Genomic DNA, 57,671 nt, shown 5'->3' with positions numbered 1-57,671 from the left:
TCCATCGGCGTGGGCTGGAACATGTTGAGCATGACGCGCAACTGCGTGCCCATTTGCCAGATCGAATACAGGCAACCCGCGACAACTACCATGGCAGCGAACATGAATTTCATTTCGCCGGCGGACAATCGCCCGGCGTGCCAGAGATTCAGCGCCTCGAAGGCGACGATGGCGGCGATGGCAGCCCCCATGACCACCACATGCCCTACCAGAACGAAGGGCAGCAGTTTGGTCACACGGGTAAAGCCATGCAGCAGTTGTTCCCGCGAACGCATGGCGCGCCGGCCCGCCCAGTTAAGGCTCAGCAAGCCAAGCCCGCCCACCAGGGCAGCCAGCAATCCCAGCGCGATGACCCCTGTTGCGAGCCAGACCATGACGTTGCTCAGCGGCAGCAGAGTGTCCAGTTCGTCCTGCAACCCGGCGACGCGGGCCAACGCCTCGTTGACTTCCATTTTCTCGCCGTCGCCGACGTCGACCATCACTGGGCGCGAACCGCCTTTGGCGGCAATGGCTTGCAGCTCCGGACGCGCTTCATTGAGGTCAGCCTGATAGCCCGCGTAGACCTGGCGGTCCTCGCTGCTGCGTTGCAGCTCCCAGACCCCAAACAGGTTCAGCGCCAGCGGGAATAAAACCAGTACAGCGATGAGCTTCAGCTTTTTCATGGGGCGACCCTTTTCACAGCGCCGCCGAGTGCCATCCCTGGCGCGCGCCTGCTTCCCTGGACAAAGGGTCTGATGCCCTTTGCGTGCTTTACACAACCAAGGGATAACTCACCCTCGGTGCCGTTATCAGGTCCGGATTCAGCGACCCAGCAACACGGCCTGCATGCGTGTCTGCGCTTCCTGAACCACCTTGGCCTTGGCATTCAGGTCCTGCAACAGCGTGTTCAATTCAGCCTGGACCTTGGGGTCCGTCACTTGAATCACCGAGCCATTGATCTGGATCTGCGCCTTGTGAGCGTCGACGTAGTCCGCCACTTTGAGGCCCGATTCGAAGGTGCCATTGACTTGCGGCATGACGGTCAGGAGCGTGTTGGCCGGGACGGTCACCGTGCGATCGTAGGCGCTGTCATACACGGTTTTCAGATCGTCCGGCTGCTTGAGCTGGGCATGGGCGGCGTCAGCTTTCGCCAACTGTTGCTTGAGCTGTGCGACCAGATCGTTCACGCCGGTTTGCACCGTCTTGAGATCATCGCGGCGCTCAATCACGTCGCCCAATGAATGGAACGCGCCTTTCTGCACGAAGCCGTTGAGGGGTTTCATGCTGGCGTCCATACCACTGTTGAAGTCAGTGATCACGGCGTAGTGCTGGGTGTAATCGCCGAAAGACTTCGATTCTTCCGGTGTCAGTTTGGGCACGTGGACGCCCGGCTTGTCGATGATGCGGGTTTGCAGGAACTGCTTGAACGCGGCGCGCTGGTCAGGCTCGCTGCTGCCGCAGGCGGTCAGGAGCAGCGGCAGTGCGAGGGCGAGTAACCAATGGCGGCTGAATGAGACGGTCATTGTCGGGGAATCTCCAGGAAGTGAAAAAAAGCCGTTGGCAGAGAAATCTTGCTTCGGGGCGGTACAGCGTTCGGGTTCAGTCGGCAGTTTGTCGATGCCGATGAACCGTCTGTGAGCGTGATGCTAGATAGCTTACGCAAAAATAAATTCCCTTTGGATCCCATTATTTTGTAATTTTGCGAAATGTTACGCAGTCGGCGCAGTGCGTCCACATGAGCACTTGAACCCTGCACGCCGATCATTCTCAAATCCGCGCACACCCGCTCCGGGCTCAAGGAAGACAACATTCATGACACCCAACGCGTTTATCGCAGCCCCAGGCCCCCCAAGCCTGCACACAGGAACTCACCCATGATCGTCGGCATTGACCTCGGCACCACCAACAGCCTGGTCGCGGTATGGAAAGACGATGCCAGCGTGCTGGTGCCGAACGCGCTGGGCGAGCTGCTCACCCCCTCCGTGGTCGGGCTGGACGATGAGGGCCGGATTCTGGTCGGGCAAGCCGCCCGCGAACGCCTGCACACCCACCCTTCCCTGACCACTGCGTTGTTCAAACGGCACATGGGCAGCGCCCACCAGACCGCCCTCGGCAACCACGTATTCCGTCCTGAAGAGCTTTCAGCGCTGGTGCTCAGAAGCCTCAAGGAAGACGTCGAGCGCGCCTATGGCGAGACGGTCGTTGAGGCGGTCATCAGCGTGCCCGCCTATTTCAGCGATGCTCAACGCAAAGCCACGCGCATCGCGGGAGAACTGGCAGGCCTGAAGGTCGACAAGCTGATCAACGAGCCCACCGCCGCCGCGCTGGCGTTCGGCTTGCCGCAACACGGCAAAGAATGTTCTTTTCTGGTGTTCGATCTGGGTGGCGGGACGTTTGACGTGTCGATCCTCGAGCTGTTTGAGGGCGTGATGGAAGTCCGCGCCAGTGCGGGGGACAACTTCCTCGGTGGCGAAGATTTTGACCGGCTGCTGGCCGAGGCCTTCGTTCGCGCCCAGGCCGACCAGCCAGGCTTTCCCGCCCCCGAATCCATCGCCCACGCGCTGCATCGCGAAGCCCAGCGCCTGCGCATTGCCCTGGGCCAAGTCCGCAGCGACGCGTTCGTGCTGCGCGTGGACGGCCAGCAGTGGCAGCAAACCTTCACTCAAGAGGACATGGCCGCGCTGTATGCGCCGTTGCTCGAACGGCTGCGTAACCCGGTCGAACGCGCCATGCGCGACGCCAGGCTGCAGATCGGCGATCTCGACGAAATCCTGTTGGTCGGCGGCACCACGCGTATGCCACTGGTGCGCAAACTGGCGGCGGGCATGTTCGGGCGCTTCCCTTCGATTCAGCTCAACCCCGACGAAGCCGTGGCCCACGGTGCAGCGATACAGGCGGCGTTGAAATCCCGGGATGCGGCCCTGGAAGAAGTCGTGCTGACGGACGTCTGTTCCTACACCCTGGGTATCGAGGTTGCAGAACGGGTCGGCCAGCACCGTGAGTATGGGCACTATCTGCCGATCATTGAGCGCAACACCACCGTACCCGTCAGCCGGGTGAAAACCGTTTACTCCGCCGACGCAGGGCAAACCGGCGTGACGGTGCGCATCTTCCAGGGCGAAAGTCGTCTCGTGCGCGACAACATTCCTCTGGGCGAACTGGAGATTCCTCTTCCGCCCCACAACAAGGGCAACGTCGATCTCGACGTGCGCTTCACCTACGACAACAACGGCATTCTCGAATGTCAGGTCACGATTCCCGGCACTGGCGATGCGTTCGCACTGGTGATCGAAAACAACCCCGGCGTGCTCAGCCCTGAGGAAATTGCCGAGCGCCTGCAAGCGCTCGCTGCGCTCAAGGTGCATCCGCGCGATCAGCAGATCAATACGCTGTTGATGGCGCGCCTGGAGCATCTCTATCAAGAGAGCCTGGGCGAGCGCCGCGAACTGATCGGTGACTGGGCAAGCGCGTTTCAGCGCGCCCTCGACAGTCAGGACGAGCGCCTCATCCGGCAGACGCGCACGGAGCTGAACGAGCGGCTCAAACAGCTGGAACATGGCGGGTGGCAATGACCCATGGACACGACGTTCGATTGCTGGAAAATTCTCGACCTCCCTGCCCGCTCCGACGAGCGCAGTGTTAAACGCCAATACGCCAAGCTGCTGAAAATTACCCGTCCGGACGAAAACCCGGCCGCGTTCCAGCAACTGCGTGAGGCCTACGAGCGCGCGTTGCAACTGGCGCGCGACGGCGACGATGGCGTTGGCAGCGACGCTTCGTTTGTACAGGCTTCGGCAGCGCCTCTGGTGCAAAGGCCTGCGCCGGTCACCCGGCCGGTGGTGCGTTCCGCTCAGGAGCAGGCCGCCGAACTGCTCGGAACGTTCGACGATGCTGCCGTTGATCAGTGCTGGAATGAGGCGATCGCACGGAGCATCGAATCGACCGTCGAGACCCTGCTGTTCATACGTTGCGTACAGGCGCCGGACGCGCACCCGAACCTGCTGCATTGGGGCCTTGAAACCCGCCAGTGGCTGACGCCGTGGCAGCAGATTCGCCCGCGGGAGGCCGATCAGCAGCGGCTTGGCCATCTGCTCTCCATGGGGTTGTACCGCAGGCTGGAGCAATACATGGCGGCCGGCGAAGAAACACGCTTCATCGGGTGCCTTGAGCACCACAGTCGACAAGGCTGGCTGGGCGATTTAGCGCGTCGCCAGACGCTTCACGTGCAGGTGCTCGATCTGTTTCTCGAACATAAGCACTGGTCCCCCGCGTTGTTTCAAAGGATCCGGCAACTGTTCGCCTGGGACAGCGAGTCAGCCGTTGTCCCCATCGTTGATGAGCAATGGCACGCGCTGCTCTGGCGCTGCGAAGAGAAGAAATGGGTGGACGAATTGCGTGCGCTGGTGCGCCAGGGCGAGGAGCATCCCAACCCACGCGCCGATGCTGCTGCGCTGTTCCTGACGGGTTCGTCTGCGGAACGCCTGCAGGCACGCGTCGCGACATTCACCGAGGCTGACTGGCAGGCTTGCGAACAATTATCTGAGGACTTCACGAAGCGGTTTCCCGACTGGGCACGGAGGTTCCCGGACCACAATCCATGGTTCTGGCAAGCACTGGTGGGGCCGGAAAGTCCGCCCCACGTCACGCAGCGGGCGGGCATTGTTCTGACTATTACCCTCGCACTGAATGGCATACTCGACGTCCCCGCCCCTCTCCTGCTCTTGGTGGTCATATCGCCGCTCATCTTGATGACTGGGCTGCTACTCACGTACATGGGCAAGAAGCTGTATGAGCACTGGGTCAGATTCTCGGAGTACTTCTACGATGAGGATCAACGCTTCAGCGCATGGTGCGCACGCCATACACTGACGCGGAATCGGCGTTATCTGGTGATCCGCAACGGCGTACCGGTGCTGGCCCTGGCCTTTGTGCTCTGGAAATGGCTGGGACTTCTCGGGGTGGCCACCTACGTCATCACGGGCCTGATCGGCAGGCTGCAACCCAAAAGTGCAGTGCCAGTGGATCGCCAATATCGCTGGCGCAAGCCGCTGCAGGCGATCTACCGGATCGCCGGGCTCAGCCGTCTGCAGTGGCTGTTCTGCATCGTCATGGTGAGTGTGATTGCGTATGTGCAAATGGACATGCCCGGCACTCAGCTGACGCGAGGCACCTGAGACCGGGCCGCTTTCAGGAGAAGTCGCACGGAAGGGCCTGGCCGTAGAAAAAGAGGTCCCTTGACAGCGGTATCGCAGGACAACGCTACAGCCGAATGTCCTCCGGCCGCTGAATCAGTGCCTCGATCCGGGTGCCGGTGATCTGCTCTTCATTGGAAAACCCGTCGTACCGCGCCAGCTCGCCAAAACGGATGCCGGTGAGCGCCTCAATCTGGGTGACGCTGCGTCGATACGTCCTCAGTGCGCCAAACACCAGTTCCAGCTTGCCCAGCTCGCGAGTCTGGTCGATGACGTACGCGCTGGCCGAAGGCTTGCCGTCATTGCCAAGGAACGCGACGACTTTCCAGAAGGCCCGGGGGATTTGCACGCCCCGGTACAGCGGGTCGTCACTGCGCAGGACCGGCCCGGTAAACACCGTGGCCCGCTCTTTCCAGCGGCGGGTGTTGTCCAGGATGAAGTCTTCGAGCTCCAGCCAGGTTTTCTGGTTGAAGGCGGACATCTGCGGCGAGCAGTTGGTGAAGTGGAAGGTGTCCTGATTGGCGGTCTGCGCTTCGGCGCCCCAGTTGGGGTCCTGCCGGCGAACCAGATGGCCGCGATCAAGCAGGTTGTCGCGGTACAGATCGTCGCCAATCTGCGCCTCGACCGGCAGGCGACCGTCGTAGGCCCAGGGGTCCTGGCTCCGTACGATCTCGACGCTGCTGCCACCCTCGATGTTCACGCCCACATACAGCGCAATGCGCCGACTCCGGGACATGCTGATGGAGAAGTGGGTGTAATCCAGACGATTGCCCGGATTGCCCACCGGGAACACGTCGTCCGGCGTTGATGTCGTCGGCCAGGGCACGACGAATTCCCCGAGAAAATCGCCGCTGTAGCCTGACCGACCTTCCAGTTGCGACGCCGGCGTGACCCGTCCTTGGGGGGTTGATCGCAGCGCGGTGGCATGGGATGACGGATCGGCGGTGATGGGCTGAAGATCAGCAAGACGGGGGCGGTGGGCGAGATCCACCTGAGCGTTATGTGTGGGCATCCTGCTACCTCTTGATTGACGGGGGTCCGTCGGACGGGCCCGGTTTAACACCGAACACGATCATGTGCCGCCAAGTGTGAATATCACATGACCTGAGGGGGTATCGGCTAACGGTGGGTTCACAGCACGAATTGATGTTGACCGAGAGGGCCCCTTCCCGGCTGAAGCCGGTCCTACAAAAGCATCGTATGCGTGCAGTGGGATTGGCGGTGACCTTGACCGTAGGACTGGCTTTAGCCGGGAAGCCTTTGATCTGATCTAAATGCGCTTTTGATCTTGATCTTCATACACGGCGAGTGCAGACGACACCAGTCGCGACTTGGGTGCAGGCTGAACGCAGGTCTCGTGGAGTGGGCCGAGCCGCATGGATGCGGCGAGAGCGCCGTCAGGACATGGATGTCCGTTCGGCGCGGGCCCACGGAGCGGGACCGAAGTGAAGGAACCCCGACGCAGGAGGGGCCCAACCAGGAGCACAAGCCCTTGGTTACTTGGGGCTTTATCAAGTAACTCGCCGAAGGCGAAACAGTCTGCCCCCAGGCAGACGCTCTTGATCTTCCATCAGCCGCACCACTGCCGGCAATGGACAGCGAGCGTGAGTCGTCACGACCCAATCCTTGCTATCATCCGCCCCCGCGCGCACGAATGATCGAGAGCCCCGCCTCCGTTCGATACATGCGCCAAACGATCAGCTCGCAAAACCGGTTAACGCCCCAAGGGAACCCGAATGCAACACGTCACGTTGAACCGTTTCTACGCTGGGGTGCTCGCGCTGTTGCTGTGCGTCACCCTGCCCGCTTTCGCACAGGCCGCGGCGGCGCAGGTCGCGCCACAAACCGCACCGCAGGCCGCGAGCCAACCTGATGCAACGCCGGAAGTCGAGGCGCCAAGCCTGGATGACCTGAGCGAACAGCTCGACCAGATCCGGCAGAAAGTCACCGTCAGCGCCAACGATGACCTGCTGTCGAGCCTGCGCCAGGCCGCATTACAGGTGCAGAAGCAAGCCGATGATCTGATCGCCAAACAGGCGGTCGACATCGAGCACCTGAACGATCAGCTGAACATTCTCGGCCCGGTGCAACCGGACGAAGCGCCCACTCTGACCAGCCAGCGCAAGGCATTGACTGCCCAGAAAAACGCGCTGGTCAGCGACGAACGCCAGACCAATACCTTGAGTCAGTCGGCACGGGACCTGGCCACGCAGATCTTCAGCCTGCGCCGCAGCCTGTTCGACTCGCAAATCAGCACGCGCACGGCCAGCCCTCTCAGCTCGGCGTTCTGGTCGACCCTGATTCGCCCGACCGATGACGACCTCAGGCGCATGAACGGCCTGCTGGACGACGTCCGCAGCGTGTTCACCAGCGCACTGGCCCCCGGCAACCGGATGCTGTTTGCCAGCGTGGTGATCGGCGCGCTGCTGATCTGGGTGGTGGTGCGCCGCCTGCTGGAGAGCCTGCTGATCCGCCTGATGGTCCGCTGGCTGCCCGAGGGCCGTCTGCGCCGCAGCGCCCTGGCCCTGGCCGTCGGTCTTTCGACCGTGCTCACCATCACCACTGCCACTTCCCTGCTGCGCTGGGGCATCACCAGCAATGCAGTGCTGAGCAACGACGTGGTCAATCTCCTCGACCAACTGCAGACGCTGATCACCTTCTGCGCCTTCATCGTCGGCCTGGGCCGCGCGCTGTTGATGCTGCCGCACCCCTCGTGGCGCCTGCCGAAGATTCCTGACGAGATTGCCACGGCCATGGGCCGCTTTCCGCCTGTGTTGGCCCTGGCCCTGATGGTCATCGGCACCCAGGAGCGGATCAACAGCGTCATCGCCAGCAGCCTGGCGCTGACCGTCGCGGTCAACGGCCTGACGGCGCTGGCGGTTTCCCTGGTGTTTTTCTTCGGCCTGGTGCGCTACCGCCGCACCCGCCGCCGCTTTGCAATCGAGCGTCCGGGCGGCCTCGCCGGGTTGATCCCCTTCGTCGTCGCGGTGTGGGTCGGATTGAGTTTGCTGGCGTTGCTGAGCGGGTACCTGACGCTGGCCTACTTCCTTGCGGTCAAGCTGCTCTGGATGAGCGTGGTGGCATCGACCGCCTACCTGCTGGTGGCGTTCTTCGGCGACGTCTGCGAAACCCTCCTGTCGCCCAAGCAACCGGGCGGCATGGCACTGGGTTCGGCACTCGGCCTGTCCCCGCGCCATCAGGCCCAGGCGAGCACCATTCTGGCGGGCGTAGGCCGCAGCTTGCTGTTGCTGGCCGCCGTGCTGCTGGCCTTTCTGCCCTCGGGTTCAAGCCCGGGCGAGTTGCTCGAAAGCTTCACCCAGATGGAAGTCACCAACAAATCCCTGGGCAACCTGAACATCGTTCCAAGCGACATTCTCATGGCACTGGGTTGCCTGGTACTCGGCATGCTGGGCGTGCGCGTGCTGAAAGAATGGTTCGGCGAACGGCTGCTGCCGGAAACCAACATGGACGCCGGCATGCAGGCGTCCCTGGTGACCCTGATCGGCTACATCGGGTTTGTGCTGGTGATTGCGGTGGTGATGTCCACCCTGCACATCAGCCTGACCAACCTGACCTGGGTAGTGAGCGCCCTGTCGGTGGGGATCGGTTTTGGTTTGCAGGCCATCGTGCAGAACTTCATCTCGGGCTTGATTCTGCTGACCGAGCGGCCAGTCAAGGTCGGGGACTGGGTGAGCCTGGCGGGGGTCGAGGGCGATATTCGCCGGATCAACGTGCGTGCCACTGAAATCCAGATGTCCGACCGCTCCACGGTGATCGTGCCGAACTCGCAGTTCATTACTCAGAACGTGCGCAACGTGACCATGGGCAACGCGCTGGGCGTGGTCGGGATTTCCCTGACGCTGCCGCTGGAAACGGATGTCCTGCAGATCCGCGAACTGCTGTTGCAGGCGTTTACCGAGCACGAAGCCGTCCTCGATACGCCAGCGCCTTCGGTCACCTTCAAAGACCTGACCAACACCGGCCTGATCATCAGCGCCAGCGGTTACGTCAACAGCCCGCGCTCGGTCGGCAGTGCCCGAAGCGACCTGTTGTTTACCGTGCTGGGCCGCCTTCGGGAAATGGGCATCGCGTTGTCCGCACCGCAGAGCATGGTGTTGATCAACGACGGGCTGAGCAAGGAGCAACCGCCGGCAGCCGCTGATTGATCACCCCGCCCATTAAGACACGCGGCGCGCCAGTCGACCCTTTAATGACTGTCGCGCCGCGCGAGCACCGGAATCAGCTCACGTCTTTGTTCGGGTCTTCAGCATGGGCCCAACGGTAATCCAGACGCGGCGCAAACACTTTGATCCGGCGTTTGATCTTGATCAGGATCGGGTCATGCACGGGCTCCGGGTCTTTCAGGAAGGCGGTCAGCACGGCGCTCAGTGCGTACAAGCCGCAGAACGCCCAGACCACCCCTTCAATGCCGTAGCTTTCATTGAAAATCGCGACCACCGCCGGGCCCACCCATGTGGACGCCCCTGCCCCCAGGCTTAGCACCGACAGCGCGGCGGCTTTGTTATTCGGCGCCAACGCGGGGGCGAGTGCAGACAGCGGGACGAAACACGCCAGGGTCAGGCCGTAAAAGGCACCGAAGATCGAAGCGATCAGGAAATCGTGGGGAAACGCCTGGGGCATAAAGAAGAACAACGGCGTGCTGATCGTGCTGCCCACCGCGCCGAACCACAGAATCGTGTTGCGATAGCCAATCTTGGTGCTGATCACGCTTGAGCTCAGATTACCGATGATGTTGAACACGAAGACGATGGTCAGCAGGCGTAGCCACTCTTCCAGGGTGAAGCCGACGGTGTGCATGAAGAACCCGGGCATGACCACCAGAAAACCGAACATCGACGAGGTGTTGATCACCCGGACGAGGGCGGCCAGCGAGACTTTCGGACGCGTCCACATGATGGTGATGTTCTTCGCCATCGACACCATCGGCCGCTCACCCTCGGGCGCCAGTCGACGCATGCCGTGGGCTTCACGCATCCCGATCAGACCAATCGCGCCGCCGATGACCACCAGAGCAAAGGACAACCAGAAGGTCTGCAATGCGCCGATCAGCGGGATGGCGGCGCTAGCCACCAGAGAACCCAGCATCGGCAGGCCCGCAGCGTAAGCCACCCAGAACCAGCCCACGGCCATGCCCATTTTGCGGGACGGCGTTGACGCTGCGATCCACACCAGAAAGCCGTAGGCGAACAATGGATAACCGAAACCGCGCAGGCCGTAGGTCAGGAGAATCATCGAGTAGCTCAGTTCCTGCAATCCGTAGATCAGGAACAGCACTTCAAACACGCTCCAGATGACCAATCCCAGGAACATCACCCGTTTCGGGCCCCAAATATTGGAGAGCGCACCGGCGAGCCAGGAGGAAATCCCGACCGTGACGCCGTAGAGGGTGAAGATCATGGCGATTTCGTCGCCGGGCATGCCGCGTTCACTGAGAAAGGGCGAGAGGTATCCGAGTTCTACGCCATCGCCGATCATGAAGATCAACAGACCGACAAAGCCCCAGAACATGGGATAGGGAATTCCGACTTTTTCGCAGAATCGTGAGAGTGGAGTGTTCGGAGTGGATTGATCGCTCAATTTTCCGTTCCTTTTTTGCTGCACGGCGTTTGGTTGCGCCGAATGAATGGCCTCGATGAGGTTGAAAGGCAGAGGGGGTGGCACAGATTTCCGCTTCGGGCAGCGAGCAAAACTGGCTTGATGGGTAGCGCGCGGGGGTCGGACGTGACAGCAGCTATCGTCGACCCATTAATCTATGTTTTTTTTAGATTTTCGAGCCCGAAGCCCGCTTTTTATGCCAGATGAATCGATTAAGCACAACCGAGCCGGGCTGCCTTGGGTGCGACAACTTGCCCGGTTGTGTCGTCTGAGGGGTAGAGGGACCGGGCGGTCGGGTGTTGCAAATTGTGTATGAAAATAACTGCATCTTTTTTTGCAGGATGGCTCTATTCCGCTCTTCTCGGCGATGTTTGGTCAGAAAACCGCTGCCCTTTATGCAGCCGCTGTCGAGCGGGCGGCCAGCGAAATGCTGATCATATTTGCCTGTCAGCCCATCGCTGGCCACCTGTTCAGACCGAATCCGCCGACCGTGCCGCGAAGTCTCGGTACCCGTGAAGTTCGCGCCCCAGGATCTGCTTCAGGCGCGCTACGTCACCGTTTTCCGGGATCATCCCGTCGCTGACAAACCGCTGGGCCATCAGGCGCATTTCATACGCCATCCACCTGGGCATGAAGCTCGCGACGTTCTGTTCGAACCCCGACGGATCATCCCCCCCATAAACGACCGGACGTCCGAGGACTTGCGTCCAGATCGCGGCAACCCCCTCGCCCGTCAGCGTATCCGGGCCGACCAGGTTGATGATTTCGATGGGCAGCCCATCCGACGCCTGATCGCGGCGGATCAGCTCGATGGCCGCCACTTCGGCGATGTCGCGGGCATCGACCATGGCGAGGCCCTTACTGCCAATCGGCATCGGATACACGCCGTGCTCGAAGATGGCTTCCTTGACCATTTCATCGTTGTCGATGAAGTAGGTCGGACGCAGGATCGTCGCATTCAAGCCCATCTGTTCAATCATCCGCTCAGCGCCTGATTTCACCGCGAAATGCGGCACATCGACGAAGCGGTCAGCGTGGATGACCGAGAGGTACACGACGCGGCTGACGCCGGCCTCCTTCGCGATGTTCAGGGCGATCAGCGCCTGGGTGAACTCGTCGGGCGCCACTGCGTTGAGCAGGAAGAACGTAGAGACGCCGACGAACGCACGACGAAGGGATTCGATGTCGAGCATTTCGCCCTGAACGACGTCCACCTGCGAAGGGAAATGAGTGCTGGACGGGTCGCGCACGAGAACACGAACGTGCGCATTACGCTTGAGGAGCTGCTCAACGACTTTGCTGCCGACGCGGCCGGTAGCGCCTGTTACGAGAATGGTCATGGTGGTTCACCGATATGGGTTTGACTGGAGACACCACTATCGATGGATCACGAATGAGCCGCTAGACGCCGAAATTAGACACGGCGTTCCATGTATGGAACAGTCACTCCCAGTTCGGCCCTTGCGTTCTGCGACTGGCGTGTTCACTCATCTCTAAGCTGTCCCTTCGTTACAGGTGAACCATGGATTTGCTTGCCCTCGCTGATTTCAATCTCGTCGCCCGCCATGGCGGGTTCGGCCGCGCTGCACGTGCCGCCGAGCGGCCTAAAGCAACATTGTCACGTAGGGTCGCGGAGCTGGAACGCAGCCTGGATTTGCGTCTGTTCGAGCGCGGCGGGCGCACGCTGAAGCTGACCGAGGAAGGCCGCGCGCTGTTCGAACGAACGGCGGCATTGCTCACCGAACTTGACGAGACGGCGGCGGCGATCGCCTCGGGCGGGGCGCGACCACGGGGTAAATTGCGCATCAGCGCCCCGCTGTTTTTTGCCCAGACCGCCATGGGCAAGCTCGCGGCAGGCTTTGCACTTGAACATCCGCACGTACGGCTCGAAGTGACCACCGAAGACCGCTCCGTCGACATGATCGAAGAAGGTTATGACCTGGTGATTCGGGTCAATCCGGACGTCGACGAAAGCCTGATCGGCCGTATCTTCATGCACGACCGGCTGGTCGTCGTTGCGAGCCCTCACCTTGACCGCCCTGCCCCCGACGTCCCGGTAGCGGCGGTGACGAGAGGGCCCGGCGACCGCATGCTCGTTTGGGATATCGCTTCTCCCACCGGCCGAACCTGCATGACCATAGACCCGGTACTCAGTCTGTCTTCGCTGGTCATGGTGCGCGATGCCGTCCTGGCGGGCGTGGGCGTAGGTCGCTTGCCGGTTTCACTAGTGGGCCAGGACCTACGCGACGGAACGCTGGTGCACTGGGGCGATATTGACGCACCGGACGTCGCCCTGTGGGCCCTGTATCCGTCGCGACGGTTATTGAGCGCGCGGGTGTCGGCGTTTCTCGATTATCTGCGACGGGCGTTTCCGAACGGCGCGCCCGAGGAGCTGGCGGCGTTCATGGCGCGGTGACAGGACGCGTGGTCAAAAGCCGATCTTCGTTCCTGGCGGATGCGGCGCTGGAAAAACTCGGGCGGGTTTGAATAGAAAGTGACCGCAGCAATACCACGCGCACCGGGTGGGACCGGCTTTAGCCGGGAAGGCCTCAGGTGCGTCACACCGCAAACTGATGGAGTCCACACCGGCCTCTTCCCGGCTGAAGCCGGTCCCACTACAAAGCATCGTGTCCAGTGTAGGACCGGCTTTAGCCGGGAAGGCGTCCGATCTCGCACCCCACAACTGATGGCCTCACCGAGATGGGCGGATTTTCCTGCACCACCCCCAGGACGAGGGGTTGGTGAAAGCGTCACGCATCTGCCCGGCGGTTATCCTGCGGGCATCGGCGTCAAAAGCGAGCGCGGTTCGCAAAGCAGGCCAACCATGCCTGGGTAAGTGGCGTGGCGGTTTCAACCCGGCTTCCAGGTGCTGATCACGGGCCTGATTCGAAGGTAGATGCCGGAAGGGGTGTCTGCCGCTTGCCAGTTCGTAGATCACACACGCCACCGCGTAGACGTCAGCATTTGTCGAGAGTTGTTGGTGCTCAAGCACTTCAGGGGCAGCGTAGCCCGGGGTCCAGGCATTGAAACGCTCGCGACTCAAATGCGGCAAGCCGGGTAATACGCCCTCCTCGGCCCTGCCAAGACCGAAGTCGAACAGGCGCACGCCCTCTTCACTGAGCATGATGTTGCTGGGTTTCATATCACCGTGAACCACGCCGCGAGCGTGGGCGAATGCCAGTGCGTCCAGCAACGGCAGAACGATCTCGCGCAGCTCTTTCCATGGCAGTCCCAGCGGCCGCTCACAGAGCATTTTGTCCAGCGTCAGGCCTCGCATGAGCTCCATGGTGATGAAAGCCCGCGCGCACGAGGTGTCGACATGAAACCCGTGCACACGCAGCACGTTGTCATGCCGCAGGTATCGGGTCAGGCGGAACTCGCTGTAGAGCACTGCGCTGGCGTCCGGCGACTCGGCGAAGTCTTCGTTGAGGACTTTGAGCGCGACGTAAGGATCGGGATCTCCGTACTGCTCGGCCAGCAGATCGCGCGCACGGTAAACCGCTCCCATACCGCCGGCACCGAGCAGGCGTTCGATGCGGTAACGACTTGCCAGGACATCGGGCATTGCGCTCATGCCTGCCGAGGTGCGTACCCGAGCCGTTTCAGGTTTTTGAGACCGGGCGAAGGCGAAGTAGGTGAGGTCGGCGGGCGGGTCATTGGGGGGAGGATCAATCACCCTATGCTCAGCCGGGATCAATTGCGCGGGCTCGGTCATCCGCGAATCACCACAGCCGTCAGGTTATCCCGGGCAGCGCCGCGCAACGCATCATCGAACAGGCGCTTGAGCGCTGTTTCCGGCTGAACGTGATTCAATGCGTGACCCAGCGCATCGCTACTCAACCCCTGATACAAACCGTCGCTGCACAGTAGAAACGCATCCCCCGGAAACACCTCAAGCTCCAGCACCTCCAGCGTCAGTTGCTCGGCAGCGCCCACCGCTCGGGTCAAGGCGTGCGCTCCTGGGTAGGCGCAGGCCTGGCGAGCATTCATCTGTCGCTCGTCGATCAGTTGCTGTTGCAGGGAATGGTCTCGGGACAGCTGATACAGCCGCTGGCCGCGCCACAAATAGCAGCGGCTGTCACCCGCCCAGACACAGGCCGCCCGGCTTTCCTCCATCAGAAGTGCGACCACCGTGCTGCCGATGATGCTGTCCTGTCGGCCTGCACGGACGGTCAGCTCCTGGCCCAGCCGCCGGTTCAGCCAGTGCAGGCACTGCCTAACGCCGATAAGCCTGTCATCGAAGTGATCGCGCACCGGCAGCTCCGCCAGACTGGCGACGATCATCTGGCTGGCGATATCGCCTCCCTGATGACCGCCCATGCCATCGGCAACCACCCACAGCCCCCTTTCTGGACACTCCAGAAACGCATCTTCATTGCGCGCCCGGACTTTGCCGCTGTGGGTCCGCGCAGCGCTGCGCCACTGGCCGGCGATCGCCATCAGAGTTGTGCCGGCATGCGGAAGCTGCGCAGCACGCTCATGTCGAAAGGGTTTGGCGAACGCTGGCTCGTCAACAGGTAGCTGGCACGCAGACCACCGACATCGGCCTTCAGTACCAGCACGTCGCGACCGGTCAGCTCCTCCCGTTGCATTGAATCCAGCAGACGGAACAGCGACCACGGCCCTGAGCTTTCTTCGATACCCAGTGGGCGGCCAACCATTCTGTCGAGCACCAGACTGGTTCGACCGGCCTGCGCATCGGTGGGCCATTTGAATGACACCGGGACAATCGGACCGTGACGGTATTCAAGGGCCTTGTCCCCCAGCTTGAATTCGGACCGACTGACCGAAGAGTCCAGGGTATGGGGCTCAAGTTTGAACTGCACCTGAGGCTCGGCCGGGTTGTCGGCAAAGAACCCCTGTCGGATGAATCGAGCGGCGGTCATCTGATCAAGATACGCCCGGGAGATCGGCATGCTTTGCCCGTCGATACTGCGCAGACGATAACTGCCTTTCTCGCCACTCACGAACGGACGCAGGAATCCGTCGAAGAAGCGGTCTGTAACGCCCTGAACCTTGAAGAACTCGCGAAAATCACTGAGTGCGACATCGCTGGCACTGTCAGCGCTGAACGGATAACGCTTGCTGATCGCCTTGGCGTAAAAACTGTACACCTCGCTCTGGTAGTGCTGGTTCACGTGTTGGTAGGCATCGCGAAGCACCAGCCGCCACGCGTCTTCGGCCAAGGTGTTGAACCACGCGCCCACCGGACGCGGCAGGCGACTGGATGCCGCACGCAAAGTGCCTAGCGCATCCCGCTGTCCGCCCATGCGTGACTTGGCCATGTCGAACGCAGCCTGCTCCGGCGAGCTGGCCCTGCCCAGACTCGCCATCTGCAGTTGCAGCTCATTGAGTACCGCCAGAACAGGTATCAGGTCCGCCGTCGGGCCGTCTTTTTCGTCGAGCAGGCGGTGCAGCGGATCGAACCGGTTCTGCAGTGATTTGCGTGCGGTGTCCGGGACGGATGCACTCAACGCTTCGGAAGCTTTGCTTGACGCAGCGACCGCCAGTTTGCCGGCTTTGCCACCCTTATCCGGCAACTGCGCGGTGGCATCGACGACGTTTGTCAGTGCCTCGGCTACTGGTGTGAAGCGAGTATTCTCCCGTACTTCCCTGAGCAGATTGATGACCGGCGAATGGGCCGACGTCAGGCCAGCCAGTTGCTCGGCACTGTCGGCAAAATCGTAAGGCCCGGGCAGCTCGACCGCGCTCACCGCCTCGCCCCAGTAATCAGCGTAATCACGGAAATAAAGCTGCTCCAGTTCAACCATCAAGCGCCGCATATCCATGTCGCTGAGACCGGAGCCTCCGCCCAGCACCCAATTGTCCCGCAGGATATCGGTCACCACCCGGGAGCCGTGCACCGAAAAATACTGCTCGTAGCCCTGCCGGGTGTAAAACCCCGGAATCACATAATCGGTGCCGACGAACAGCGCTGCCTGCGGCCCGAGATGCTGGTCGAAACTGTAATCCGGCAAGGTCGCCGCCTGCTCGCGCAGCATCCGGTAGACGACGTTCGCCAGCGACTCACCACGCAGCACCTGCCGGGCCTGCACCACGCGCTGTTCATTGAGGCCATGGACAAACGGCAGCGTCAGCAACCGCTCGAAGTGAGCGTTCAGACCGTTTTGCGCAGCCGCATTGCCGGGGTACAGCTCGGACCAGACAGCGGCGACCTGCTCCTTGAGCCACGCCGCATCCCGCCGGTCTTTCATGCCCAGCATCAGATAGGCACGCAGGCTTTGGAGAAGCCCCTCGCGATCGTCAAGGCTCGCGGCAATCTGCCCCTCCAGCATCGTCGCTACCTGAGGCAAGAGCAGCCGTTCAAGCTCGCGATCGTAAGCGCTTTCGACCACCGGATTGACCGCTTGGCCTTGATAAAGGCCGCCGCGCGTCTGGTAACCGACATCCTCTTTGCCAGGGAAAACCCGGGTCGCCGCATAGCCGGTGTCCAGCACTTTCAGCGCGGCGAAAAGGTCATCCTGGACCGCGTTCGCCGACCGCTGCTCGACCCAGGCTCTGGCAAAGGCGCCCAGGCTGTCCAGACGTTCATAGTTGCCGGAAAAACTCACGGCCCAAAGGCTGCCGAACAGCGCGAGTGACGCCAGTGCGCCTGCGTATAGCGCGCGCTGGGCCCAATGGATACGGCGGCGCTCGCGCATGTCCAGGCCCGCAAGGTCAGCCTCAGGGAAGATGACTCTGCTGAGCAGGTGATTGATGAAACGCGATCGGCCCCTACCCAGTGTCGGCAGCGTTTCTGCGCTCATCCCGGGACTGGCACCCCTGCCGACAGCGGGCGAGTGCATGTCCTGTTCAAAGCCTGGCGCGCTGGTGAGATAGAAACCACGCAACTGGCTCGCCAACTGGTAGCGATTGCCCGTGAACGCCAGTTCCACAAACACGCACACGCGTTCGCCGATTCCGCTGAGTTGATGGGGTAAGTCGAGAATGCCGCCACGGCGCGAGGTATCACGCTCTTGATGGATGCGGGTGATCACCTGACTGTTGAGCCGAACCAGCAGTTCGCCGAATTCGTTGCGCAGCATGGCGGCGTCAGTGCCGCTCTGCCCGTTCTTGAAGGTGGTGCCGAGGACCTGATCACTTTCCTCCCGGGTCAGTTGATCGAAAAACGCGTCGAAGCCCGGAAGGCTGTCGGCCTTGCTCAGCACAAGATAGACAGGCACCTCGACATGGAGCTTCTGATTCACCTCCTGTAACCGCGCACGCAGCTGTCCCGCGAGGGTCTCCAGTTCAGGATCACTGCCGTGGAGGAGCGTGTCGACAGGGAGCGTGACGAGTACGCCGTTCAGGGGGCGGTTGCGGCAATATTTGCGCAGCAGATCAAGCAGCGTGCACCAGGCGCTGCGGTCGATGTCGGCGTTCGGCTGGGTCAGGTAACGGCCTGGGGTGTCGAGGAGCACGGCATTGTTGGCAAAATACCAGTCACTGTGGCGAGTGCCTCGGGTGTCGCGGGTAAGTTTGTGCCCGACTGTGTTGAGCGGAAACTCGAGCCCTGAAAACTCCAGCAGGCTGGTCTTGCCGCTGCCCTCGGGTCCGATCAGCAGGTACCACGGCAGCTCGGTGCGCCAGTGTTCGCTGCGGCCGCGATACAGGCTTGAGGTCTTCTGCGTTTTCAGCGCGTCCTTGAAACGCGTCGTCAGTTCAGCCTGCTCCTCGTCGATCTGATCGTCGCGCAAGAGGCGCGCCTGACCGTCTTCGCTGTCCTCGACCGCTTTCTTGCGCTCCCCGGCACGCCAGCTGACATACACCATGGCAAGGCCCCAGAGCAGGAACAGCGAACTGATGGTCAACAGCCGGGCGCTTGAACCCTCCCAGAACTTTCGGTCGTCAACCGCCAGGAGCGGCCCGACGAACCAGACCATCAGCGCCACGAACAACACCAGCAGGAGCGTCCACACCCACGTCTGACGCAGAAGCGCGCCGGTTTTCTTGAAAAGATTTCTCATCACACGTCTCTGTTTACGGCGGCGGCTTACGGCTGCGGCTTTGATTGCACTTGCCGCTGCGATTGCGGGTGAGCGGCAGGCTGATCGAACAGCTGATAAGGTTGAAGGACGGCCTTGCGGTGCTCGCCCAGCACCCAGGCGAAGCCCGAATACATCACGATCAGACACACCAGGGTGAAGCCCACCATCATCCAGCCGGGCACGATGCGCACCAGGCTGCGGCGCTGTTGGTTCAGGCCTTCCCAATGGGGCGACAGCTCGCGGGGCGCATCACCGCGCAGCTGGCGAACCTGCCGGTAAACCGCGTCGCGAATGTTCTCGAGCTCCTGCACGCCACGGGTCTGCACCCGGTAGCGGCCCTCGAAACCCAGAGACAGGCACAGGTACATCAGCTCCAGCATCGACAGATGCTTCACCGGGTTTTTCGTGAGTCGATCCAGCAGCTGGAAAAACTTTTCCCCACCGAAGGTTTCCTGGTGAAACCTGCTCAGCAGGCTCATCTGCGACCACTCGCTTTCGTTGCCCCGGCCGCTCGTTACCACGGCCTCATCCAGAACAGTGCAGAGCACATAGCGGGCGCCCGCGACCTGGCTACTCTCGGCACCGTTGTGCAGCGCTCGCGCTTCAAACGATTTCAGCACGTGGGTCAGGTGCTCATGCAGCGCGGCCATATCGTGAGGAATGTCACCGCTTCTGAGCCGTACAACCTCGGACAACAGCTCCGATGCAGCTGCCACAAGCGGGTTCATGCCGACATTGAACGTCTGCGCCGGTCGCAGGCGCGCGGCGTAGATCATGCGTTCTTCCAGTTGTTCGAAGCGCGGCGGCGGCGTGGAATCCGTCATCGGCTTCGACGCCGGGCCTTGACCCTGTCGAGTGACCAGGACGGTTTTGTCGTCCTGTTGATAATCGCTATCCCTGATCATGGCGTTCAATTCCTGATGGCCCAGAAGTTGAGTTCAAGCTCGGCAAACTCGCCGGACACGTGGAACGCGAATCCGCCGGAGCGCTCCAGCTGCGCCAGGTCTTCGGAGCTGAGTTCAAGGACGAAGTAGGTTTTTTTCGAATGAAACGCGATTTGCCGCGGCGCCACCGGTAACGGGGTGAGCTTGATGCCGGGCAAGTGCAGGTTCACCAACTGGCGGATACGTTCCACCGGTGCAACCTTGAAATGCGCGGGCAGACGATGGCGCAGTTCCTCGGAATCGCAATTGGCACTCGCCGCCAATACAAAGGAGGCCGAACCCAGCAGCGTGCGATCGTGCAGCGGCGAGACGGTAATGCCGTATTGACGCGGCTGTAGCACCAGCTCGATGGCGTGTTGCTCCAGCACCATCGACAGCATCTGCCGAAGCGCTTCCACCAATCTGCGAAAGCTTTCCCCTTGATCGCTGTGCCGGTAGCGGCTGTCCAGACGCGGCCGCTTGCTGTCACTCGAGAAGGTCGCCAGATCGCCCAGCAGGGTCAGCAACGCGCGGTAGAGTTCTTCCGGATGCACGTGCTCCAGACCCAGGTAGTGACGAAGCAGCAGTTCGGCACGATTGATCAGCTGAAGCATCATGAAGTCGCCCATTTCCGCGCTGGCGACCGTGCCGCTGGATCGGATGCGCTCGGCAATGCTGTCGCCCCGATGGCTGAGCATGCTGATGACTTCCTTCAGGCACGACAGAAGATAGGCGGAAGCATGGGACTGAAGGTAAGTCGGTACGAAATCCGGGGCGAGACTGACCACGCCGTCAGGGGTTGTGTCGAGCACGGTGCAGATCTTCAGCTTGACGTAAGCGTGGTCGCTCTGCTCTTCGCCCAAGAGCAATCTGAAGTCGGGCCGGCCGCAGCTCACCTGACAGATAGCGTCATCACCTGCATTTGAATCGGCGACTTGCGTTTCATACGCGGTATAACGCGCCAGCACATCGGACTGCTCCGGTCGCCTGGCTTCCACGTGATTGCCGGTGACCAGCGGCAACGCCAGATAAACAGGCGTGTTGACGGTATTGGGCGGTATGTCGAGGGCCAGCGACTGCGTGTTGCCGCCCAACTCGAACACGCTGCCGTCAGGCAGGATGCCCGACGCCTGACTGATCACCAGTTTCCCCATGTTCAGAAACTGCAGATCGATCTCCAGCGCCAGGAATCCCCAGGCGTAGCCACCCATTAACCGAGTGCGGATTTTCAGCTGGTGGTCGTAATACCGGTCGCTGTGCTGGAAATGCTGAGGACGCAGCAGCATGCCCTCCTGCCAGATGACTTTGTGCGTATTCATGGCTGGTCGACCGCCTCGGCAAGCGCTTCAGGTGAAGTTCGAATGCCGCTTTCATCAAGGGTCAGATCGACTTCGGTGGCGGTTCGCGGCGGGAGGCGAAGCGTGGAGCGCCACGAGGCTTGTGACAGGTCGCGGTACGCCGCAACTACGCCGACATAGCGACTGCCCTTCTGCACGCTGAGCTTGATCTCGACCGTTTCGCCCGGACGCAGCTCAAGCTCCTCGGTGGCGACCATGTCCGGAGCCAGGGACTCTCTGGCCCGCTCATACAGGCTGAAAAAATCAGCGTTCTCGAAGGCCACCGCGTGTTTGAGCTCGTACAGGCGGACCACGATCGGTGAAGGACGACCATTCAGATCCGGATTCAGCTGATCACTGGCCGTAAGCCTGAGGTCGAGTTTGGTGAGGTGTGAGTACGGCGACAGCGTCGAGCAGCCTGCAAGGATGAGCACGGCAATCAACGCGGTCAGCGCGTGTAGAAAGAAAGTTGTACGGCGAAACATGCGCTTCATCCCTGATGATCAGTGTGGAGGGTGGAAATCAGACGAATCTGCTCTTCATAGGCTTGGGCGAAATCTCGCGCCAGCAGGCGTTCGCTCCAGTCATTGTCCTGACGCAACGCCTGGTGATAGCGGCCATAGGCTTTCCAGCGACTGCCGGAGGTCGCGAGCAGTGGCGGGTTGTCGCGCTCGAATCGCAGGATGAGTTGCTCCGGTGAAAAATGCTCCAGCGTGGCGCGCGTTGTCGCGCGACAGGCGGCCAGCAAGGCGACCTGATGCGCCTGCACGTCATGGAAGGCTCGGCTTATCGCCAGCTCGCCGGGCAGTTGCCCGGGTTTGCCAGGACGCAGCATTGCCGACAGGGCTTCGCCCGCATCGACCGCTGATTTCAGCGGATTGCGCTGGGCGCCCTGCACGGTGGTCTGCGACAGGCGCAATTCATTTTTCAACTCGCTGCGCGTTTGCAGGTGCTGCTGGAGACCGCCGACGCACTGCCTGAGCAGACGGCCGGCATTGATCGCCAGCGCCTCCCGGGCAGCCTGATCAAGATCGTCGAATTCGAGACCGAGCGCGTCGGAAAACCGGGTCCAGAAATCATCGGTCTGGCGTTCGGTCTCAACAGCGGCTGGCGCGGGTGCTGGAGCGGGGTGTGCTGCAGGATCTTCGACCAGCTCTGGCACGCGCAGGCTTTCCATGTCCACCCGGGCATAGTCCGCACGCTGTGGACCGTCCTTGATGGCGGCAGCTGGCGAAATCAGTTCGTCGATGTCCGAGTGGACGCGTTCCTGCTGGTCGAGCGCGCTCAGCGGGTCGAGGTCCAGAAACGAGTCGTCGGGGATGATGCTGCCGGCTGCACAAGTGCGACCCACGTCACCGTCAAACGAGGTCGGCTCACGCATCAGTCGGGCACGCAGCTCGAAATCGCCCATTACATACAGACTGCCATGCTCGATGCGAACAGCTTGCCCCTTGGGCAGACGCACCCTGCTCTCCCCACTCAGCACGCCATTGCTGCTGGTATCGGTGAGATAAAAGCTGCCATCGCGGTAGCTGATCGTGATGTGGTGGTGGGACACGTGCCGGCTGCGGTCGGGAATGACCCAATCGCAGTCCACCGCCCGTCCGATCACGCCGCCCGCCTGCCTGAAGGTCTTTTGGCATTGCTCCGCAGGCACAAACTGCCGGGTGCTCAGCATTTCGAAAACCAGTTCCACGGTGGTGCTCCTTGTGGTCAGTTACCGCGGTTGGCTGCCTGCGGATCACCCAGCGGGCGATAGGTGTTGTCGTTGAACTTGTAATTGCCGCTGCAGCCTGAGACGCCACAGAGAAGAACAAGGGTCAGCAGAACAGCTTGCCGGTGACGAGCGAACATCAGAAGATCTCCAGAGGTGAGCACAGGGCGCCGTCGGTTGGCGCGAGGGAAAGCGAGCGGGAAAAAATCGTTCGTGCCTACGCATTGATTTCACCCAGATTGATATTGAGGCGGCCAAGGCGGTACAGCAGCGTTCGCCTGGGCAGCCCAAGCTCGCGCGCGGACAGGCTCTGATTACCTTCGTTTTTACGCAGGCAATCGAGCAGCAGGCCGCGTTCGACCTGCTCAAGGCGTTCGCGCAGATTCAGGCGGACAGCACCAGGGGCAGCATCCGCGCGGAGGGTGAAATGTTCGGGAAGCAATTGGCCTCCTTCGCACAGCAGAACGGCACGTTCGACCAGCCCCTTGAGCTCGCGAACGTTTCCGGGAAAGGCGTACCCGGACAAGTGATCGAGCGCCGCGTCAGACCAGCACAGAGCATCCCGTTGCAGAAATGCGCAGGCCTTGTCGGCGAAATGCCGGGCGAGATCGACGATGTCATCGCCTCGCTGGCGAAGAGCGGGCAGCTCGATGGGGAATTGCGAGAGGCGGTAGTAGAGGTCCTCGCGAAAGGTGCCTTCGCTCACCATGGCCAACAAATCCCGGTGGCTCGCTGCCAGGATGCGCACGTCTATCTTGTGCGTGTCATTGGAGCCCAGCGGGCGTATCTCTCCCTCCTGCAGCACGCGCAGCAGCTTGGCCTGCAGAGACAGCGGCATGTCGCCGACTTCATCGAGCAACAGGGTCCCGCCGTTGGCTGCATCGAAGAGTCCGGCGCGATTACGCAGAGCGCCGGTGAAGGCCCCCTTGCTATAACCGAACAACTCGCTTTCCAGCAGGCTTTCAGGGAGTGCCGCGCAGTTCTGCACGATGAAGGGCTGCGAGCGACGCGGACCGTAGTCGTGGATGGCGCGTGCCACCACTTCCTTGCCGGTGCCCGTTTCTCCGCGCAGTAAAACGGTATACGGGCTGTGTAGGACTTTACTGATCATCGAACAGGTGTGGCGCATGGGCGCGCTTTTGCCGATCAACCCATAGGCGCTGATGCTTGGCACACTGACGCGCACGGGTGGTGAATCATCGGTACGTCGTCTCAAGCGCTGAAGCAGCTGCAATTGATGCAGCACGAACGTGCCCAGTCGACCAAGGGAGTCGGCAAAAGCCTGCAGCTCCAGGTGTCGACTGCTCGCGCAGACGAGCAAGCCTTCCACCGCCTGTTGATCACTGACGATGGGCACACACAGCAGGGACTGCCAGGGCTTCGCTCCGGGCGGCAGGAAACGGGTTTCGTGCAGGCTGCCCGGCAAATCGACGAGGCACACAACGCGGTTTTGGCACAGCGCAAACTGCAGCAGTTGCTCACCGTTGTAATCGGTTGGCAGGCTCTGAGCCTCACGGGGTTGCACGCTGCCCTCAAGGCACTCGGCAGTCATGCCCAGACACGTATGGGTCGCGTCCAGCAGATAAAGCTGAGTCAGCTCGCACCCGCTCAACTCGCCGAGTCCGAGCACGAGCCCGCTCAGCAGCGCGGCATCGTCCGCTGCGCGTGCAAGCCGGGCGAATTGCTCCAGTAACACTTCCGCATAGGCCAGCGGTTGCGGCACCTGAATGAACATAGCGCCCACCTCAGGCAAACTCGCAGGTCACGGCGGCTTCAGCATCAAGCGTTGCGTGCACAGAGGTGAGACGCTGGCCTGCGGCCATGGCGTCGAGCAGCCGGTCAGCCACCCGGGGCAGTACGTGAAGCTCCAGCAAGTGGTCGATCAGACGTGCGCCACTGTCGCCTTGGCTGCAGCGTTCAGCCAGTTGATCGACCAGCGCCTCGGAAAAGGTGAACGTCAGCTGGCGACGGTTCAAGCGCTCGCCCAGACTGCTCAATTTGATCTCGATCAGCTCACGCAGCACCGACCCGCTCACCGGGTAGTACGGGACGACGCGCATGCGTGCGAGCAGCGCCGGTTTGAAATGTCGCGCGAGAACCGGACGGATATGCTCCTCAAGCACCTGCGCGGAGGGACGCGCGCCGTCGGCGCAGAGGTGACTGATGAGGTCGCTCCCAAGGTTCGAGGTCATCAGGATGAGCGTATTGCGGAAGTTGATCTCCCGCCCTTCCCCGTCGTTTGCCACGCCCTTGTCGAAGATTTGATAGAACAGGTTCAGGACGTCTGGGTCAGCTTTTTCGACTTCATCGAGCAGAACCACGGAATACGGCTTCTGCCGCACCGCTTCGGTGAGCATGCCACCTTCGCCGTAACCCACGTAGCCAGGCGGCGCGCCAATCAGACGCGAGACGGTGTGCTTCTCCTGAAACTCGGACATGTTAATGGTGGTGATGAACCGCTCGCCGCCGTAGAGCAAATCGGCGAGCGCCAGCGCGGTTTCAGTCTTGCCGACACCACTCGGCCCGACCAGCAGGAACACGCCCACGGGTGCATCAGGTTTGTTCAGGCCGGCTGCATTAGCGCGCATCGAACGATCAAGGGCGTGGACCGCTTGCTCCTGACCCCGAATGCGGGTGCGCAGGTCAGTTGAAAAGCTGGCGATTCTGGCGTTGTGTTCTCGCGCCAATTGCGCCAGGGGCACGCCGGTCCAGGCGCTGATCACTTCGGCGACAAGACGCGGGCAGACTTCAAAGCTCACCAGCCTTTCTTTGGACTGGGCCTGGGTCAGCGTCCGGTGAGTCTCGTTGAGGGCGGCTTGCAGGACTTCGATGCTGTGTGTGTCGTCGGCATCACGGGCCTGCGCCAGTTGCTGACGAAAGTCCAGCAGGCGCTCGGCCAATCCTTTCTGTTCCAACCAGAGCGTTTCGAGAGCAAGGCTTTCTTCATCCGCAGCGCGCAAACGGTTTTCCAATGCATCCAGTGCCGGATGATCGATGGGCAGACCGGCTTCGGCGTCACGACGCAGCGCCTGATGCTGGCGGCTGCCTTCGGCCAGTTCGCTGCGCAGACGCTCAAGGCATTGCGGCGCAGCGGCGAGGCTGATGCGAACGCGCGCGCACGCCGTGTCGAGTACATCGACGGCCTTGTCCGGCAACTGGCGCCCGGCGAGATAGCGAGCGGACAACTCCGCGGCCGCCACCACCGCATCGTCACGCAAATAGATGCCGTGGCTTCCCTCGTAGACGTGAGCGAGGCCCCGCAGAATGGTCACCGCCTCATCGACGGTCGGTTCGTGCAGCCGCACTGGCTGAAAGCGACGGGCCAGTGCCGGGTCCTTTTCGATGTATTTTTTGTACTCGGTCCAGGTGGTCGCCGCGATAGTGCGCAGTTCGCCGCGTGCCAGGGCAGGCTTGAGCAGGTTGGCCGCATCGGAACCCCCTGCATCACCGCCGGCGCCGACCAGGGTATGGGCCTCGTCGATGAACAATATGATCGGTCTGGTCGACGCCTTGACCTCGTCGATCACGCCCTTGAGGCGCCGCTCGAACTCGCCTTTGACGCTGGCGCCGGCCTGCAACAGCCCCATGTCCAGCGAAAGCACTTCAACGCCCTTTATGGCCCGGGGCACTTCCCCCGCGACGATGCGCAACGCCAGCCCTTCAACGACAGCCGTCTTGCCGACACCTGCCTCCCCCACAAGGATCGGATTGTTTTTCCGTCGGCGAGCGAGAATATCTACCATTTGCCGAATGGCCTCGTCACGGCACAGCACCGGGTCAAGTTTGCCGTCTCGGGCCTGTTGGGTGAGGTTATGGGTAAAGCGCATCAGCAATGACTCTCCGCCCGTACCGTGTTTGCCCGAGTCGGAATGCTCCTTCTGCGACAAGGCGAATGCTTTCAGTCGCTCGGTATTCAGCCGGGCGAGTAATGCCTGATAGCGGCTGCCTGCGTAACGCTCGGGGTTGCGCAACAGCGCGAGCACCAACGCCCCTTGATCGAGCAGGGTCTGACTCAGTTCGAGGCTGGCGACCAGCAACGCATCCTGCAGCCACTGCACCAGTTCCGGCGCAAACACCGGGTTGCGCGAGGCGCTGCCTTCCATCCGCGCCTGCAGCACCGCGCCGAGTTCACCGGCGTCTATATCGGCATCCTGGAGTGCGCGGGAAAGAAGGCCCTGCGGGCGTTCCAGCAAGCACAGCAACAAGTCTTCGACGAGGACCTTGCTGCCGCCCCTTCCCACACAGCGTCCGGCAGCGTGCTCCAGGTCGCGTCGGCATTCGGCGTCGAGCGCCCGGATAAGTTGTTGCAGATTGACGTTAGTCATCGTTGGGCTGTCCTTAATGATTTGCTCCCCAGGGTCACCACGCCGTCCGCGCGTTCTCGGCCCAGCCAGCTGGTCCATCCCAGTCGACACGCGTTCTGGCCCGCCAGGCGCAGTTCGCCAATTTCTTCACGACGCAGCGCCAGGCGAACGTCGTAATCAAGCGGGTCACGCAGCGTGAATCGCACCAATGCGCACAGCGGTTGGTAACCCGCGCCGATCGGCAGGAACTCGTGAAAGCGCTGCCAGCCAAGCTCTCGGATATGAATACGGAACTTGCCACTGCGGTCCCGAACGTGTTCGCCGAGCACCAGATCCTCGCCTAGCAGGGTGTTGGCCCGGCCAAGGCTGTTGCGCTGCTCTTCGAGAATGTCCACGCGGCGCTCCATGCATTGCTCGATCGTCAGCTCTGCGTGTTTGAAGTAGTACCGCAGCACGGCCTCGATCAGCGCTGCCGAGTGAGCGCGCAGGCTAAGCAAACCCAAGTAAGGCAGCAGTCGCTTCCAGTTCAACTCCCGTGCGCTTCGAATCTCCTCGCTGCCCAATCCGATCAGCGCGAACAACTGCGACGAAAACGGATCGATCGCGCCGCTTTCAAAACGGGCGTGGTAGCGGTATTTCTTCCAGATCGGCAGCATCAGCCGATGCAGGCGATGGTGGAACAGATCGAGGAACTGGCGGGTCGGATTGCCCCCCTCACCGTCACCCAGGGCTTGCTCGCTATAGAACGCAGGCAAGGGTGATCCAGACCCGACAAGCCCCAGGAGGTTGAAGCGCAGGCGTGCACGCATCAGCCCGGATTCTTCAAAAAACTCCACGCGGTCCACATCGCTGCCCGGAAAACCAAGGCTCGGATTGGCCTGAAACTCCAGCTGGTCATACAAGTCGTCATCGCTCAGACGCGGGTGTGCAGTGCGCAGTCTGTCGATGACCAGCAACACGACCTGAAACAGTGAGTATTCGCGTATGCCTCGGGTCAGCCCGCTCAAAGCAGGGGCTGCAGGCCCATACGGGGTGGCCATTGGTACACCTCTCCTTGTGTGCTTTTTACGCGCAGCTCGTGATACGAATTGAGGCTGGCGTAAAGTGCAAAAAACTCGTTGAGAACGGAGGCGAACACAAACACGTCGCCCTCGCCGATATAGCCTTGCGGGTCGATGGTCAGCTCGGTGCGCAATCCGCGGACCGGCAGCCCTCTGTGCAGCCGGTCGACATGCTGGTGCCTGATCGACTTGAGTCCGCCCAGCAGGCGCTTGCTGACCTTTTCAGCGTGCGGGTCGTAATAGCGCGGCAGGTCGTAGGTTTCGAGGATCACCTTCAAGGCGTTTACGTCCGCGAGGGACAGGTAGTTAAGCGACATATTGCTGATCAGCTTCCACAGGAAGTCTCGATTCAGCGGCGGCGCATAACTGGGTGTGGCCGGGGTGATATTGCGGAAGGTCAGAAACTCAGGTGTCTGTTCGCAGGCGATGCAGATGTCGCCGAGCTTGAGCCTGCGCGGCAGGTTCTGGTTGGTGCACATCATCTCGATCGACAACGTTTCAGAGGCTTCGGTGTGACGGATGCCGAAGCTCAGGTAGGTGTCGAGGCCGTCGTGCAAGGACGATGAACGCTGACGGATGCTGTAATGCGGACGGCGGTTCGGCACATCGACACTGGGGTCATGCTCGAAGGATTCGAACGGCACGTAGGCCTCGTAACCCAGGCCACCGGGCTTCCAGCCAATCACCGACTCGATCGAAAACACGCCACAGTTTTCCATGGCGTAGAGCGCCGGCATCAACAGGTACTCGTCCTGTTTGCCCTCAAGGCGGATCGGCGTGGCATCGTGCTTGAACAGGTTCACGATGGGCGTGCAATGGAGCTTGACGTTGTCCAGTGTCGGTCGCAGGCGCTGGACCCCGCCTTTGCGAATGTCGAATCGCAACTCAAGCCCGCGTATTTGTTTGAGCGTGTCTTCCGCCAGCGCAGCGAGCAGCTCCAGGCCCTCCACGTCCACGAATAGAAACTTGTCCTGAAAGGCGAAGTATTCCTGCAGGTAGCGATAACCGCGGAAGGTGTTCAGCGGGTACGGAATCAGCGCCTCGTCTTCGGCAAACCCCACGGGCTGGATACGATCGCCAAGCATTCTGAATGCCATGGGCATGCCGTTGACGCCGGGTATAGGCTTGCCGTCTCCGTCCAAAGGCACCAGCTCGATGCTCTCCAGATTGCGCAGAAGGCTCAGATAGAGCGTCTGGCTGATGTAGCGCTCGCCCGCAAAATGCAGGCGCAAACGGCTCAGGTCCAACTCACCCAAATGGCCTTCGCCGCTCAGTTCCAGCCGCAAGCTCAACAGCGCGCCGTCGCCCTTGACCGAGTACGTCAGGTCTACCAGATCCAGCGCCTGGACATCGGTTGGGTAGCAGGTGCGAAAGCGGCACTGCACGCCATCGACCGGCAGGCTGTCCACCGGCGTATCCCGCTCCACCCTCAACGCAGGCCCTGCCCGCTTCAACGGGTCAAACTGGAGGATGCTGAAAGCCGGCAGCGGCTGCATGTAATTGGGCCACAGCAGCTGCATCAGCGAATGGCTGAGCTCGGGCAGCTCATCATCGAGCTTCTGCCGCAGGCGCCCCGTCAGAAACGCAAAACCCTCCAGCAACCGCTCTACATCCGGATCCCGCCCGGCCTGCCCCAGAAAAGGCGCCAATGCCGGGCTGCGCTCGGCGAATCGGCGGCCCAACTGGCGAAGCGCCGTGAGTTCGCTTTGGTAGTAGTGGTTAAAGGACATGGTGTTACCTTCGAGCGGAGCTGTTTGGTTCAAGGGTGGGCGTTGCGGGAAACCTGCCTGCTAGCCCTTATGTCATCAGGTAAAGCCACGTGCAGTGGCGTCCTGACATCAGCATTTCCTGTGATTGACCTGTACCTGACCGCCACCCTCCAGGCGTGCGGCGAACGAGACCTGACGCTTGAAACCCTCCACCTCCAGCAACCCTTCAATACTGAAGGCGAGCCGAAGCTGATCGTTGTCATGGGGCAGCGCGATGACCTGGACACTGCTCAGGCGTGGCTCGTAGGTTTCGATGAAGACCTCGATAGCGAGCCGCGCTTTCGTTAACGCGTCATGAAGGCTCAAGCGCATGTCATTGAGATCCGGCAGCCCGTAATCGGAAAGCGTTTGTACGCTGCCCGCCCGGGTGCTGAGCATCTTGGCAAGATGGGCAGCCACCGACGCCGTCGCAGCGTCTTCGCGGCTCCAGCTCACGCGCTTTTCTGCATCGCCACACAGGCGTTCGAAGAGGCTGCCGTATCCAGTCATGTCTTCAAGCCCTTCACTCTTTGTCCAGCTTGCCCACCAGCGACAGGGTGAAGTCGGCGCCCATGTATTTGAAATGCGGGCGCACGTTCAGGCTGACGCGATACCAGCCGGGCTCGCCCTCTACGTCACTGACGGTGATCTGCGCAGCACGCAGAGGACGACGACCACGGACTTCGGCGCTTGGATTTTCCTGATCGGCAACGTACTGACGTATCCACTTGTTCAGCTCCAGTTCGAGGTCGGTGCGTTCTTTCCAGGACCCCAGTTGCTCCCGTTGCAGGACTTTCAAATAGTGAGCAAGGCGGTTGACGATCATCATGTACGGCAGTTGGGTGCCGAGTTTGTAGTTCAGCTCAGCGGCCTTGCCTTCCGCGCTGGTGCCGAAAAACTTCGGCTTTTGTACTGAGCTTGCGGAGAAGAACGCCGCGTTGTCCGAGCCCTTGCGCATGGTCAGGGAGATGAACCCCTCCTCCGCCAGCTCGTATTCACGCCGATCGCTGACCAGAACCTCGGTAGGGATCTTGGTTTCGATTTCACCCATGCTTTCGAAGTGGTGCAGCGGTAAATCCTCGACTGCACCACCGCTCTGCGGGCCGATGATGTTCGGGCACCAGCGGAATTTGGCGAAGCTGTCAGTCAGCTTCGTACCGAAGGCGTACGCCGTGTTGCCCCACAGATAGTGCTCATGGCTATTGGCAACGGTTTCCTTGTAGACGAACGACTTGACCGGGTTCTCTTCCGGGTCGTACGGGTTGCGCAGCAGGAAGCGCGGCACCGTCAGGCCCACGTAACGAGCGTCTTCCAACTGACGGAAGCTTTGCCATTTGGCGAACTGCGGGCCCTCGAAATGATCCTTCAGATCTTTCAGGTCTGGCAGGCCGGTGAAGCTTTCCAGGCCAAAGAACCTGGGACCGGCGGCGGCGATGAACGGCGCGTGGGACATGCAGGCGACGCTGGAAACGTACTGCATCAGTTTCACGTCCGGCGAGCTTGGGGACATGAAGTAGTTGGCGATGATCGCCCCCACAGGCTGCCCACCGAACTGACCGTACTCGGCGGTGTAGATATGTTTGTAGAGGCCGGCCTGCATGACTTCAGGTGAGTCTTCAAAATCTTCAAGCAGGTCCTCTTTGGACACGTTGAGGATTTCTATCTTGATGTTCTCGCGGAAGTCCGTCCGTTCGACCAGCAACTGCAACCCACGCCATGACGACTCCAGAGACTGGAAGGCCGGGTGGTGCAGAATTTCATCCATCTGGCGGCCGAGCTTGGCATCGATCTCGGCAATCATGCGGTCAACCATTGCCTTCTTGACCGGCTCACCCGCGTTTTGCGGTTTAAGCAACTCTTCGATAAACGCCGACACGCCGCGCTTGGCGATGCCATAGGCATCCTCATCTCGAGGCAAACGGGTCTCGGCGATGATGCTGTCGAGAATGCTGAACTCGCCGGACTCTCTGCTGTGCTGCTGCGATGGTGTGGTACTCATGGTGTTGGCTCCTTGGCGGGTGGACTCAGGTGTCCTGGGCGGCGGCATTCAAACCCAGCTCGCCGAGCACGCGACCGCGTGACTCGTCATCGGCGAGGACGCTTTCGATGGCCTTGCGGAAAGCGGGCGCGTTACCCAGCGGCCCTTTGAGCGCCACCAGGGCGTCGCGCAGTTCCATGAGTTTTTTCAGTTCGGGTACCTGGTCCACCAGCGAGGCGGGATTGAAGTCCTTCATCGATTTGACGTGCAGTTGCACCGCCAGCTCTTCATTGCCTTCATCCTCTTGCAGACGGTTTGGCACGCTCAGCGTGAGGCTCAGGGCCTGCTTGGCCAGTACCTCGTCGAACGTCATCTTGTCGATGCTGATCGGCTTGCGCTCTTCGACTTTTCGCTCGTCTTTGCGCAGGGTGTAATCACCGATTGCGAGCAGCTTCAGCGGCAGCTCGATCTCTTCCTGCGCCCCGCCCGTAGCGGGTTTGAACGTGACATTGATGCGTTCCTTGGGGGCTACCGATCCTTCTTTGGCCATGGCCGTTCTCCTGGTAATTAGGGCCCTTAGGCCTGTTCAAGTACGACTTCGAGGTCGAGGTGGCAGAGCCTGCGATAAACCTCTTCCTTGCGCTCCCGGGCCCCGGGAACCTGAGGAACCAATTCGAAACAGCTGTGCAAGAGCGCAAGCACTTCCAGCGCAAGATCAGGCTCCCAGGCATTGATGCCTGAGTCCTCCAGCGTCAAGTCGAGGGTTTCGAGTTGGGTCCTGGCGAGTTCGTATTTCCTGGCGGTGAAGCACAACCGCGCCAGGGCGAATTGCCAGAAAAATCGTGCACGCCCGCGCTGAGCGCTGTGCAGGCCTTGCTTGAGCAGCTGTACAGCAGCTTTGAGGCCTTTATCGCGCAACACCGAGACCGCGCTTTCCAGGGCGGCCTCCCAGGCTGGCTGGTTATCAGCGGTTTCGACTCTGCGAGGCGTACTGGCGGCCTGCAGCCGAGGCATGACGGTGGCACTGATCCAGGCGCGAGTCGCTGGATCCGCAAACGGCGTGCCGTCGTGAAAACGCAGCTCGATGACCTCCGGCAGCCGCTGAATCAAGAGCGCGAATTGAATTTCTACCTCGCGCATTGCCAGCTCGGCGTTCAGCGCGTGCAGACACTCCCAGGCCATTCGCTGGCCATCGAACCAGAACGGCGCCTTTGCCAGACTCGCCTCCAGCTCGACCAGCAGATCGGCGTAGTTGCCCTGATCGTATTGGTCTCGATAGCACTTGAGCTTGTCTGCCGGAAGCCCGCGCAGCGCTGTGATGTGCTCTGAGTTGCGCTCTGGCAATGCCTCGATTGGCAGCCACAGCAATGTTCGGTTGAGTCGCAACGCGCGCAGGTCGCTGGCTTTTTGCTTGAGCCACCAGGCACACAACGAGCGTGCGCTGTCCTGCTGAAGTCGCAGTGACTTGTGCGCGTCTTTCTCGCTGTCAATCAGCATCGGTGAGAGGAATGACGGTGCAGGAGGCGGCTTGGCTGGCGCGTCAGCGCCCCCAACGACACCGGCGTCGGGCAGGTTGTCAGTTACCCGTTGGGCCATATTTTTCAAACGCCGGGAGATCGGCAACAGCAAAGGTGCGTCGTCGCCCATGTGCTGGGTAAACACCGCATCAAGGTCTTCGAGGATCTCGACGAGGCGACTGAACAGCGGTAACTGCGCCTTGATTGCGACGTGATCAAAAAGCACGTGCTCAAGGCGGGGAAGCAGCCAGCCGATGGCTGCGGAGCGGGTGCGAATCTTGACGGGATGTACTTCAACCCAATGGCACACGCAGAGATGGTGAATAAGCCCTAGTCCTGCCAACAGCCCTTGGAAGGATTCGCGCTGATACAAGGCCCACGCAAGCCAGGCGGCGACGCGAAGATCTTTGGATTGGGTGCGAAGCAGGTGCTCACTTTGTTCACGCACCTTCTGCCAATCGATCTGAACCGTTTCGTGCATGGATTGAGCTTTATTAACCTCGCTTTCCAGCGCCTCGTATTCGTTTGAAAAACGAACGTCTTCGCCCGCGAAGCTCTCTGTGGAGATAGAGGCTTGAGCACTTTCAAGATAATGATCGGACAGTGGAGTTGAATAAGACATTCGAGATCCTCAGTGTAAAACCGCGCCGATTTTAGACAATTAAATTGGCGGGCCTAACGGAATTAGAATAAGGACTAGTTGTGCGGCCGACATGTAACAAAACATCTACCCTTCAGAGGCCGGGAATAATACTCAGCGCGAATAACACTATCAAGCTCTCTATAAACGCGATAACCCCTCTCATGTTGTAGGAAGTTTCTTCAAATATACGAGACTCAGGGTAACTTCTTTCATACATCTTCTTTCTCTCGTTGCTCAGGCGGCGGGAAATATCCTGTCCAGCGTTCAGGACCGGGAAATCGCGATCATGCAACAGGTGCAAGGGGGCGCGCGTTCTTACTCAGACAGTCTGCAATCACCCGCGCCGAGCAATGGCGTGAGGCTTCCATGCGCAAAAAATTGCGCACTTCCCGACCGATAAATCACTGACTGATACTGGCCAGCCCTTATAGAGCGGACCCTGCAGGTAAGTGAGCAAGAAGTTGCGCAACACTGCGCAACTTCTTGCGCAGATTTACGCCACAAAGTCGTTCGATAGACGGCAGTGAACCGTTAAACACCCACCAGACCGATGTTTAACATGAACCAACCCTTACTTGGCACGATGCTTGAAATAACACTTTGCCCGCCAGCCAAATTCGCTGGCGGGCATTTTAATTTATGAGGCAAGGAGCATTTTCATGGCGACACCAGCATATATGTCCATCACAGGCACCAAACAGGGCCTGATCACCGCGGGCGCGTTCACCGCAGACTCGGTCGGCAACACGTTTCAGGAAGGTCATGAAGATCAGGTCATGGTGCAAGGGTTTCAACATGAAATGATCATTCCGCGCGACCCACAGTCGGGGCAGCCAACCGGTCAGCGTGTTCACAAGCCGGTCAAGATCACCAAGGTGTTCGACAAGTCTTCGCCCCTGTTGCTGGCAGCGTTGACCTCGGGCGAACGCCTGACCGAAATCACCATCCAGTGGTATCGCACCTCGGCAGCGGGCACACAGGAGCATTACTACACCACCAAACTCGAGGACGCGATTATCGTCGACATCAAGGACTACATGCATAACTGTCAGGACCCGTCGAACGCCCACTTCACCCATCTGGAAGACGTGGAGTTCACCTACCGCAAGATCACCTGGACCCACGAAGTCTGCGGCACTTCGGGCTCCGATGACTGGCGCTCCCCGGTTGTTGGCTAAGTTCAGCTAACCATCAAAATCCCGGCCGGTAATACTGGCCGGGATTTCTGAGCCTTCGCGGCGAGGGCTAGCGGATTTTGCGGCAGATGCGCTGTCCAACCCATGTTCGTGGGGTCAGGCTGCACAACCGTCCCGCGTCCTTTCAGCCCGCGACCGCTGTGCTTGCCTGGAGGCTCAATGAATCTGCACACGCCCCTGACCGATGACGCAGGCTCTGCGCCTCAGCAGGACTGGTTCTCACATGAGCACTACGCCCGGATCGGCGAGCTGATTGCCCGGCTCAATACCAGTGACACTCGGGAAAGCGTGTCGCGTTACCACGCCATGGCCGAGGGGTATTTGCTGGGACTGCTGGACAGCTATCACGTCAGCGTCGAGCATCACGACGCCGTACGCCAATACCTGCACAACCTCGCCATTGCGCGGTTGAAGGCGGTCAAACCGAAGCTGCGCAAGTAAACATGCGCCGCTCAGCCAATGATGATCGTGCCGGCCGCAATGACCACGCACGCAAGGATCTTGCGCACGGTCAGTGACTCGCCCAAAAACAGATACCCGAGCAAGGCGGCAAACAGCACGCTGGTTTCACGCAGAGCCGACACCGCTCCCATGGGCGCGAGGGTCATCGCGTAAATGACGATGCCGTAAGCGAGCAGCGACACCACACCTCCGCCCAACGCGGCAACCAAACCAGGCCGGACCGTCAACAGACTGCGTGCGTCCCGCAGACAGATATAAGTGATCGGCATCATTACGCCCCACAGGGCGCACATCCAGGCGGTGTACGCCATCGGCGCGCCGGACAAACGCCCACCCATGCCGTCCGTCACGCTATAGGCCGCGATGAAACACCCGGTGCCCAGCGCATAAGGGAGGCTGGTCATGTCCAGTTTCCGGCCCTTGAACGCAAGAGAAATAATCCCCGCTGACACCAGTGCAATGCCGATCATCGCGCCGGTCTCGACCACCTCCCCCGCAAATATCGACGCACACAGCGTGATCAGCACCGGCGATGAACCCCGTGAGATCGGATAGGTTTGCCCGAGGTCGCCGCTGCGGTAAGTACGTACCAGAAACAGGTTGTAGCCGATATGCAGCAGCGCCGAGAGCACCGCGTAAGGCCAGCTCTCCGGCGCCGGGGCGTCCATGAACAGCGCCCCGGCAATGCTGACGATGGCCACCGCGACGCACATGACGGTCATCGACCAGAGTTTGTCGCCACCGCCGCGCAGCAAGGCATTCCAGCTGGCGTGCAGCAAGGCGGCGAAGAGGATTAGCAGGATGATGTGAGTAGGCATGCCCGATAGTAGTCAGTCGACGCCGGGAAACAAAAGCGACGTTTCTTCATCTGGCCATGAGTACATACTCATGCCTCAGCCGTAGGTCTTCCCCGCCGCTGTCGATTCATCGAGCAGCCAATCGCGAAAACTGGCCACGTGTGGCTGGGTTTCCACCCCCTTCGGGCAGACGAAATAGTAGGCCACCGGTGAGGGAAACGGCACGTCGAACAGCCTGATCAAACTGCCGTCGCGCACCTCTTTCTCTACGTGTCCACTGCGAACGAGGGCGATGCCCTGCCCTAACAAAGCCGCCTCCACAGTCATGTTGGTGTCGGGAAAACGCACGCTTTCCTTCAGCGAAGTCACACCCAGGCCGATGTTCTGGAACCAGACTTCCCATTTTGGCACCAGGTCGGAACCGTCCCGGGCCAACAGCGGGTAACGCAACAACTCGGCCGGCTCCCGGGGCATGCCGAAGCGCTTGAGCAAGTCAGGGCTCGCCACGGGAAAAATGTGTTCCCTGAACAGAAATTCCGAGTGCAGCGCGGGGTAGTTACCGCCCCCCAAACGGATCGCGACGTCGGGATCGCCGCTGGCAAACTTGATGGCAGTGTCTGTGCTGTCCAGCGTGACGAGGATTTCAGGGTGCAACTGGGACAGAGTGGGCAAGCGCGGCAACAGCCATTTCAGCGCGTAGGAATAGGTCGTACTGACCTTGAGCCTGACGCGGCCGTTCTCTTCACGAAGGTCCGCAAGCGTGGCCTCCAGGTTCATGAAAAACGTCCGCACGATCGGCGCCAGGGCGGCACCCGCCGGCGTCAGGCTCAACGTCTTGCCGCGCTGAAACAGCTGCACGCGCCAGATGTCTTCCAGATGTTTTAATTGGTGACTGACCGCACTTTGGGTAACGTGCAGCTCCTCGGACGCGGAGGTAAACGTCCCGTGACGGGTGGCGACTTCGAAGGCGCGCAAGGTGGCGGTGGGTGGCAGATCTCTCATCTCATCAGGCCTCAAGGGGCGTGAGCGAAGCCGCCCACACCATGAATGATGGCTCATGGTAGATCATTATGCAGATTGACAGAGGGAACGACTCACGTATGACCGGACAGATCATTTACAGCGTGAAAGGCGAGAGCGACGAACTCAAGGCGGCGGTCGCCAGCGCCCAAGCCACCTTCAAGTTCTTCTGGCGCGAGCTGTCATGGGAGGCACGCAGAATCGTCAAAAGCCTGGACATGGCGGCGGTCAAGATGTCCTTCGTGCTGGACGTCGACGACCCAGACATCCCTGCCGTCGAAAACATGTGGGTCACCGACATCGAGTTTGACGGGGAGTCCATCAGCGGTGTGCTGATGAATGAACCTCGCTGGTTCACCTCACTGAAGGCGTCCGACCCGGTGACGCTGCCGCTGGCGGCCCTCAACGACTGGATGTACGTCCGCGGCGGGCATGTCTACGGCGGCTTCACGGTCGATGCGCTGCGCAGCGGAATGTCCACCGAGGAGCGCGACGCCCATGACCGGGCCTGGGGCCTGGATTTCGGAAAAGCCGGCATTGTTGAAGTGGTGCCCGCTGAAGAAGGCCAGACGCCGCGACTGCTGTCCCGGAATCTGGACCGTGCGCAGGATCGACAGACCCTGGCCGCCCTGGAACGTAGCGAGCACCCGATGGCGCTGAACATGCGCGACAAGGTCGAAGAAGGGTTGCGCCAGCATCCGGAAGTGATCCGGGAACCGGACGCCGGCGGATGGCTGCTCCTGCACCGCGAAGTGCTGGCGGGCAATCACACGGTGGTTCGTGCACTGCTGCGCCACGGTGCAGATCCGCTCACATCCAACTGCAACGGCCAGACCTCGCTGGCACTGGCACGCGCCGCGGGATGGCCCCGGATCGTGGATCTGCTCGAGGGAAAGGACACCGACTACCAGGGTCCGGTCGAGTCCGGAGGTTTTCCTGTCTGGCCAATGGGCCTGGCGCTGATTGCGGTGTCACTTGCATGGCTTTACTACCTGGTGATCGAACCCGTACGCGCGGCGGCCGCCGGTCTTGACAACCAGATCCCGGGCCCGATCAACTATGCGGCTGCGTTGCTGATACTCGGCTTCGGGTTGGCGGGCATGGGCCCCTGGTACTACCGATTGCGCCTGCGCACCCCGAAAGCGGGAAACAGCCGCGTGCTGGATCTGGTGGCGATGATCGGCGTCATGGGGCTTGGCCTTGTGCTGCATGATTATTTAGGCAGCTACCTCATCAGTCATCGGTAGTGACGTGGCGCGACCGAAACCTAAAAAACCATACCGCCTTGAGACATCGAGCGGAGCCGTACCCACGTCTCACGGAAACTGCGCGCGTTCATTGATTTCATGAAAGCTCGATTGAACGCCTGAGCAGGCTGCACGCCCTTTCTACGGGTCCGGGTCTGGCCGGGATATAGGACCGGCTTCAGCCGGGAAGGCGTCAGGTGCCACACCGCATCCGCCCTGCTCCCCTTTGAGGCTCTTCATCACCGAGCGCCCCACTGCGGAGCAATGCTGTACAGACCACTGCCAGCGAAGGCCATCAATACGGGCGGTATTTACTTGGCACGCTTATTTCATGGTCAAAATAAACGGCAAGCCGGACCCCGGTCCTTAAGTCTCGTCCACATACGCGCCTCGAATGCGCCAGGTATCGAAGCCTGATCGACCCCTACCGGTTGATCGGGCTTTTTTTATGGATGCTGTCCATGCCGAACTTTTTGACTCCCGACCTGCGCCCCACCGTTCACGTCGGCTTCCTGCTCTCGACCGAGGGCACCTACCGGCGCATGGGCCGCAGTGCCTTGCTCGGGTTGCAGGACGCGCTGGCCGAAATCAACGCCGACGCCCGGCGCCGCGTGCAACTGGAGGCCATCTGCGTGGACCCGCAGGGCGATCCGGCCGCCTACAGCAATGGCGTCGCGCAGCTGCTGGGTGCGGGCGTCCGGCACATCTTCGGCACCACGCTGTCGGCGAGCCGCAAGGAAATCATCCCGGACCTGGACCAGCACGGTGCGCTGCTCTGGTATTCGAGCCCGTACGAAGGCTACGAAAGCAGCGAGAACGTGTTGTACCTCGGCGGATGCCCGAACCAGACGCTGTTGCCGTTGCTGCGCTACGCCCTGAGCCAGTTCGGTCGGCGGGCGTTTCTGCTCGGTTCCAACTACGTCTGGGGCTGGGAAAGCAACCGCATTGCCCGGGAAGTGCTGGAAGCCAACGGCGCCGAAGTGCTCGGGGAAAAGTACTGGCACCTGGGCGCGACTGGCTTCGACACGCTGATAGAAGGGCTGATTCAGGACCCGCCCGCGTTCGTGCTCAACAACCTGGTGGGGGAATCGTCCTGCGCCTTTCTGCAGCAACTGGATCGTGCGTGCCAGCGCCAAGGCCTGCGCCTGCCGGTGCTCAGCTGCAACCTGACCGAAGCGGAGCTCGATGGGGTCGGCCCGATGCAGGCGCTGCGGCTGCTGTCCTGCGGTCCGTTTTTTGAAACGCTTGACCCGGCGTTCTGCGAGGGCCAGCAGCGCCATGGCCCGCGCACCTGCTCGCATTACTACACCAGCGCTTACACGGCGTTGAGGGTCTTCGCCGACGCTTTGCACGCCAGCGAGGATGCATCGCCCAAGGCGATTTGCGAGCACCTTTACGGCCACCCGGTTGCCAGCGTGCTCGGCACCGTCAGTCTGTCGGCGCGCAACCATCACAGCGCGCTGGCCAGTCATATTGCCGAACTGCGCGGGGGGCGCTTTGAAGTGGTGCAGTCGGCGCCTCACCCCATTGCCGCCGACCCTTATCTCACTGTTACGGATGTACACGCCGATGGGGTCGGCCGACACGCCACCCCGGCACCGCGCTTGAGGATCGTCAAATGAACACACGCGCCTTTCCTGCTTTCGACCAGGGTCACTTGCTGCTGATCGACTGCGATGAACGCAGTCAGGCCAATCTGGGCAAGAGCCTTCAACGCCTGGGTATCCACTCGCAAGCGCTGGATCACGATGGACCGTGTGACACCCAAGGCTGTTTCGCGGCGATCCTTGAAATCGAACATTTCGCCAGCCCCCTCGCCGTTGAGGCGCTGAATGCGGCCAGCATCCCCATCGTCGCGCTGACCGCCCACGAAACCCTGTCGCAGATCCAGCGCGCGCTGCAGCTCGGCGCAACGGCATTGCTCAACAAACCCATCAGTCAGGGCTCGGTGTACACCACGCTGATGATGGCGGTGGGATTGCGTGAGCGTCAGCGCGCCGATGCCGAACAGCTCAACGAGTTGCAACAGCGGCTGGCACTGCGTCCGCTCATGGCCCAGGCCCTGGCGCGCTTGATGGTGACCCAGCGCATCAATGAGGCGACGGCGTACGAGCGTTTGCGCAGTCTGTCGATGCAGCTCAACCGGCCGATCGAAACACTGTGCGTCGACCTCCTCGCGGCGCGGGACGAGGACCGCGCATGATCACTCTCAAGGCCCTGTTGCGTCGACCGGCCGTGGCGATTTCGCTGCTGTTCATCGTCACCGTGGTGCTGCTCGCGGCGCTGGCCCCGTGGATAAGCCCCTTCGACCCGGACGAACAATTCGTCGAGGGGCTGACAATGGAAGGCGCGCCCATGGCTCCGTCGACGCCGTACTGGATGGGCACCGACCTCCTCGGCCGTGACCTGCTGTCGCGGTTGATTTTCGGCGCGCGCACCTCACTGTTCATCGGCGTGCTGGCCAACGGGCTGGCGGTGCTGATCGGCACACTGGTGGGCCTGACCGCAGGCTTTGTGCGCGGCTGGCTCGGCAGCGCGTTGATGCGCCTGACCGATCTGATGATGGCCTTCCCCGCCCTGCTGCTGGCGATTGCCCTGTCGGCGATTTTTCAGCCCAGCGTGTGGATCGTTGCCATGGTCATTGCGATGGTCAACTGGGTGCAGATCGCCCGGGTGATTTACGCGGAAACCGTGGCGCTGAGTGCGCGGGATTTCGTCGCCGTAGAGCGCACCCTCGGCGCCAGTTCCCTGCGCATTCTGTTCTCCCATCTGTTGCCCCATCTGCTGCCGACCATTCTGGTGTGGGCGACGCTGGGCATTTCCACCACCGTTTTGCTGGAAGCCACCTTGTCGTACCTGGGTGTGGGCGTACAGCCGCCGACGCCGAGCTGGGGCAACATCATTTTCGAGAGCCAGACCTACTTCACCTCCGCGCCGTGGCTGGTGTTCATTCCGGGCGCGGCGATCATCCTCCTGTCTCTGGCGTTCAACCTGGTCGGCGACGCCCTGCGCGACGAACTCGACCCCACACTCAAGGGGCGTCGCTGATGCTGCCGTTCATTTGCCGCCGGGTCGGTTACGCGCTGCTGATTCTGCTCGGCGTGACCTTCATCACCTACCTGTTGCTGTTCCTGCTGCCTGCCGACCCGGCGCGGCAAATCGCCGGGCGCAGCGCGACCCCTGAAGTGGTCGCGGCGATTCGGGCGCAACTGGGGCTGGACCTGCCCTTCTATCAGCAATACCTGAGTTACCTGGGCAACCTGCTCCACGGCGACCTTGGTCGCTCCTACATCCAGCGCACCGCGGTAAGTGAACTGATCGGCGCGCGACTGCGGCCTTCACTAGAACTGATGGCAGCCGGCATCGGCTTCGAGCTGTTGATCGGCATCAGCCTGGGCATGCTCGCGGCGCTCAAACGCGACAGCTTCGCCGACAAGCTGCTCATGGCGTTTTCCTTCGTCGGCGTGTCGGCGCCGCAATTCATCGCCGCCATGCTGTTCCTGTACTTCTTCGCCGTGCAACTGGGCTGGTTCCCGCTGGGGGGCTATGGCGGCGCCAGCCATTTGATGCTGCCGGCGCTGACCCTCGGGCTGCTCGGCAGCGGCTGGTATTCGCGCATGGTCCGCTCGTCGATGATCGAAGTGCTGCATCAGGATTTCATCCGCACGGCACGGGCCAAGGGCCTGAGCCGGGCGCGGATCGTGTTCGTGCATGTGCTGCCCAACGCGATCGTGCCGGTGATCCCGATGATCGGCATCGACATCGGCGTGTTCATGGGCGGGCTGGTGGTGGTCGAGTCGGTGTTCGGCTGGCCGGGCATCGGTCAGCTCGCCTGGCAGTCGATCCAGCAAGTCGACATCCCGGTCATCGTCGGCGTCACCACGCTGTCGGCGGTGGCCATCGTGCTGGGCAACCTGCTGGCGGATCTGGTGATCCCGCTGGTGGACCCGCGTATCGACATCAAGCAGCACTGAATCCATCAACACAACGGGGCACAACAATGAAGATCAACGCGCTGACCCTGGCCGTGGCGGCCACGCTGTTTACCACGCCACTGTGGGCCGACTCGCCGAAAAGCGGCGGCGATGTGGTGGTGAGCTACCAGAACGATGTCGCGACGCTGGACCCGGCGATTGGCTACGACTGGCAGAACTGGTCGATGATCAAAAGCCTGTTCGGCCGCCTGATGGACTACAAACCCGGCACCACCGAGCTGGTGAAAAGCCTCGCCGAGGACTACAGCATTTCCTCGGACGGGCTGGTCTACAGCTTCACCCTGGTCAAGGGCGTGAAATTCCAGAACGGCCGTGAGCTGGTCGCCAATGACGTCAAGTATTCCCTGGAGCGCACCGTCAACCCGAAAACCCAGAGCCCGGGCGCCGGTTTCTTCAGCTCCATCGTCGGTTATGAAGACGTAACCGGCGGCAAGACCACCACCCTCAGCGGCATCAAGGTGGTCGACGACCAACACCTGACCATCACGCTGAGCGCACCGAACGCGACCTTCCTGCACATCATGGCCATCAACTTCGCCTCGGTGGTGCCCAAGGAAGCGGTGGAGCAATGGGGCGCCGACTTTGGCAAACACCCGGTGGGCAGCGGCGCGTTCAGCCTGGCCGAGTGGAAACTGGGGCAGAAGCTCGAACTGGTGAAGAACCCGAATTACTTCCAGAAGGGCCTGCCCTACGTCGACAAGATCACCTTCGAAATCGGCCAGGACCCGACGGTCGCGCTGCTGCGCCTGAACAAGGGCGAAGTGGACATTGCCGGCGACGGCGTGCCGCCCGCGCAGTTCCTGCAGTTCAAGAACGACCCGGCCTCCAAACAATTGCTGGTTACCGGCAATCAACTGCAGACCGGCTACGTGACGCTGAAAACCACCCTGCCGGCGTTCGACAATCTCAAGGTGCGCCAGGCCATCAACATGGCCATCAGCAAGGAACGCATCGTGCGCATCATCAACGGGCGCGCAGTGCCGGCCAACCAGCCGCTGCCGCCGGCGATGCCCGGTTATGACACGCAGTACAAGGGCCTGCCCTACGACGTCGAAGGCGCGAAAAAGCTGCTGGCCGACGCCGGTCTCGCCAAAGGCTTCGACACCGAGCTGTACGTGATGAACACCGACCCGCAGCCGCGCATCGCCCAGTCGATCCAACAGGACCTGGCCAAGGTCGGCATCCGCGTGCAGATCAAATCCCTGGCCCAGGCCAACGTGATTGCCGCCGGCAGCTCCAAAGATCAGGCGCCGATGGTGTGGTCCGGCGGCATGGCCTGGATCGCCGACTTCCCGGATCCGTCGAACTTCTACGGCCCGATTCTCGGTTGCACCGGCGCGGTGGAAGGCGGCTGGAACTGGTCGTTGTACTGCAACAAGGCGCTGGATGAACGCGCCGCCAAAGCCGACGCCATGGCCCGCCCGGAACAACAGGCCGAGCGCACCGAGGCCTGGAAGAAGATCTTCACCGACGCCATGGCCGATGCGCCGTGGGTGCCGATCTTCAACGAGCAACGCTTCACCGTGCGTTCCAAGCGCATGGGCGGCGACGACGCGCTGTACGTCGACCCGGTCCACGTGCCGGTCAACTATGACTACATCTGGGTGAGGTGATGTCGCGCTGGCCTGCTCCCGGTAAACGCCGGGTCACAGGCCATCACGCCTTGCCCCTTAGCAACGAGGACCGCACCCATGTGCCAGAACTGCCTGGTCAAGACCATTCACAGCGTCAGCAGCCACTTCGGCTGGGACCGCAGCTTTACCCCGGTCGAGCGCGTGGCGCCCGGCACCACCCTGCAGATGAACTGCCGGGATTCGTCCAACGGCTATTTCACTGCGCAATCGCAAGTGGCCGACGTCAGCGTCATGCCCTTCGACCAGATCAATCCGGTCACCGGACCGATCTACGTCGAGGGTGCCGAACCCGGTGACATCCTGAAAATCACCCTGGACAGCTTCAAGCCCGGCGGCTTCGGCTGGACCGCCAACATCCCCGGCTTCGGCCTGCTCGCCGATCAGTTTCAGGCGCCTGCGTTAGCGCTGTGGCACTACGACACGCAGACCCTCGCCCCCGCCGCCTTCGGTGATTTCGCCAAAGTGCCTCTCAAGCCGTTCGCCGGCACCGTCGGCGTTGCACCGGCCGAGGCCGGGCTGCATTCCATCGTGCCGCCGCGTCGGGTCGGCGGCAATCTGGACATCCGCGACCTGGCGGCCGGCAGCATCTTATACCTGCCGGTGGAAGTCGCGGGCGCGCTGTTTTCCATCGGCGATACCCACGCGGCCCAAGGCGATGGCGAGGTCTGCGGCACCGCCATCGAGAGCGCCATGGACGTGGTGGTCAAGCTCGACCTGATCAAGCAAACGCCCTTGGCCACGCCGCGTTTCAGCACCCCAGGCCCAGTGACGGGGCACCTGGACAGCGCCGGCTACGAAGCCTTCACCGGCATCGGCCCGGACCTGATGCAAGCCGCCCGCCAGGCCGTCGCCAACACCATCGACTGGCTGTGCCGCGAGCACCGCATGCCGGCGGAACAGGCCTACATGCTGTGCTCGGTGTGCGGCGATCTGCGCATCAGCGAAATCGTCGACCTGCCGAACTGGGTGGTGTCGTTCTACTTTCCGAAAGTGGTGTTCCAGTGAAGCCAGCAGAGCAGCCGAGTCTGTCGGTGGAGCGGTTGAGCATCGACGTCGGTGGCGGCGCGTCACGGCGTCGGGTGGTCGATGAGTTGAGTTTCGCCCTGTATCCGCGCCGCACCCTGTGCATCGCCGGCGAATCGGGCAGCGGCAAATCGCTGTCGTCCTTGGCGATCATGGGCCTGCTGCCCAAGGCGGCCAGTGTTCCCGGTGGCGCGATCCTGTTCGACAACCGCGACCTGCTGAGCCTGCCGGAACGGGACCTGCAACGCCTGCGTGGCAAGCGCATCGGCATGATTTTTCAGGAGCCGATGACGTCGCTGAACCCGCTGCTGACTGTTGGCCAACAACTGGCGGAAACCCTGCGCCGGCATGAGGCGTTGAGTCGCGGCGAGATTCGTCAGCGCTGCCGGGCCATGCTCGACGCCGTGCGCATGCCCCAGGTGGACAAGCGCCTGACCCAATACCCCCATGAGTTATCGGGCGGTATGCGTCAGCGGGTGATGATCGCCATGGCGATGCTCTGCCAGCCGGAAATCCTCATCGCCGACGAACCGACCACCGCGCTCGATGTGACGATTCAGGCGCAGATCCTTGAGCTGATGCGCGAGTTGCAGCAGCAGTTCGCGACCAGTCTGTTACTGATCACCCACGACATGGGTGTGGTCGCCGAAATGGCCGATGAAGTGGTGGTGATGAATCAGGGCCGCATGGAAGAGCGCGGTTCGTTGCAACAGGTGTTCACCGACGCGCAGGCGCCTTACACGCGCAAATTGCTGGCCGCCGTGCCGGTGCTGGGCAGCGCGCCACCGCCTGATGTCATGACGGAACAGCCGGTGGTGCTCGCGGTCAAGGACCTTAGCGTGCGCTTTCCTCTGCGCCACGGCTGGTTCGAAACGCCGCGCACGGTGCATGCGGTCGAGGGCTTGAGTTTCGAGCTGCGTCAGGGCGAAACCCTGGGGCTGGTCGGCGAAAGCGGCTGCGGCAAATCCACCACCGGCAAAGCCTTGATGAACATGCTCAGCTATCAGGGCAGCGTCAAATTGCTCGAGCAGGAACTCAATGGTTTGCAGGGTGACGCGTTGCAGCGGGTGCGCCGCGACGTGCAGATGGTGTTCCAGGACCCGTACGCGGCGCTCAATCCGCGCAAGACCGTGTTCGATCTGGTGGGCGAGCCGCTGCTGATTCACGACAAGATGCCCGAATCCCAGCGGCGCGAGCGTGTGGCGCAACTGCTGCAGCAGGTCGACCTGCCACGGGATACCCTGGAGCGCTATCCCCATCAGTTTTCCGGCGGGCAACGCCAGCGGATCTGCATCGCCCGGGCATTGGCACTGAACCCCAAAGTCATCATCGCGGACGAATCGGTGTCCGCGCTGGACGTCTCGGTTCAGGCCCAAGTGCTGGAGCTGCTGGAAAGGCTGCGCGCCGAGCATGGCCTCAGCTACCTGTTCATCTCCCACGACATGGCCGTGGTCGAACGCATCTGTCACCGCGTGGCAGTGATGTATGGCGGCCGCATCGTCGAAATCGGCGCCCGTGATCAGGTGCTGCACAACCCGCAACACCCCTACACCCGACGTTTGCTGGCGGCAGTGCCAGTGCCGGAAGTGGGCCGACGCCGGGATTTCAAGAGCTTGCTCAAGGAGCTGGAACGGCCCGATCCGATAAAGACAGCGGATTTTGTCGCGCCGGTGCAGCGGTTTTCGGCGGTGGCGGCAGATCACTGGGTGGCGGTGGAGTGATAACAGCAGTGACCGCTTAACGCTTTTCGGCCGTCAACGGCAGCATGCGGCGCAGGGTGTTGTCGCGGACAAGGTAATGATGGAAAAGCCCCGCTGCCGCGTGTACGCCGATCAACCAATAGCCCAGATTCCCGGCCCACTCGTGCCAGCCTTTGATTTGTCTGGCCAACTCAGGGTCCACGGACACAGGCGCGGGCAGGAAGAAGCCGAAGTACGGCATCGGCTTGCCACCCGCCGCCAGCATCAGCCAGGCCAGCACCGGTGTCGCGATCATCAGTGCGTACAGCAGCCCATGAACGAGGTGGGCCATTCCGAGCTGCCAAGTGCGAGGGGCCGGCGTGATGGGGGGCGCCTGGTACATCAGCCTGCCCAGCAAACGCAGCCAGACCAGTGCAAATATCGACAGACCGAACATGCCGTGCATGCCTGACAACAGCGAGCGCAACGTGCTTCCTCGAGGGGCGAACCCCTTAAGCTCGATACAGGCGTAAACGCCGACGAACAACGCCAGCATCAACCAGTGCAGGGACATCGACAGTCTGGCGTATCGGTGTGGGGTTGAGATCATGTTGGGGGCGCTCGCTGAGTGGGAGGATGTTGCTGATTTCCGCGCACCTTGAGGCCACTGTCTTAAGGCAGTCTGAAGACGTCGCGCAGGTTGCGAAAACGCCAGGCCAGATGAATTTCTCTACCTTCAGACTTCGTTAAGAATCGACACCGATACTCCACCCCATCACCACTGGGGAGGAGCCACACCCATGCAGGGTCTGGACTGGAATAACCGATTACCACAGCACTCAATGCCGTTCGGTGCGCTGCCTCTGGATTGCCTGCCTATGGGATTCGGCACTGCGCAATCACCGCCCCTCACGCTCAATCGTGCCTTGACTCAGGAGCCACTGCGCGACGCCTACGAGACGTTCATCCAGCATCGCTTTCGCCAGGCCCACAACGCCGAGATCCGCAGCTTCATGCCGGAGCTGTTTGGACTCCACGACAACACAGGCACCCTCTGCGCCGTGGCCGGCGTGCGGGTGGCGACCTCCGGCGCGCTGTTCCTGGAGAACTATCTGGATCAGCCTGTCGAGCAGATGATCGAAGCCAGCGCCGGCAGGCCCGCGGACCGTCAGGGCATCGTCGAAGTGGGCAACCTCGCCGCCAGCAACCTGGGCAGCGCGCGACTGAGCATCATCACTGTGACCTGGCTGCTCGCCATGAGCGGCCTGGAATGGGTGGCGTTCACCGGCAACGCCGGACTGGTGAACAGCTTCAATCGCCTCGGCCTGCGCCCCCTCACGCTTTGCGTTGCCGACCCTCTGCGCCTGGGTGACGACAGGCACGCGTGGGGCAATTACTACGATTCTCAACCCAGCGTGCACGTGGGAGACATCCGCGCAGGCTTCCTGCACTTGAGCAGCAGCGGCGTGTTTGAACGCTTCGGATTACCCCTGACACTGGAGGACAGCTGCCATGTCGCCTGAACTGACCGGCTTCCGCCAGCGCATCACTGACCTCGCCGCCGCGCAGCCCGATGCGTGTGCACTGTGGGGCGATGACCTGAAATTGAGCTATGCCGAGCTGGACGCAGAAATCAATCTGCGTCAGGAAAGGCTCAAGGACCTGGACGCCCGGGTCGTGGCCCTCGCCCTTGAGAATGGCCCGGACCTGCTGATCTGGGACCTGGCGATTCTGTTCGCAGGCCTGGCCTGTGTGACGCTGCCGCCGTTCTTCAGCGCCGCCCAGCGCCGTCATTGCCTGGAGCAGAGTCAGGCCGACGTGGTCATTGCTGACGACAGCTACTTTAGTGAACTCGCGCCCTCGGCATTCCGTCATGAGGAGGGATTCTGGCGGCGCGTGAACCGTCAGCCGTCGCCCCTGCCCGTCGGGACGGCAAAGCTCACCTTTACGTCTGGCACGACCGGCACCCCCAAAGGTGTCTGCCTGGACGCCGCAAGCGTACTCGCCGTGGCATTCGAGCTGCAGCGCGCCAGCGAATCTCGCCAGCCCGCCCACCACCTTTCACTCTTGCCTCTGGCGATCCTGCTTGAAAACGTTGGCTGCTACGCCGCGCTTTACGCCGGGGCCATGCTGAGTCTGCCGAGTCAGCGAACCCTGGGCATACAAGGGGCGAGTGGCGTGGAGTTGCCGCGCCTGCTGTCGACGTTGGCGGTGCGCCAGCCCCACAGCATGATCCTGGTCCCGCAGCTGTTGCTGCTGCTGGTCAGCGCTTGCGAGATGAATGCGTTTAACCCGGCAGCGCTGCGCTTCATCGCAGTGGGCGGCGCCAAGGTCACCCATGAACTCTTGCTGCGCGCCGAAGCCCTCGGCATTCCGGTGTACGAAGGCTACGGCCTGTCGGAGTGCGCGTCGGTCGTGGCCCTCAACCGCCCCGACGCCCACCATCCCGGCAGCGTCGGCAAACCCTTGCCCCATGTGCAGATACGCCTGGCCGAAGACGGCGAGGTCCTGATTGGCGGGTCGCGGATGCTGGGCTATCTCGGCGACGCGGAACCCACACCCGAGTGGTGGCCGAGCGGTGATCTCGGCGAATTCGACACCAACGGCTACCTCTACCTTCACGGTCGCAAGAAGCATCAGTTCGTGACCAGCTATGGTCGCAACGTCAACCCTGAGTGGGTCGAGGCCGAACTGACCCAACGCGGTCGGATCGCTCAGGCGTTTGTCTACGGCGAAGCCCTGCCTCGCAATCATGCGCTGCTGTGGCCACTGCGCCCGGACACCACCGACGCGCAAATACACAGCGCCGTCGCCCAGGCCAACCAGGCGCTGCCCGACTACGCACGCGTCCACAACTGGACGCGTCTCGATCAGCCTTTCACCACCGCCAACGGCATGGCCACCGCCAACGGCCGACCCCGGCGCGACGCCATTCTGGCGAATTATCGACATCTGTTCACTGAGCCCACGCGAGCAAAGGACCTTCAATCATGAGTTTTTTCCAAGCCCTGCAAGACGCCACCCGCACCGAGCGCGAGACCTTGTTCAATCTGCCCGTCATCCATGAGGCGCTGCACGGTGAGGTCTCGCTGGAGAGCTATCGCGCCTTCCTGACCCAGGCCTACTACCACGTGCGGCACACCGTGCCATTGATGATGGCCTGTGGCGCGCGCCTGCCTGCCCGGCTGGAATGGCTGCGTGGCGCGGTCTGCGAGTACATCGAGGACGAATACGGCCACGAGCAGTGGATCCTCAACGACCTGCGCGCCTGCGGTGGCGACGCCGATGCCGTGCGTGACGGCACGCCCGGTCTGCCCATCGAGCTCATGGTCGCGTACCTCTACGATCTCATCGCGCGGGGCAACCCGGTGGGACTGTTCGGCATGGTCAACGTGCTGGAAGGCACCAGCATCGCCCTGGCGACCCATGCCGCCGGCAGCATTCAGCAGCGCCTGGCACTCCCGGCCACTGCGTTCAGTTACCTGAGTTCCCATGGCAGCCTCGATGTCGGCCACATGGAGACCTACCGCGCGCTGATGGACCGTCTCGAAGATCCGGAGGATCAGGCGGCCGTGATCAAGGCCTCGAAAGTGGTATACGGCTTGTACACCGAGATGTTCCGTCAGTTGCCCCTCGTACACGCCGAACCCGTGAAGGAACTCGCCCATGCGTCTGTCTGAAACCCGCGTCGTCCTGACCGGGGCCAGTGGCGGCATCGGCATGGCCATTGCCCAGGCGCTGTGCAGCCATGGCGCCGAAGTGCTCGCCGTCTGCCGTCATCAGGAGCCGCTGTTGCCATTGCAACAGCAGTACCCGCATCTGTTGCACTGGGTGAAGGCCGATCTGACCACCGCCGAAGGTCGTCAGCACGTACTGATGACCGCGCAGGCGATGGAAGGGGTCAACCTGCTGATCAACGCCGCCGGCATCAATCATTTCGCCATGCTGGAACAGTTGCCTGGGCCCGAGATCGATTCGATGCTCGACATCAACCTGAACGCGCCGATTCAGCTCACCAGCCTGTTATTACCGCTGCTGCGCCAGGCCAGCCGCGCCATGGTGGTGAACGTCGGTTCGACCTATGGCTCGATCGGCTATGCCGGTTACGCCACGTATTGCGCGAGCAAGTTTGCGCTGCGGGGGTTTTCCGAAGCCCTGCGCCGTGAGCTGGCGGATACGCGGGTCGGCGTGTTGTACGTCGCCCCGCGCGCCACCCGCACGACGATGAACAGTCCCGCCGCGCGCGCGCTCAACTCTGCACTGAAAACCGCCGAGGACGATCCGCAGACGGTCGCCGCCGCCGTTGTCCGTGCGATCGTGGGTAATCAGCGCGAGCTTTATATGGGCTGGCCAGAACAGTTCTTCGTCCGCCTCAACAGCCTGCTGCCCGCCGTGGTGGACCGTGGGCTGCGCAAGCACTTGCCCCTCATTCGCCGACTCAGCAGTGCCCCCTTCGACAAGAGCACCAAACCATGAAACGTCTACTCGTCGTACTGCTCGCCACACTCGCCCTGCCCGTGTGGGCACTGGATGCCCCTGACCAGCAACGCCTGACCGGGATTCAGCAGGAGTGGGCGCGAATTCAATACCAGTTGCCGGACGATCAGCGCGTTGCTGCATTCGAACAGTTGGCCGCCAAGTCCTCCGCTTTTACCCAGCAGCGTCCCGCCGTCGCCGAGGCATGGATCTGGTCGGGCATTGTCACCAGCAGTTGGGCCGGTGCCCAGGGCGGGCTCGGTGCGTTGACCAAGGTGAAAACCGCGAAAGCCGATCTCGAAAAAGCCATGACGCTGGACCCCAATGCCTTGCAAGGCTCCGCCTACGCCAGCCTGGCAGCGCTTTATGATCGCGTGCCGGGATGGCCGATCGGGTTCGGCGACCCGGATAAGGCACAAGGACTGCTGGAGCAGGCGCTGAAGCTCAATCCTGACGGCATCGATCCGCTTTATTTCTGGGGCGATCATCTCTACCGCCAGGGCCACTACGCTCAGGCGAAGGAAGCGCTGGAAAAGGCTTTGCTCGCCGCACCCCGCCCCGGCCGCGAAGTGGCGGACAGTGGACGCCGTAAAGATATCCAGCTATTGCTGGTGGACGTAAACAAGAAACTGAAATGACGGAGCATTCATGCGTTTGCTGCTGGTTGAAGACGATGTTGCCCTCGGCGAGGGCATTCATCAGGCGTTGAGTCGCGAAGGCTACACGGTGGACTGGGTGAAAGATGGCGCCAGCGCCCTCCATGCCTTGTTGAGCGAAGTCTTCGACCTGGCCATTCTCGATCTCGGATTGCCCAGGCTGGACGGCCTGGCGGTGTTGCGGCGCCTGCGGGAAAGCGGCTCGGCGCTGCCGGTGCTGATCCTGACGGCACGGGACGCCACCGAGGACCGGATTGCCGGCCTCGACGCGGGGGCCGACGACTACTTGATAAAGCCCTTCGACCTGTCAGAACTCAAGGCCCGCCTGCGGGCGCTGTTGCGGCGCAGTGCCGGGCGCGCGCGGGTCACGATCGAGCACGCGGGCATCCGCCTGGACCCGGCCACCCAGCAAGTCAGTTACAAGAACGAACCCGTCGCCCTCACCCCCAAGGAATACCAGCTGTTGTACGAACTGCTCTCGCCACCGGGCCGGGTGATGACCCGCGAACGCTTGATGCAGTTGCTGTACGGCTGGAACGAAGAAGCAGAGAGCAACACCCTCGAAGTGCACATCCATCACCTGCGCAAGAAGTTCTCCAGCGAGCTGATCCGCACCGTGCGCGGCGTCGGCTACCTGGTGGAGGATCGCCCGTGACGTCGATCCGCCGCCGCACGCTGACCCTGATCCTCGGACTGGTGCTGATCGGGCTGTTGATCCTGACGCTGGTCAACCTCCATGACAGCAACCACGAAATCGCCGAAGTCTACGATGCCCAGCTCGCCACCAATGCCCGGTTGCTGCAGGGCGTGATGCGCATGCCCCTGGCGCGGCAGGAGCACGCGCAGTTATACCAGGCGTTCAATGAGGCACTGGCTCAGGCCGAACCCCGAATCGACGGCCACCCCTACGAGAGCAAAATCGCCTTTCAGGTCTGGGACCTTCAAGGCCGGCTGCTGGTGCACACCCCCAGCGCGCCGACCCTGACCCGTGCGCCGCAGTACAACGGCTTCAGCGACATCAATGATCTGGGCAAACATGAGTGGCGCACCTTCGTGCTCAGGGACGAGCAACACGACCTGCTGATCTGGGTCGGCGAGCGCGACGACGTGCGCTCGGACTTGGTCAACCGCATCGTCCGGCACACGGTGATCCCCAATCTGATCGGCAGCCTGCTGCTGATGGGCGCGATCTGGCTGGCCATTGGCTGGGGACTCAAGCCGCTGGCCGATCTGGCCGCCACGCTGCGCGGTCGTCATCCGGGCTCCCTCGAACCCTTGCAGCTGGCACCGCTGCCCAGCGAGCTGGAGCCCATGCAAGCGGCCCTGAACAGATTGCTTGGACAGATTCAGGAGGTGCTGAGCCGCGAACGGCGCTTCATCGCCGACGCCGCCCATGAAATGCGCACCCCGCTGGCGGTGCTGCGTGTGCATGCGCAAAACGTGCTGGAGGCACACGATGAGGCACAGCGCGACCAGTCCCTGAGTTACCTCATCGTCGGCGTCGACCGCACGACACGGCTGGTCAATCAGTTGCTGACCGTCGCCCGGATGGAACCCGGTGCCGGCGCGGTGCTTACCCGCAATGCCGATATCGTCGCAGCTGTACGCGAGAGCCTGGTGCAAATGACGCCGTGGGTATTGAGCCGGGGGCTGGAGTTGGTGTTCGACTGCGATGAACCTTCCCTGATGGTAAGAGCCGATTTCGCCGCCATCGACATTGCCCTGCAAAACCTGGTCACCAATGCGGTCAATTTTTCGCCCTTGAACGGTCAGGTGGTCGTCACCCTGGGGGTGAGCAATGGCTATTTCCAGCTCAGCGTGGCGGACGAGGGACCCGGCATTGACGAAGCCGAGCGGGAGCGTCTTTTCGAGCGGTTCTACAGTCGCGGCAACGATCAGGGCGCCGGGCTGGGCCTGACCATCGTGCAATCGATTGCACGACGCCTCGGCGGTGAAATCACGCTGGAGAACCGCGCAGGAAAAGGCCTGCGCGCGACGCTATGTGCGCCAGCGAACAGACAGCCCTGAGAAAGCGTACTCACACTGTCATGGCTTGAACGCTTCGTTCACCAGGGCACATCGGTGCCGGCGCTCCGCTGTGCACACCGCCCAACACGCTGCGTCCGCCGGAGTGCAAGTCATTTAAGGGAAACTAATGACGAGCACATGGACACGCACCAAACAGGCGATCTCCCGGGTCAGGCTGGCGGGTCGCGCCGGAGCCCATCCGAAGCTTGCGTTCGCCTACGAACGGCTGCTACGCGCCGAACTCTTCAACGCCGACCAGATGGCCAGCCACGGCATTGCCCTGGCCAACCAACATCAGCTCGGCGCAGTCACCACGCGGGACTTTCTACTGGGCAGGCTGGATGACAACGAGGCATTGCTCAAGGAGAGCTGCAGTGCGTTGACTCAAGCCCAGGCGTCCGAGCGCCGTATGACCCCTGCCGCCGAGTGGCTGCTCGATAATTTTTTCCTCATCGAAGATCACATCCGCACCGCACGGTCCCACCTGCCCAAGGGTTACAGCCGTGAGTTGCCGCGCCTGAGCAATGGGCCTTCCAGCGGCCTGCCGAGGGTTTATGACATTGCCCTGGAGACGATTTCCCACGGTGATGGCCGCTTTGACGAATTGAGCCTCAAGCGCTTCGTCGTCTCTTATCAGACGGTCATGCCGCTGACGCTGGGCGAGTTGTGGGCCATTCCGATCATGCTGCGCCTGGCCTTGATCGAGAACCTGCGGCGGGTGGCCTCACGGGTCATGGCCAACTGGGACGATCGTAATCTGGCCGATGACTGGGCCGAGCGGCTCATCGAGGTATCCGAGCACGACGTGAAAAGCGTGGTGCTGAGCGTCGCTGACATGGCTCATTCTGCCCCGCCCATGACCGCTGCATTCGTGGCCGAGTTCGCCCGCCGGCTGCAGGGTCAAAGCGCTGCCCTGGCGCTGCCGCTCAACTGGATCGAGCAGTTGCTCGCCGAGACCGGTTCGAGTATCGAGCGGCAGGTGCAATTCGATGCGCAGCAGCAGTCTGCGGATCAGATGTCCATCAGCAACAGCATCGCGAGCCTGCGCCTGCTGTCAGCGACCCCCTGGCGTGAGTTTGTCGAAGCCATGAGCCATGTGGAGCAGACCCTCCAACAGGACCCGGCCGAGGTCTATCCGCGCATGGACTTCGCCACCCGCGACAGCTATCGCCACGTCATCGAACGGCTGGCCCGGCGCAGTGGACGCACTGAGATGTCCGTCGCGCAGACCGTTGTGGCGCTGTCCCGGGAACACCGGGATGCTTCAGCCGGAGATGATCTCGTCCGCCATATCGGTTTTTTTCTGGTGGGCCCCGGAATCGGCGTTCTTGAAGAAAACCTCGGCGCCCGTGTGCCCTTTCACGAACGCTGGAAACGCCTGCTGCAAAGCTCACCGCTGACGTTTTACCTGGCACCCGCCGGTGCCCTGACGATTATTTTTGCGCTGCCGCTGCTGTCCTCGGCACACCGTGACGGACTGCCTGATCTCGCGCTCATCGCACTGGCAGTGCCTTGCCTGGTCATGACCAGTCGCCTGGCCTTCAGCCTCATCAACTGGCTGGTCACGTTCAGCCTGCTGCCCGCCATGCTGCCGAAGATGGATTACGCCGACGGGATTCCCGATGAGGCGCGCACGCTGGTCGCCGTTCCGACGCTGATCGGTTCGCGCCCGGACGTCGACGAATTGGTCGAAGGCCTGGAGGTCAGGTTCCTGGCCAATCGCGACAGCAATCTTTTCTTCGCGCTGCTGACCGATTTCCTCGATTCACCCACTGAAGTGCAAGCGCCGGATGCCGACCTGCTCGCCTATGCCGCAGAGGCGATCAATCGGCTCAACGGCAAGTATGCGGACGAATTGCCGGCGCGGTTTTCCCTGTTTCACCGCCCTCGCCGCTGGAGCGCCAGTGAACGCGCGTGGATGGGCCACGAGCGCAAACGCGGCAAGCTGACCGACCTCAACGCGTGGCTGCGTGGCGCGGGCGAAGACCGTTTCACCACCATCGTGGGTGACACCTCGGCCCTTGGTACGGTGCGTTATGTGCTGACCCTTGACACCGACACCCTGCTGCCGGGCGAGGTGGCCCGCCAGTGTGTGGCCGCGATGATGCATCCACTCAACCGCCCGGTGTTCGATGCAAGCCGTGAGCGTGTCATTTCCGGGTACGCGCTGTTGCAACCCCAGGTCGGCATCAGCCTGACCAGCACCCCCCGCTCGATCTATTCGCGCCTGTTCGGCAGTGGCGGCGGCGTTGACCCCTACACCCGGGCGGTCTCGGACATCTATCAGGACCTGTTCAAACAGGGCTCCTTCATTGGCAAGGGCATCTACGATGTCGACGCGTTCACCTGTGCGCTGGAGGGCTGTCTGCCGGACAACCAGGTCCTCAGTCACGATTTGATCGAGGGCTGCTACGCCCGGTCGGGCCTGCTCAGCGACGTGCAGTTGTACGAGCAATACCCGTCTCGCTACAGCGTGGACGTCAAACGACGTCATCGCTGGATTCGCGGTGACTGGCAACTGATCCCCTGGATCCTGCCCTGGACCCTGAATACGCGCGGCGAATGGGCACGCAACCGTCTCGACGTCATGGCCCGCTGGAAAATCCTCGACAACCTGCGCCGCAGCCTGGAGCCGGCGGCGGTGTTGCTGATGCTGGCCTGGGGTTGGTTCGCCAGCAGTGAACCGCTGGCCTGGACCTTGGCGGTGGTTGGCCTGCTGGTCATGCAACCGCTGCTCAGGACCCTTACTGATGGGTTGCAACCGCCGTTGAACGTGCCTTATCGGCAATACCTGGCCGCGCTGTGCCGGAGTCTGGGGCAAGACCTCGCCCAGATCGCTGCCACCGTCGCATGGTTGCTGTTCGAGATGTATTACAGCGTGGGCGCCATTGCGCGCTCGCTCTGGCGCATCCTGTTCAGCCGCCGCCTTTTGCTGCAATGGCAACCCTCCCGCGAAGTCGAGCGCAACACGCAAAACCCGCTGCCGGCGCTCTACCGCGAGATGTGGTTCGGCCCTCTGCTCGCCCTCTGCGGATTCGCCGGCTTGCTGACTGACCCGCTCGCGCTGGCGATTGCCATGCCGTTCCTGCTCGCCTGGGCTGCCGGCCCCTGGATCGCCTGGCGCCTGAGCGCGATGCCGGAAAATGCCGTATTCGAGCCCTCGGTGGAGGCATTGCGCTTCCTTCAGGTGCTCTCGCGGCGGACGTGGGCGTTCTTCGACGAACTCGTCGGGCCGCAGGATAACTGGCTGCCCCCTGACAATATTCAGGAAGAGCCGAAATCGGTGATCGCCCACCGGACCTCCCCGACCAACATGGGCATGGCCTTGCTTGCGCATCTGGCGGCCCACGACTTCGGCTATCTCAGCACCGACCGACTGCTGCAGCGCTTGTCCGCCTCGCTGGACACTATGGACAGCCTGGAGCGTTATCAGCAGCATTTTTACAACTGGTATGACA

45 protein-coding genes and 1 pseudogene (2 of these 46 cut by a window edge) are annotated in these 57,671 nt (G+C 61.8%); 22 read left to right on the top strand and 24 right to left on the bottom strand.

Translation table 11 applies throughout. The features are described 5' to 3' along the window. Together ABEH28_RS02950 and ABEH28_RS02945 are read right to left on the bottom strand one after the other, a co-directional pair. Positions 1-662: pseudogene (locus ABEH28_RS02950) on the bottom strand (M48 family metallopeptidase) (it extends 1,529 nt beyond the left edge of the window). Between the two features lie 138 nt (positions 663-800). Continuing rightward, on the bottom strand, positions 801-1,502 hold the full coding sequence (locus tag ABEH28_RS02945; RefSeq protein ID WP_192173482.1) for a DUF3053 domain-containing protein: 702 nt from the start codon (positions 1,500-1,502) through the stop codon (positions 801-803). Positions 1,503-1,853: 351 nt separating this feature from the next. Between ABEH28_RS02945 and ABEH28_RS02940 the strand changes: the two genes are divergently transcribed. After that, on the top strand, positions 1,854-3,551 hold the full coding sequence (locus ABEH28_RS02940; RefSeq protein ID WP_346629049.1) for a molecular chaperone HscC: 1,698 nt from the start codon (positions 1,854-1,856) through the stop codon (positions 3,549-3,551). A gap of 3 nt (positions 3,552-3,554) precedes the next feature. After that, on the top strand, positions 3,555-5,153 hold the full coding sequence (locus ABEH28_RS02935; RefSeq protein WP_346629048.1) for a J domain-containing protein: 1,599 nt from the start codon (positions 3,555-3,557) through the stop codon (positions 5,151-5,153). Positions 5,154-5,238: 85 nt separating this feature from the next. Here ABEH28_RS02935 and ABEH28_RS02930 read toward each other — a convergent pair whose 3' ends face one another. Then, positions 5,239-6,183 carry a DNA/RNA non-specific endonuclease gene (locus tag ABEH28_RS02930; protein ID WP_346629047.1) on the bottom strand — a complete coding sequence of 315 codons (945 nt, stop codon included), beginning with the start codon at positions 6,181-6,183 and terminating at the stop codon, positions 5,239-5,241. 724 nt (positions 6,184-6,907) lie between these two features. Here ABEH28_RS02930 and ABEH28_RS02925 point away from each other — a divergent pair. After that, on the top strand, positions 6,908-9,337 hold the full coding sequence (locus ABEH28_RS02925) for a DUF3772 domain-containing protein (RefSeq protein ID WP_346629046.1): 2,430 nt from the start codon (positions 6,908-6,910) through the stop codon (positions 9,335-9,337). 73 nt (positions 9,338-9,410) lie between these two features. On the opposite strand, the gene ABEH28_RS02920 is transcribed toward ABEH28_RS02925, so the two are convergent. Together ABEH28_RS02920 and ABEH28_RS02915 are read right to left on the bottom strand one after the other, a co-directional pair. Next, positions 9,411-10,769, bottom strand: a complete 1,359-nt coding sequence (locus ABEH28_RS02920) for an MFS transporter (RefSeq protein ID WP_213016797.1) — start codon at positions 10,767-10,769, stop codon at positions 9,411-9,413. Positions 10,770-11,257: 488 nt separating this feature from the next. Further along, positions 11,258-12,127 carry an NmrA/HSCARG family protein gene (locus tag ABEH28_RS02915; RefSeq protein WP_346629045.1) on the bottom strand — a complete coding sequence of 290 codons (870 nt, stop codon included), beginning with the start codon at positions 12,125-12,127 and terminating at the stop codon, positions 11,258-11,260. Between the two features lie 182 nt (positions 12,128-12,309). Between ABEH28_RS02915 and ABEH28_RS02910 the strand changes: the two genes are divergently transcribed. Next, the gene (locus ABEH28_RS02910; protein WP_346629044.1) at positions 12,310-13,203 is read left to right on the top strand and encodes a LysR substrate-binding domain-containing protein; all 894 of its coding nucleotides are present in this window, start codon (positions 12,310-12,312) and stop codon (positions 13,201-13,203) included. Positions 13,204-13,479: 276 nt separating this feature from the next. On the opposite strand, the gene ABEH28_RS02905 is transcribed toward ABEH28_RS02910, so the two are convergent. The 16 genes from ABEH28_RS02905 to tssA form a co-directional block, all read right to left on the bottom strand. Beyond that, complete coding sequence (locus ABEH28_RS02905) at positions 13,480-14,463, bottom strand: serine/threonine-protein kinase (protein ID WP_346629043.1); 984 nt, start codon at positions 14,461-14,463, stop codon at positions 13,480-13,482. Between the two features lie 35 nt (positions 14,464-14,498). Then, positions 14,499-15,227, bottom strand: coding sequence for a PP2C family serine/threonine-protein phosphatase (locus tag ABEH28_RS02900; RefSeq protein ID WP_282368361.1), 729 nt, complete (start codon positions 15,225-15,227; stop codon positions 14,499-14,501). Next, entirely contained in the window at positions 15,227-18,754 is a 3,528-nt protein-coding gene (gene tssM / locus ABEH28_RS02895) for a type VI secretion system membrane subunit TssM (RefSeq protein ID WP_346629042.1), read from the bottom strand. The genes ABEH28_RS02900 and tssM overlap by 1 nt, the downstream gene beginning before the upstream one ends. A gap of 26 nt (positions 18,755-18,780) precedes the next feature. Then, entirely contained in the window at positions 18,781-19,680 is a 900-nt protein-coding gene (icmH, locus tag ABEH28_RS02890) for a type IVB secretion system protein IcmH/DotU (RefSeq protein WP_346629041.1), read from the bottom strand. Between the two features lie 5 nt (positions 19,681-19,685). Beyond that, a complete protein-coding gene (gene tssK / locus ABEH28_RS02885) occupies positions 19,686-21,017 on the bottom strand; it encodes a type VI secretion system baseplate subunit TssK (RefSeq protein ID WP_346629040.1) in 1,332 nt (443 codons plus the stop codon). Then, entirely contained in the window at positions 21,014-21,520 is a 507-nt protein-coding gene (gene tssJ, locus ABEH28_RS02880) for a type VI secretion system lipoprotein TssJ (protein ID WP_346629039.1), read from the bottom strand. The genes tssK and tssJ overlap by 4 nt, the downstream gene beginning before the upstream one ends. 5 nt (positions 21,521-21,525) lie before the next feature. Continuing rightward, positions 21,526-22,731 (bottom strand): type VI secretion system-associated FHA domain protein TagH, encoded by a 1,206-nt coding sequence (tagH, locus tag ABEH28_RS02875; RefSeq protein ID WP_282368375.1) that lies wholly within the window; start codon positions 22,729-22,731, stop codon positions 21,526-21,528. Positions 22,732-22,748: 17 nt separating this feature from the next. Next, positions 22,749-22,889, bottom strand: coding sequence for a type VI secretion protein (locus tag ABEH28_RS02870; protein ID WP_192172607.1), 141 nt, complete (start codon positions 22,887-22,889; stop codon positions 22,749-22,751). A gap of 77 nt (positions 22,890-22,966) precedes the next feature. Continuing rightward, positions 22,967-24,484, bottom strand: coding sequence for a sigma 54-interacting transcriptional regulator (locus ABEH28_RS02865; protein WP_346629038.1), 1,518 nt, complete (start codon positions 24,482-24,484; stop codon positions 22,967-22,969). A 10-nt stretch (positions 24,485-24,494) separates the two neighbouring features. Then, the gene (tssH, locus tag ABEH28_RS02860; RefSeq protein ID WP_346629037.1) at positions 24,495-27,074 is read right to left on the bottom strand and encodes a type VI secretion system ATPase TssH; all 2,580 of its coding nucleotides are present in this window, start codon (positions 27,072-27,074) and stop codon (positions 24,495-24,497) included. Beyond that, on the bottom strand, positions 27,071-28,093 hold the full coding sequence (tssG, locus tag ABEH28_RS02855) for a type VI secretion system baseplate subunit TssG (RefSeq protein WP_346629036.1): 1,023 nt from the start codon (positions 28,091-28,093) through the stop codon (positions 27,071-27,073). Before tssG ends, tssH begins: the two co-directional genes overlap by 4 nt. Continuing rightward, entirely contained in the window at positions 28,057-29,844 is a 1,788-nt protein-coding gene (gene tssF / locus ABEH28_RS02850) for a type VI secretion system baseplate subunit TssF (protein WP_346629035.1), read from the bottom strand. The genes tssG and tssF overlap by 37 nt, the downstream gene beginning before the upstream one ends. Positions 29,845-29,952: 108 nt before the next feature. Further along, the gene (gene tssE / locus ABEH28_RS02845) at positions 29,953-30,372 is read right to left on the bottom strand and encodes a type VI secretion system baseplate subunit TssE (RefSeq protein WP_346629034.1); all 420 of its coding nucleotides are present in this window, start codon (positions 30,370-30,372) and stop codon (positions 29,953-29,955) included. 13 nt (positions 30,373-30,385) lie between these two features. Continuing rightward, entirely contained in the window at positions 30,386-31,861 is a 1,476-nt protein-coding gene (gene tssC, locus ABEH28_RS02840; protein ID WP_346629033.1) for a type VI secretion system contractile sheath large subunit, read from the bottom strand. Between the two features lie 25 nt (positions 31,862-31,886). Next, positions 31,887-32,390: a type VI secretion system contractile sheath small subunit gene (gene tssB, locus ABEH28_RS02835; RefSeq protein ID WP_192172600.1), complete on the bottom strand. Its 504-nt coding sequence runs from the start codon at positions 32,388-32,390 to the stop codon at positions 31,887-31,889. A 26-nt stretch (positions 32,391-32,416) separates the two neighbouring features. Beyond that, on the bottom strand, positions 32,417-33,979 hold the full coding sequence (gene tssA, locus ABEH28_RS02830; protein WP_346629032.1) for a type VI secretion system protein TssA: 1,563 nt from the start codon (positions 33,977-33,979) through the stop codon (positions 32,417-32,419). 680 nt (positions 33,980-34,659) lie between these two features. Between tssA and ABEH28_RS02825 the strand changes: the two genes are divergently transcribed. Both ABEH28_RS02825 and ABEH28_RS02820 read left to right on the top strand, forming a co-directional pair. Beyond that, positions 34,660-35,178, top strand: a complete 519-nt coding sequence (locus ABEH28_RS02825) for an Hcp family type VI secretion system effector (RefSeq protein ID WP_192172598.1) — start codon at positions 34,660-34,662, stop codon at positions 35,176-35,178. Positions 35,179-35,355: 177 nt separating this feature from the next. Continuing rightward, the gene (locus ABEH28_RS02820) at positions 35,356-35,637 is read left to right on the top strand and encodes a hypothetical protein (protein ID WP_192172597.1); all 282 of its coding nucleotides are present in this window, start codon (positions 35,356-35,358) and stop codon (positions 35,635-35,637) included. A gap of 11 nt (positions 35,638-35,648) precedes the next feature. Here the strand turns inward: ABEH28_RS02820 and ABEH28_RS02815 are convergent, their stop codons facing one another. After that, positions 35,649-36,476, bottom strand: coding sequence for a DMT family transporter (locus tag ABEH28_RS02815; RefSeq protein ID WP_346629031.1), 828 nt, complete (start codon positions 36,474-36,476; stop codon positions 35,649-35,651). A gap of 75 nt (positions 36,477-36,551) precedes the next feature. Next, the gene (gcvA, locus tag ABEH28_RS02810) at positions 36,552-37,457 is read right to left on the bottom strand and encodes a transcriptional regulator GcvA (protein ID WP_346629030.1); all 906 of its coding nucleotides are present in this window, start codon (positions 37,455-37,457) and stop codon (positions 36,552-36,554) included. A gap of 98 nt (positions 37,458-37,555) precedes the next feature. On the opposite strand from gcvA, the gene ABEH28_RS02805 reads away from it, so the two are divergent. From ABEH28_RS02805 to ABEH28_RS02770, 8 genes are all read left to right on the top strand, one after another. After that, positions 37,556-38,722, top strand: a complete 1,167-nt coding sequence (locus tag ABEH28_RS02805; RefSeq protein ID WP_346629029.1) for a DUF2314 domain-containing protein — start codon at positions 37,556-37,558, stop codon at positions 38,720-38,722. A 461-nt stretch (positions 38,723-39,183) separates the two neighbouring features. Further along, positions 39,184-40,344, top strand: a complete 1,161-nt coding sequence (locus ABEH28_RS02800) for a transporter substrate-binding protein (RefSeq protein WP_346629028.1) — start codon at positions 39,184-39,186, stop codon at positions 40,342-40,344. After that, the gene (locus tag ABEH28_RS02795) at positions 40,341-40,925 is read left to right on the top strand and encodes an ANTAR domain-containing protein (RefSeq protein ID WP_346629027.1); all 585 of its coding nucleotides are present in this window, start codon (positions 40,341-40,343) and stop codon (positions 40,923-40,925) included. Before ABEH28_RS02800 ends, ABEH28_RS02795 begins: the two co-directional genes overlap by 4 nt. Continuing rightward, positions 40,922-41,770 carry an ABC transporter permease gene (locus tag ABEH28_RS02790; RefSeq protein WP_346629026.1) on the top strand — a complete coding sequence of 283 codons (849 nt, stop codon included), beginning with the start codon at positions 40,922-40,924 and terminating at the stop codon, positions 41,768-41,770. The genes ABEH28_RS02795 and ABEH28_RS02790 overlap by 4 nt, the downstream gene beginning before the upstream one ends. After that, on the top strand, positions 41,770-42,696 hold the full coding sequence (locus ABEH28_RS02785) for an ABC transporter permease (RefSeq protein ID WP_065988863.1): 927 nt from the start codon (positions 41,770-41,772) through the stop codon (positions 42,694-42,696). The genes ABEH28_RS02790 and ABEH28_RS02785 overlap by 1 nt, the downstream gene beginning before the upstream one ends. A gap of 26 nt (positions 42,697-42,722) precedes the next feature. After that, positions 42,723-44,330 carry an ABC transporter substrate-binding protein gene (locus tag ABEH28_RS02780; protein ID WP_346629025.1) on the top strand — a complete coding sequence of 536 codons (1,608 nt, stop codon included), beginning with the start codon at positions 42,723-42,725 and terminating at the stop codon, positions 44,328-44,330. 78 nt (positions 44,331-44,408) lie between these two features. Next, positions 44,409-45,356, top strand: a complete 948-nt coding sequence (locus ABEH28_RS02775) for an acetamidase/formamidase family protein (protein ID WP_346629024.1) — start codon at positions 44,409-44,411, stop codon at positions 45,354-45,356. After that, complete coding sequence (locus tag ABEH28_RS02770; protein ID WP_346629023.1) at positions 45,353-47,095, top strand: ABC transporter ATP-binding protein; 1,743 nt, start codon at positions 45,353-45,355, stop codon at positions 47,093-47,095. Before ABEH28_RS02775 ends, ABEH28_RS02770 begins: the two co-directional genes overlap by 4 nt. A gap of 16 nt (positions 47,096-47,111) precedes the next feature. On the opposite strand, the gene ABEH28_RS02765 is transcribed toward ABEH28_RS02770, so the two are convergent. Then, on the bottom strand, positions 47,112-47,663 hold the full coding sequence (locus ABEH28_RS02765) for a cytochrome b (RefSeq protein WP_346629022.1): 552 nt from the start codon (positions 47,661-47,663) through the stop codon (positions 47,112-47,114). A gap of 232 nt (positions 47,664-47,895) precedes the next feature. Here ABEH28_RS02765 and ABEH28_RS02760 point away from each other — a divergent pair, with 232 nt between their 5' ends. From ABEH28_RS02760 to ABEH28_RS02725, 8 genes are all read left to right on the top strand, one after another. Beyond that, positions 47,896-48,576 (top strand): thermostable hemolysin, encoded by a 681-nt coding sequence (locus ABEH28_RS02760; protein ID WP_346629193.1) that lies wholly within the window; start codon positions 47,896-47,898, stop codon positions 48,574-48,576. After that, positions 48,566-50,047 carry an AMP-binding protein gene (locus tag ABEH28_RS02755; RefSeq protein ID WP_346629021.1) on the top strand — a complete coding sequence of 494 codons (1,482 nt, stop codon included), beginning with the start codon at positions 48,566-48,568 and terminating at the stop codon, positions 50,045-50,047. The genes ABEH28_RS02760 and ABEH28_RS02755 overlap by 11 nt, the downstream gene beginning before the upstream one ends. Next, a complete protein-coding gene (locus ABEH28_RS02750) occupies positions 50,044-50,733 on the top strand; it encodes an iron-containing redox enzyme family protein (RefSeq protein ID WP_346629020.1) in 690 nt (229 codons plus the stop codon). Before ABEH28_RS02755 ends, ABEH28_RS02750 begins: the two co-directional genes overlap by 4 nt. Continuing rightward, a complete protein-coding gene (locus tag ABEH28_RS02745) occupies positions 50,720-51,529 on the top strand; it encodes an SDR family oxidoreductase (RefSeq protein WP_282368413.1) in 810 nt (269 codons plus the stop codon). The genes ABEH28_RS02750 and ABEH28_RS02745 overlap by 14 nt, the downstream gene beginning before the upstream one ends. After that, on the top strand, positions 51,526-52,167 hold the full coding sequence (locus tag ABEH28_RS02740) for a tetratricopeptide repeat protein (RefSeq protein WP_346629019.1): 642 nt from the start codon (positions 51,526-51,528) through the stop codon (positions 52,165-52,167). The genes ABEH28_RS02745 and ABEH28_RS02740 overlap by 4 nt, the downstream gene beginning before the upstream one ends. 10 nt (positions 52,168-52,177) lie before the next feature. Continuing rightward, positions 52,178-52,840, top strand: a complete 663-nt coding sequence (locus tag ABEH28_RS02735; protein ID WP_133770422.1) for a response regulator — start codon at positions 52,178-52,180, stop codon at positions 52,838-52,840. After that, complete coding sequence (locus tag ABEH28_RS02730; RefSeq protein ID WP_346629018.1) at positions 52,837-54,213, top strand: ATP-binding protein; 1,377 nt, start codon at positions 52,837-52,839, stop codon at positions 54,211-54,213. The genes ABEH28_RS02735 and ABEH28_RS02730 overlap by 4 nt, the downstream gene beginning before the upstream one ends. Before the next feature lie 127 nt (positions 54,214-54,340). Continuing rightward, positions 54,341-57,671, top strand: partial view of a glucoamylase family protein gene (locus ABEH28_RS02725; protein ID WP_346629017.1) — the beginning only. It continues 5,315 nt past the right edge of the window; the window shows 3,331 of its 8,646 coding nt (coding positions 1-3,331); its start codon is at positions 54,341-54,343; the stop codon falls past the right edge of the window.

The sequence above is a fragment of the Pseudomonas sp. Ps21-P2 genome (assembly GCF_039672565.1).
GTDB lineage: Bacteria > Pseudomonadota > Gammaproteobacteria > Pseudomonadales > Pseudomonadaceae > Aquipseudomonas.
Note: the sequence above shows the minus strand (reverse complement) of the source record. Positions and strands in the feature narration are given on the sequence as shown.

What these genes read in the sequence shown, in the direction of transcription:
- ABEH28_RS02945 (WP_192173482.1), bottom strand. Translation starts at nt 1,502, where the DNA reads ATGACCGTCTCATTCAGCCGCCATTGGTTACTCGCCCTCGCACTGCCG.
- ABEH28_RS02940 (WP_346629049.1), top strand. Translation starts at nt 1,854, where the DNA reads ATGATCGTCGGCATTGACCTCGGCACCACCAACAGCCTGGTCGCGGTA.
- ABEH28_RS02935 (WP_346629048.1), top strand. Translation starts at nt 3,555, where the DNA reads ATGGACACGACGTTCGATTGCTGGAAAATTCTCGACCTCCCTGCCCGC.
- ABEH28_RS02930 (WP_346629047.1), bottom strand. Translation starts at nt 6,183, where the DNA reads ATGCCCACACATAACGCTCAGGTGGATCTCGCCCACCGCCCCCGTCTT.
- ABEH28_RS02925 (WP_346629046.1), top strand. Translation starts at nt 6,908, where the DNA reads ATGCAACACGTCACGTTGAACCGTTTCTACGCTGGGGTGCTCGCGCTG.
- ABEH28_RS02915 (WP_346629045.1), bottom strand. Translation starts at nt 12,127, where the DNA reads ATGACCATTCTCGTAACAGGCGCTACCGGCCGCGTCGGCAGCAAAGTC.
- ABEH28_RS02910 (WP_346629044.1), top strand. Translation starts at nt 12,310, where the DNA reads ATGGATTTGCTTGCCCTCGCTGATTTCAATCTCGTCGCCCGCCATGGC.
- ABEH28_RS02900 (WP_282368361.1), bottom strand. Translation starts at nt 15,227, where the DNA reads ATGGCGATCGCCGGCCAGTGGCGCAGCGCTGCGCGGACCCACAGCGGC.
- tssM (WP_346629042.1), bottom strand. Translation starts at nt 18,754, where the DNA reads ATGAGAAATCTTTTCAAGAAAACCGGCGCGCTTCTGCGTCAGACGTGG.
- icmH (WP_346629041.1), bottom strand. Translation starts at nt 19,680, where the DNA reads ATGATCAGGGATAGCGATTATCAACAGGACGACAAAACCGTCCTGGTC.
- tssK (WP_346629040.1), bottom strand. Translation starts at nt 21,017, where the DNA reads ATGAATACGCACAAAGTCATCTGGCAGGAGGGCATGCTGCTGCGTCCT.
- tssJ (WP_346629039.1), bottom strand. Translation starts at nt 21,520, where the DNA reads ATGTTTCGCCGTACAACTTTCTTTCTACACGCGCTGACCGCGTTGATT.
- ABEH28_RS02870 (WP_192172607.1), bottom strand. Translation starts at nt 22,889, where the DNA reads ATGTTCGCTCGTCACCGGCAAGCTGTTCTGCTGACCCTTGTTCTTCTC.
- ABEH28_RS02865 (WP_346629038.1), bottom strand. Translation starts at nt 24,484, where the DNA reads ATGTTCATTCAGGTGCCGCAACCGCTGGCCTATGCGGAAGTGTTACTG.
- tssH (WP_346629037.1), bottom strand. Translation starts at nt 27,074, where the DNA reads ATGACTAACGTCAATCTGCAACAACTTATCCGGGCGCTCGACGCCGAA.
- tssG (WP_346629036.1), bottom strand. Translation starts at nt 28,093, where the DNA reads ATGGCCACCCCGTATGGGCCTGCAGCCCCTGCTTTGAGCGGGCTGACC.
- tssF (WP_346629035.1), bottom strand. Translation starts at nt 29,844, where the DNA reads ATGTCCTTTAACCACTACTACCAAAGCGAACTCACGGCGCTTCGCCAG.
- tssE (WP_346629034.1), bottom strand. Translation starts at nt 30,372, where the DNA reads ATGACTGGATACGGCAGCCTCTTCGAACGCCTGTGTGGCGATGCAGAA.
- tssC (WP_346629033.1), bottom strand. Translation starts at nt 31,861, where the DNA reads ATGAGTACCACACCATCGCAGCAGCACAGCAGAGAGTCCGGCGAGTTC.
- tssB (WP_192172600.1), bottom strand. Translation starts at nt 32,390, where the DNA reads ATGGCCAAAGAAGGATCGGTAGCCCCCAAGGAACGCATCAATGTCACG.
- tssA (WP_346629032.1), bottom strand. Translation starts at nt 33,979, where the DNA reads ATGTCTTATTCAACTCCACTGTCCGATCATTATCTTGAAAGTGCTCAA.
- ABEH28_RS02825 (WP_192172598.1), top strand. Translation starts at nt 34,660, where the DNA reads ATGGCGACACCAGCATATATGTCCATCACAGGCACCAAACAGGGCCTG.
- ABEH28_RS02820 (WP_192172597.1), top strand. Translation starts at nt 35,356, where the DNA reads ATGAATCTGCACACGCCCCTGACCGATGACGCAGGCTCTGCGCCTCAG.
- ABEH28_RS02815 (WP_346629031.1), bottom strand. Translation starts at nt 36,476, where the DNA reads ATGCCTACTCACATCATCCTGCTAATCCTCTTCGCCGCCTTGCTGCAC.
- gcvA (WP_346629030.1), bottom strand. Translation starts at nt 37,457, where the DNA reads ATGAGAGATCTGCCACCCACCGCCACCTTGCGCGCCTTCGAAGTCGCC.
- ABEH28_RS02805 (WP_346629029.1), top strand. Translation starts at nt 37,556, where the DNA reads ATGACCGGACAGATCATTTACAGCGTGAAAGGCGAGAGCGACGAACTC.
- ABEH28_RS02800 (WP_346629028.1), top strand. Translation starts at nt 39,184, where the DNA reads ATGCCGAACTTTTTGACTCCCGACCTGCGCCCCACCGTTCACGTCGGC.
- ABEH28_RS02795 (WP_346629027.1), top strand. Translation starts at nt 40,341, where the DNA reads ATGAACACACGCGCCTTTCCTGCTTTCGACCAGGGTCACTTGCTGCTG.
- ABEH28_RS02790 (WP_346629026.1), top strand. Translation starts at nt 40,922, where the DNA reads ATGATCACTCTCAAGGCCCTGTTGCGTCGACCGGCCGTGGCGATTTCG.
- ABEH28_RS02785 (WP_065988863.1), top strand. Translation starts at nt 41,770, where the DNA reads ATGCTGCCGTTCATTTGCCGCCGGGTCGGTTACGCGCTGCTGATTCTG.
- ABEH28_RS02780 (WP_346629025.1), top strand. Translation starts at nt 42,723, where the DNA reads ATGAAGATCAACGCGCTGACCCTGGCCGTGGCGGCCACGCTGTTTACC.
- ABEH28_RS02775 (WP_346629024.1), top strand. Translation starts at nt 44,409, where the DNA reads ATGTGCCAGAACTGCCTGGTCAAGACCATTCACAGCGTCAGCAGCCAC.
- ABEH28_RS02765 (WP_346629022.1), bottom strand. Translation starts at nt 47,663, where the DNA reads ATGATCTCAACCCCACACCGATACGCCAGACTGTCGATGTCCCTGCAC.
- ABEH28_RS02760 (WP_346629193.1), top strand. Translation starts at nt 47,896, where the DNA reads ATGCCGTTCGGTGCGCTGCCTCTGGATTGCCTGCCTATGGGATTCGGC.
- ABEH28_RS02755 (WP_346629021.1), top strand. Translation starts at nt 48,566, where the DNA reads ATGTCGCCTGAACTGACCGGCTTCCGCCAGCGCATCACTGACCTCGCC.
- ABEH28_RS02750 (WP_346629020.1), top strand. Translation starts at nt 50,044, where the DNA reads ATGAGTTTTTTCCAAGCCCTGCAAGACGCCACCCGCACCGAGCGCGAG.
- ABEH28_RS02745 (WP_282368413.1), top strand. Translation starts at nt 50,720, where the DNA reads ATGCGTCTGTCTGAAACCCGCGTCGTCCTGACCGGGGCCAGTGGCGGC.
- ABEH28_RS02740 (WP_346629019.1), top strand. Translation starts at nt 51,526, where the DNA reads ATGAAACGTCTACTCGTCGTACTGCTCGCCACACTCGCCCTGCCCGTG.
- ABEH28_RS02735 (WP_133770422.1), top strand. Translation starts at nt 52,178, where the DNA reads ATGCGTTTGCTGCTGGTTGAAGACGATGTTGCCCTCGGCGAGGGCATT.